The 57,671-nt window shown below is 43.3% G+C and carries 59 protein-coding genes (2 of these 59 running past the window's edge); 19 read left to right on the top strand and 40 right to left on the bottom strand.

What is annotated here, in order from left to right; translation table 11 throughout:
- Together purN and MSP8886_RS10760 are read left to right on the top strand one after the other, a co-directional pair.
- On the top strand, window positions 1-272 hold the final stretch of the coding sequence (gene purN / locus MSP8886_RS10765) for a phosphoribosylglycinamide formyltransferase (RefSeq protein ID WP_067016267.1). The gene continues 379 nt to the left of window position 1, outside the view; 272 of the gene's 651 nt are visible here — the last part of the coding sequence; its start codon lies off the left edge, out of view; it ends in the stop codon at window positions 270-272.
- A 20-nt stretch (window positions 273-292) separates the two neighbouring features.
- Window positions 293-1,012, top strand: coding sequence for a DUF3108 domain-containing protein (locus MSP8886_RS10760; protein ID WP_067016265.1), 720 nt, complete (start codon window positions 293-295; stop codon window positions 1,010-1,012).
- A 19-nt stretch (window positions 1,013-1,031) separates the two neighbouring features.
- Here MSP8886_RS10760 and mobA read toward each other — a convergent pair whose 3' ends face one another.
- The 4 genes from mobA to MSP8886_RS10740 all read right to left on the bottom strand — a co-directional run bounded on the left by mobA (window position 1,032) and on the right by MSP8886_RS10740 (window position 6,159).
- Window positions 1,032-1,637 carry a molybdenum cofactor guanylyltransferase gene (gene mobA / locus MSP8886_RS10755; RefSeq protein ID WP_245659079.1) on the bottom strand — a complete coding sequence of 202 codons (606 nt, stop codon included), beginning with the start codon at window positions 1,635-1,637 and terminating at the stop codon, window positions 1,032-1,034.
- Window positions 1,638-1,697: 60 nt separating this feature from the next.
- Window positions 1,698-2,363, bottom strand: a complete 666-nt coding sequence (locus MSP8886_RS10750) for a helix-turn-helix transcriptional regulator (protein WP_245659078.1) — start codon at window positions 2,361-2,363, stop codon at window positions 1,698-1,700.
- Window positions 2,364-2,486: 123 nt separating this feature from the next.
- Entirely contained in the window at window positions 2,487-3,830 is a 1,344-nt protein-coding gene (locus tag MSP8886_RS10745) for an HlyD family type I secretion periplasmic adaptor subunit (protein WP_067016259.1), read from the bottom strand.
- Window positions 3,831-3,834: 4 nt separating this feature from the next.
- The gene (locus tag MSP8886_RS10740; protein ID WP_083200909.1) at window positions 3,835-6,159 is read right to left on the bottom strand and encodes a type I secretion system permease/ATPase; all 2,325 of its coding nucleotides are present in this window, start codon (window positions 6,157-6,159) and stop codon (window positions 3,835-3,837) included.
- 151 nt (window positions 6,160-6,310) lie between these two features.
- Here MSP8886_RS10740 and MSP8886_RS10735 point away from each other — a divergent pair, with 151 nt between their 5' ends.
- The gene (locus MSP8886_RS10735; protein ID WP_067016258.1) at window positions 6,311-6,685 is read left to right on the top strand and encodes a hypothetical protein; all 375 of its coding nucleotides are present in this window, start codon (window positions 6,311-6,313) and stop codon (window positions 6,683-6,685) included.
- Between the two features lie 54 nt (window positions 6,686-6,739).
- Here MSP8886_RS10735 and MSP8886_RS10730 read toward each other — a convergent pair whose 3' ends face one another.
- The 5 genes from MSP8886_RS10730 to MSP8886_RS10710 form a co-directional block, all read right to left on the bottom strand.
- Window positions 6,740-8,695, bottom strand: a complete 1,956-nt coding sequence (locus tag MSP8886_RS10730) for a bifunctional diguanylate cyclase/phosphodiesterase (protein ID WP_067016256.1) — start codon at window positions 8,693-8,695, stop codon at window positions 6,740-6,742.
- Between the two features lie 9 nt (window positions 8,696-8,704).
- Entirely contained in the window at window positions 8,705-9,382 is a 678-nt protein-coding gene (locus MSP8886_RS10725; RefSeq protein WP_067016254.1) for a transglutaminase-like cysteine peptidase, read from the bottom strand.
- 32 nt (window positions 9,383-9,414) lie between these two features.
- On the bottom strand, window positions 9,415-9,702 hold the full coding sequence (locus MSP8886_RS10720) for a DUF1244 domain-containing protein (RefSeq protein WP_067016252.1): 288 nt from the start codon (window positions 9,700-9,702) through the stop codon (window positions 9,415-9,417).
- 100 nt (window positions 9,703-9,802) lie between these two features.
- Complete coding sequence (locus tag MSP8886_RS10715) at window positions 9,803-10,405, bottom strand: tRNA-uridine aminocarboxypropyltransferase (protein WP_067016250.1); 603 nt, start codon at window positions 10,403-10,405, stop codon at window positions 9,803-9,805.
- Between the two features lie 3 nt (window positions 10,406-10,408).
- Window positions 10,409-11,134, bottom strand: a complete 726-nt coding sequence (locus MSP8886_RS10710) for a pyridoxine 5'-phosphate synthase (protein ID WP_067016248.1) — start codon at window positions 11,132-11,134, stop codon at window positions 10,409-10,411.
- 328 nt (window positions 11,135-11,462) lie between these two features.
- On the opposite strand from MSP8886_RS10710, the gene MSP8886_RS10705 reads away from it, so the two are divergent.
- The 3 genes from MSP8886_RS10705 to MSP8886_RS10695 all read left to right on the top strand — a co-directional run bounded on the left by MSP8886_RS10705 (window position 11,463) and on the right by MSP8886_RS10695 (window position 13,248).
- Window positions 11,463-12,137 (top strand): DNA-3-methyladenine glycosylase I, encoded by a 675-nt coding sequence (locus MSP8886_RS10705; RefSeq protein ID WP_067016247.1) that lies wholly within the window; start codon window positions 11,463-11,465, stop codon window positions 12,135-12,137.
- 97 nt (window positions 12,138-12,234) lie between these two features.
- Complete coding sequence (locus MSP8886_RS10700; protein ID WP_067016245.1) at window positions 12,235-12,882, top strand: DsbA family oxidoreductase; 648 nt, start codon at window positions 12,235-12,237, stop codon at window positions 12,880-12,882.
- A 165-nt stretch (window positions 12,883-13,047) separates the two neighbouring features.
- Window positions 13,048-13,248: a bacterioferritin-associated ferredoxin gene (locus tag MSP8886_RS10695; protein ID WP_067016243.1), complete on the top strand. Its 201-nt coding sequence runs from the start codon at window positions 13,048-13,050 to the stop codon at window positions 13,246-13,248.
- Window positions 13,249-13,293: 45 nt separating this feature from the next.
- On the opposite strand, the gene bfr (MSP8886_RS10690) is transcribed toward MSP8886_RS10695, so the two are convergent.
- The 3 genes from bfr (MSP8886_RS10690) to parC all read right to left on the bottom strand — a co-directional run bounded on the left by bfr (MSP8886_RS10690) (window position 13,294) and on the right by parC (window position 16,669).
- Window positions 13,294-13,758 (bottom strand): bacterioferritin, encoded by a 465-nt coding sequence (gene bfr, locus MSP8886_RS10690; RefSeq protein WP_067016241.1) that lies wholly within the window; start codon window positions 13,756-13,758, stop codon window positions 13,294-13,296.
- Between the two features lie 15 nt (window positions 13,759-13,773).
- Complete coding sequence (gene bfr, locus MSP8886_RS10685) at window positions 13,774-14,244, bottom strand: bacterioferritin (protein WP_067016238.1); 471 nt, start codon at window positions 14,242-14,244, stop codon at window positions 13,774-13,776.
- Between the two features lie 121 nt (window positions 14,245-14,365).
- Window positions 14,366-16,669, bottom strand: coding sequence for a DNA topoisomerase IV subunit A (parC, locus tag MSP8886_RS10680; RefSeq protein ID WP_067016236.1), 2,304 nt, complete (start codon window positions 16,667-16,669; stop codon window positions 14,366-14,368).
- A gap of 204 nt (window positions 16,670-16,873) precedes the next feature.
- Here parC and MSP8886_RS10675 point away from each other — a divergent pair, with 204 nt between their 5' ends.
- On the top strand, window positions 16,874-17,563 hold the full coding sequence (locus MSP8886_RS10675) for a hypothetical protein (RefSeq protein WP_067016234.1): 690 nt from the start codon (window positions 16,874-16,876) through the stop codon (window positions 17,561-17,563).
- Here MSP8886_RS10675 and MSP8886_RS10670 read toward each other — a convergent pair.
- From MSP8886_RS10670 to MSP8886_RS10605, 14 genes are all read right to left on the bottom strand, one after another.
- Window positions 17,557-18,444 carry a GNAT family N-acetyltransferase gene (locus MSP8886_RS10670; RefSeq protein ID WP_083200928.1) on the bottom strand — a complete coding sequence of 296 codons (888 nt, stop codon included), beginning with the start codon at window positions 18,442-18,444 and terminating at the stop codon, window positions 17,557-17,559. The genes MSP8886_RS10675 and MSP8886_RS10670 overlap by 7 nt on opposite strands.
- 129 nt (window positions 18,445-18,573) lie before the next feature.
- Entirely contained in the window at window positions 18,574-20,469 is a 1,896-nt protein-coding gene (speA, locus tag MSP8886_RS10665; protein ID WP_067016232.1) for a biosynthetic arginine decarboxylase, read from the bottom strand.
- 181 nt (window positions 20,470-20,650) lie between these two features.
- Window positions 20,651-21,610: a lipoyl synthase gene (gene lipA, locus MSP8886_RS10660; RefSeq protein WP_067016230.1), complete on the bottom strand. Its 960-nt coding sequence runs from the start codon at window positions 21,608-21,610 to the stop codon at window positions 20,651-20,653.
- Window position 21,611: 1 nt separating this feature from the next.
- A complete protein-coding gene (gene lipB / locus MSP8886_RS10655; RefSeq protein ID WP_067016227.1) occupies window positions 21,612-22,256 on the bottom strand; it encodes a lipoyl(octanoyl) transferase LipB in 645 nt (214 codons plus the stop codon).
- Window positions 22,256-22,561, bottom strand: coding sequence for a YbeD family protein (locus tag MSP8886_RS10650; protein WP_067016225.1), 306 nt, complete (start codon window positions 22,559-22,561; stop codon window positions 22,256-22,258). The genes lipB and MSP8886_RS10650 overlap by 1 nt, the downstream gene beginning before the upstream one ends.
- A 25-nt stretch (window positions 22,562-22,586) precedes the next feature.
- On the bottom strand, window positions 22,587-23,735 hold the full coding sequence (locus tag MSP8886_RS10645) for a D-alanyl-D-alanine carboxypeptidase family protein (RefSeq protein ID WP_067016617.1): 1,149 nt from the start codon (window positions 23,733-23,735) through the stop codon (window positions 22,587-22,589).
- 81 nt (window positions 23,736-23,816) lie between these two features.
- Window positions 23,817-24,680, bottom strand: coding sequence for a septal ring lytic transglycosylase RlpA family protein (locus MSP8886_RS10640; RefSeq protein ID WP_245659076.1), 864 nt, complete (start codon window positions 24,678-24,680; stop codon window positions 23,817-23,819).
- A gap of 46 nt (window positions 24,681-24,726) precedes the next feature.
- Window positions 24,727-25,797: a lytic murein transglycosylase B gene (gene mltB, locus MSP8886_RS10635; protein ID WP_245659075.1), complete on the bottom strand. Its 1,071-nt coding sequence runs from the start codon at window positions 25,795-25,797 to the stop codon at window positions 24,727-24,729.
- Window positions 25,794-26,915, bottom strand: a complete 1,122-nt coding sequence (gene rodA, locus MSP8886_RS10630; protein WP_067016220.1) for a rod shape-determining protein RodA — start codon at window positions 26,913-26,915, stop codon at window positions 25,794-25,796. The genes mltB and rodA overlap by 4 nt, the downstream gene beginning before the upstream one ends.
- Window positions 26,912-28,786 (bottom strand): penicillin-binding protein 2, encoded by a 1,875-nt coding sequence (gene mrdA / locus MSP8886_RS10625; RefSeq protein WP_067016218.1) that lies wholly within the window; start codon window positions 28,784-28,786, stop codon window positions 26,912-26,914. Before mrdA ends, rodA begins: the two co-directional genes overlap by 4 nt.
- 11 nt (window positions 28,787-28,797) lie before the next feature.
- Window positions 28,798-29,265, bottom strand: a complete 468-nt coding sequence (gene rlmH / locus MSP8886_RS10620) for a 23S rRNA (pseudouridine(1915)-N(3))-methyltransferase RlmH (RefSeq protein ID WP_067016216.1) — start codon at window positions 29,263-29,265, stop codon at window positions 28,798-28,800.
- A 10-nt stretch (window positions 29,266-29,275) separates the two neighbouring features.
- Entirely contained in the window at window positions 29,276-29,629 is a 354-nt protein-coding gene (gene rsfS, locus MSP8886_RS10615) for a ribosome silencing factor (protein WP_067016214.1), read from the bottom strand.
- Window positions 29,630-29,643: 14 nt separating this feature from the next.
- Complete coding sequence (gene nadD / locus MSP8886_RS10610; RefSeq protein ID WP_245659074.1) at window positions 29,644-30,327, bottom strand: nicotinate-nucleotide adenylyltransferase; 684 nt, start codon at window positions 30,325-30,327, stop codon at window positions 29,644-29,646.
- A complete protein-coding gene (locus MSP8886_RS10605; RefSeq protein WP_067016212.1) occupies window positions 30,317-31,576 on the bottom strand; it encodes a glutamate-5-semialdehyde dehydrogenase in 1,260 nt (419 codons plus the stop codon). The genes nadD and MSP8886_RS10605 overlap by 11 nt, the downstream gene beginning before the upstream one ends.
- A 130-nt stretch (window positions 31,577-31,706) precedes the next feature.
- On the opposite strand from MSP8886_RS10605, the gene tsaA reads away from it, so the two are divergent.
- Together tsaA and MSP8886_RS10595 are read left to right on the top strand one after the other, a co-directional pair.
- Window positions 31,707-32,477 carry a tRNA (N6-threonylcarbamoyladenosine(37)-N6)-methyltransferase TrmO gene (gene tsaA / locus MSP8886_RS10600; RefSeq protein WP_067016210.1) on the top strand — a complete coding sequence of 257 codons (771 nt, stop codon included), beginning with the start codon at window positions 31,707-31,709 and terminating at the stop codon, window positions 32,475-32,477.
- Between the two features lie 46 nt (window positions 32,478-32,523).
- Window positions 32,524-32,784, top strand: a complete 261-nt coding sequence (locus MSP8886_RS10595; RefSeq protein WP_067016208.1) for a hypothetical protein — start codon at window positions 32,524-32,526, stop codon at window positions 32,782-32,784.
- A 152-nt stretch (window positions 32,785-32,936) separates the two neighbouring features.
- Here the strand turns inward: MSP8886_RS10595 and rpsA are convergent, their stop codons facing one another.
- The 6 genes from rpsA to gyrA form a co-directional block, all read right to left on the bottom strand.
- Entirely contained in the window at window positions 32,937-34,619 is a 1,683-nt protein-coding gene (gene rpsA, locus MSP8886_RS10590) for a 30S ribosomal protein S1 (protein WP_067016207.1), read from the bottom strand.
- 175 nt (window positions 34,620-34,794) lie between these two features.
- On the bottom strand, window positions 34,795-35,481 hold the full coding sequence (gene cmk / locus MSP8886_RS10585) for a (d)CMP kinase (protein WP_067016205.1): 687 nt from the start codon (window positions 35,479-35,481) through the stop codon (window positions 34,795-34,797).
- Window positions 35,482-35,500: 19 nt separating this feature from the next.
- Window positions 35,501-37,708, bottom strand: coding sequence for a carboxyvinyltransferase (locus MSP8886_RS10580; protein ID WP_067016203.1), 2,208 nt, complete (start codon window positions 37,706-37,708; stop codon window positions 35,501-35,503).
- Window positions 37,709-37,763: 55 nt separating this feature from the next.
- Entirely contained in the window at window positions 37,764-38,885 is a 1,122-nt protein-coding gene (pheA, locus tag MSP8886_RS10575) for a prephenate dehydratase (protein ID WP_067016201.1), read from the bottom strand.
- A 2-nt stretch (window positions 38,886-38,887) separates the two neighbouring features.
- On the bottom strand, window positions 38,888-39,970 hold the full coding sequence (gene serC / locus MSP8886_RS10570; protein ID WP_067016199.1) for a 3-phosphoserine/phosphohydroxythreonine transaminase: 1,083 nt from the start codon (window positions 39,968-39,970) through the stop codon (window positions 38,888-38,890).
- A gap of 71 nt (window positions 39,971-40,041) precedes the next feature.
- A complete protein-coding gene (gene gyrA / locus MSP8886_RS10565) occupies window positions 40,042-42,738 on the bottom strand; it encodes a DNA gyrase subunit A (protein ID WP_067016197.1) in 2,697 nt (898 codons plus the stop codon).
- Window positions 42,739-43,120: 382 nt separating this feature from the next.
- Between gyrA and ubiG the strand changes: the two genes are divergently transcribed.
- Window positions 43,121-43,846, top strand: coding sequence for a bifunctional 2-polyprenyl-6-hydroxyphenol methylase/3-demethylubiquinol 3-O-methyltransferase UbiG (gene ubiG / locus MSP8886_RS10560; RefSeq protein ID WP_067016195.1), 726 nt, complete (start codon window positions 43,121-43,123; stop codon window positions 43,844-43,846).
- A gap of 31 nt (window positions 43,847-43,877) precedes the next feature.
- Entirely contained in the window at window positions 43,878-44,630 is a 753-nt protein-coding gene (locus tag MSP8886_RS10555; RefSeq protein WP_067016193.1) for a YciK family oxidoreductase, read from the top strand.
- An 88-nt stretch (window positions 44,631-44,718) separates the two neighbouring features.
- Here MSP8886_RS10555 and MSP8886_RS10550 read toward each other — a convergent pair whose 3' ends face one another.
- Window positions 44,719-45,342: a hypothetical protein gene (locus tag MSP8886_RS10550; protein WP_067016191.1), complete on the bottom strand. Its 624-nt coding sequence runs from the start codon at window positions 45,340-45,342 to the stop codon at window positions 44,719-44,721.
- A gap of 137 nt (window positions 45,343-45,479) precedes the next feature.
- Window positions 45,480-46,682, bottom strand: coding sequence for an enoyl-ACP reductase FabV (gene fabV / locus MSP8886_RS10545; protein ID WP_067016189.1), 1,203 nt, complete (start codon window positions 46,680-46,682; stop codon window positions 45,480-45,482).
- 180 nt (window positions 46,683-46,862) lie between these two features.
- Here fabV and MSP8886_RS10540 point away from each other — a divergent pair, with 180 nt between their 5' ends.
- Window positions 46,863-48,101, top strand: a complete 1,239-nt coding sequence (locus MSP8886_RS10540; RefSeq protein ID WP_217491342.1) for a glycosyltransferase family 4 protein — start codon at window positions 46,863-46,865, stop codon at window positions 48,099-48,101.
- Window positions 48,102-48,129: 28 nt separating this feature from the next.
- Here the strand turns inward: MSP8886_RS10540 and MSP8886_RS10535 are convergent, their stop codons facing one another.
- The 4 genes from MSP8886_RS10535 to MSP8886_RS10525 form a co-directional block, all read right to left on the bottom strand.
- Entirely contained in the window at window positions 48,130-48,324 is a 195-nt protein-coding gene (locus MSP8886_RS10535; RefSeq protein ID WP_067016185.1) for a DUF1289 domain-containing protein, read from the bottom strand.
- 5 nt (window positions 48,325-48,329) lie between these two features.
- The gene (locus tag MSP8886_RS21905; RefSeq protein WP_083200907.1) at window positions 48,330-48,497 is read right to left on the bottom strand and encodes an oxidoreductase-like domain-containing protein; all 168 of its coding nucleotides are present in this window, start codon (window positions 48,495-48,497) and stop codon (window positions 48,330-48,332) included.
- Window positions 48,498-48,590: 93 nt separating this feature from the next.
- The gene (locus tag MSP8886_RS10530; protein WP_067016183.1) at window positions 48,591-49,307 is read right to left on the bottom strand and encodes a YebC/PmpR family DNA-binding transcriptional regulator; all 717 of its coding nucleotides are present in this window, start codon (window positions 49,305-49,307) and stop codon (window positions 48,591-48,593) included.
- 147 nt (window positions 49,308-49,454) lie between these two features.
- A complete protein-coding gene (locus MSP8886_RS10525) occupies window positions 49,455-50,624 on the bottom strand; it encodes an aminotransferase-like domain-containing protein (RefSeq protein WP_067016181.1) in 1,170 nt (389 codons plus the stop codon).
- 305 nt (window positions 50,625-50,929) lie between these two features.
- Between MSP8886_RS10525 and MSP8886_RS10520 the strand changes: the two genes are divergently transcribed.
- From MSP8886_RS10520 to MSP8886_RS10510, 3 genes are read left to right on the top strand one after another with little or no spacing between them, the layout of a single operon-like run.
- Complete coding sequence (locus tag MSP8886_RS10520) at window positions 50,930-52,336, top strand: ATP-binding protein (RefSeq protein ID WP_067016179.1); 1,407 nt, start codon at window positions 50,930-50,932, stop codon at window positions 52,334-52,336.
- 21 nt (window positions 52,337-52,357) lie between these two features.
- Entirely contained in the window at window positions 52,358-53,035 is a 678-nt protein-coding gene (locus MSP8886_RS10515; RefSeq protein ID WP_067016176.1) for a response regulator, read from the top strand.
- A gap of 58 nt (window positions 53,036-53,093) precedes the next feature.
- A complete protein-coding gene (locus MSP8886_RS10510) occupies window positions 53,094-54,044 on the top strand; it encodes an AEC family transporter (protein WP_067016174.1) in 951 nt (316 codons plus the stop codon).
- 85 nt (window positions 54,045-54,129) lie between these two features.
- Here the strand turns inward: MSP8886_RS10510 and MSP8886_RS10505 are convergent, their stop codons facing one another.
- Window positions 54,130-54,762, bottom strand: coding sequence for a YiaD family glycine zipper/OmpA-like lipoprotein (locus MSP8886_RS10505; protein WP_067016172.1), 633 nt, complete (start codon window positions 54,760-54,762; stop codon window positions 54,130-54,132).
- Between the two features lie 245 nt (window positions 54,763-55,007).
- Here MSP8886_RS10505 and MSP8886_RS10500 point away from each other — a divergent pair, with 245 nt between their 5' ends.
- Together MSP8886_RS10500 and MSP8886_RS10495 are read left to right on the top strand one after the other, a co-directional pair.
- The gene (locus MSP8886_RS10500) at window positions 55,008-55,895 is read left to right on the top strand and encodes a helix-turn-helix transcriptional regulator (RefSeq protein ID WP_067016170.1); all 888 of its coding nucleotides are present in this window, start codon (window positions 55,008-55,010) and stop codon (window positions 55,893-55,895) included.
- Between the two features lie 21 nt (window positions 55,896-55,916).
- Window positions 55,917-56,453: a flavodoxin gene (locus tag MSP8886_RS10495; RefSeq protein ID WP_067016168.1), complete on the top strand. Its 537-nt coding sequence runs from the start codon at window positions 55,917-55,919 to the stop codon at window positions 56,451-56,453.
- Window positions 56,454-56,492: 39 nt separating this feature from the next.
- Here the strand turns inward: MSP8886_RS10495 and MSP8886_RS10490 are convergent, their stop codons facing one another.
- Window positions 56,493-56,693 (bottom strand): hypothetical protein, encoded by a 201-nt coding sequence (locus MSP8886_RS10490; protein ID WP_067016166.1) that lies wholly within the window; start codon window positions 56,691-56,693, stop codon window positions 56,493-56,495.
- On the opposite strand from MSP8886_RS10490, the gene MSP8886_RS10485 reads away from it, so the two are divergent.
- Together MSP8886_RS10485 and MSP8886_RS10480 are read left to right on the top strand one after the other, a co-directional pair.
- Complete coding sequence (locus tag MSP8886_RS10485) at window positions 56,692-57,006, top strand: DUF3301 domain-containing protein (RefSeq protein WP_067016164.1); 315 nt, start codon at window positions 56,692-56,694, stop codon at window positions 57,004-57,006. The genes MSP8886_RS10490 and MSP8886_RS10485 overlap by 2 nt on opposite strands.
- 265 nt (window positions 57,007-57,271) lie before the next feature.
- Window positions 57,272-57,671 carry the 5' end (the start) of a methyl-accepting chemotaxis protein gene (locus MSP8886_RS10480; RefSeq protein WP_067016162.1) on the top strand. The gene runs 1,496 nt beyond the window's last position, so 400 of the gene's 1,896 nt are visible here — the first part of the coding sequence; the start codon lies at window positions 57,272-57,274; the stop codon falls past the right edge of the window.

The raw sequence follows: 57,671 nt of genomic DNA, 5'->3' as shown, positions 1-57,671 counted from the left end.
TTGATGCCAAAGAAACAGAGCATGGCGTGTCAGTCCACTTTGTTAGCGCTGAGTTGGATGCTGGCGCAGTCGTTGTACAAGCGCGAACTCCAGTCGAGCCGTCAGATAACGCCAAGACGCTTGCTGAAAGAGTGCATAAGCTTGAGCATATTATATACCCTTTAGCAGTAAAGTGGTTTAGCGAGGAGCGCCTGACGCACCAAGACAAATACGCTTTTTTGGATGGTCAAAAACTACCTGTAAACGGCCTTGATTATCAGGAAAAGACATAATGATGTGAGGACAGACGAGTATGATATATCTAAAGAAGTCACTTATTACTTTGGCAACCTTAATGATAATGTCGTTACTCCCTGTCCAAGCAGCCAGTTCTTCCAACTCCTTTTTAACCCCTTACACCGCGGTTTACAGCACCATCTGGTCAAAAGGTATCAACCTAAAAATAGAAGGCAAGCAAACACTTAAAAAAGCCCCTAACAATCAATGGGACTTTATTTTCACAGCAGACAGCCTTATTGCCTCTCTGGATGAAAGAGTGCATTTTAAGGTAAAGGATCACCAAATACTCCCCATTCATTACCAGTACAAAAGCAGCTTACTTGGAAAAAAACGTAGTGCAGAGCTGGACTTTGACTGGCACTCAATGAAAGTTCGTAACAATGTCAAAAATACACCTTGGAACATGTCAATCGTGCCAAATACGGTTGATAAATTGAGCGTCCAATTACAGGTCAGAGAAGATGTAAAATTAGGGAAAAAGCGCTTCAGCTATAAAATTGCCGATGGAGGACACATTAAAACCTGGACTTTTAAACGAGACAAACAAGAAGTCATTGATACCAAGCTCGGACGCATTAAAGCCATTAAAGTCACCCGAACAGACAACCTTGATAATGGAAAAAAGTCCTCATTTTGGTTCGCACCTAAGTACGACTATCTTTTGGTAAAGCTAGTTCATAAAGAAGATGGCCAGTCATACAACCTTGATATTGAGTCCTTTAAAAAAGGCTAGTTTTAGCTTATAGATTGCCCTACTCTAGTTGTTCAGAGTAGTTAACATTGATCAACTCAGCTTCTTCGCTCCAATGTAGAGCTCGGCAACCATGAAGTTCATAAAATGCCATAACGCTTTTTTTCATATCTCGAGCAAGAAAAGTGGATAAAGCAGATAACGCAGTTGAAACAGGGAGAACTGCATGTAATGGATGGCGACCGCTTGCTGTAACGATATAATGGATTTTATCCGGTTCACGTTTGATGGCATCAAGTAAAGCATGAAAAGCGTCTGAGGAGACACAAGGGCTATCACAAGGTGAAAGCAGTAAGAATTGACTCTTAGCGTTATGCAAACCCGCCATAACACCCGATAAAGGCCCTACATCTTGATAATCCGCTAAATCCGCTATCACTTCAAAACCGAGCGACTCATAGTCCTCCTGATATCGATTGGCGTTAACCGCGACCATAGACGTTACTTCTTTTAACGCCATCGCCACAGAAACCACCATAGGCACGCCTCGGAAGCACTGTAAGCCTTTCTCTTTACCTGACATTCGCTCGGCTTTGCCACCTGCAACTATCAGCGCAGACACCTCTTCAGTATTATCATTACAGAAAGACACAGTCATAATGCTCATAAAATTAATATCTGACAACACAACAGCATGGTTTGAGGAACAGTCATCCCTACCATAAGTCTAGTGAGAGAGTTTAGGAGAATTTTGCGTCAATAGTGCCAAAGACAAGCGATCTTTTGTATGGGTTTTTTTAAAAATCGCCGTTAAATGCGCTTTAACGGTTCTCTCAGTAATGTCCATTTCATTCGCTATTTGTTTATTAGATAGGCCATTTGAGACCAGAGTGGCAACATAATGCTCTCTATCCGATAAACCCGCTAACATATTCTGTTCATCTTCGCTTCTCAGCAATAAATCTTCCTGATCATTGCGCACATGCGTTTCTGCTAACGAAGCGGATTGAGAAATGAGACTATTGATAAACGCCTTGCCTCCCCAAATCTCTCCAGAGTCGACCACAGACAGCACCAGCTTCAGTTGCTCTCTTCCTATATACGGCGAACACTGTCCCAACACACCAACAGAGAAAAGCCGCAGTGCGGCAGCTTGACTCGCTTGATTAGGAAACACGATCATAATTTGTTTAGGGTACTTACGCTGTAAAGAAACAACACTCTCTACATTGGCTGAAAAATTTTTATCCGCCAAATAAATAAAACAGTACTTGTACATTTCTTTTGAGGCCAAAGCGCTATCGATTTCATTAAAACCCTGCTCACGGAACAGCGTAGCATTAGAATCAACCACTTTATTCCAATGATGCCAAACAGCCTCATCAGTACTCAAACACAATATCTTCAAAGTATTCCTCTTTCTTTATGCAATACTGATAATAAATCTTACGAAACCTAACACCTTAGAATCGTTAACTTTTGTTAAGCAACGGTCATTTCTAAAAGAGATTTGTAATCATCTTTCATGTAGCGCATTCTGCTTCGCCTTTAAGATAGGTTTAAACAAGTATTGCAAAAGAGTCTTTTTGCCAGTAATGATGTCGACTGTCGCTTGCATCCCTGGAATAATCGGCAATGGATTTTTTGCTGTCCCCAAGTAATTATGATTGGTTCTAACTCGAACTAAATAATAACTACGCCCCTCTCTATCATCTTTATCAACAATGGTATCAGCACTAATAGTTTCTACATGGGCTTTTAATCCCCCGTAAATAGAAAAATCATAAGCCGTTAATTTCACCATGGCAGGTAAGCCTGGCTTAATAAACCCAATATCTTTAGGTTTTACCTTGGCCTCAATCAATAGAGTGTCATCAATGGGCACAATGTCGATTAGATCCATTCCTGGTTTGACAACGCCACCGATGGTATTAATTTGAATCTGTTTAACAATGCCATTCACCGGTGAGCGCACTTGTGTCCTAGACACTTTATCTTGTAACGAGAAATTCGCCTGCCTCAATTGGTCTAACTTACTCTGTACCTTATTAAGTTGCTCCTGTGCATCAGACATAAACTTGGCATCACTTTCCACAAGTTTATTTTGGGCTTCTTTAAGTGCTGAGTGAGCCCGAGGTATCGCAAGTTCCGTAGCCTCGAGATCCCCTTGTATCTTATTCACATCACGCTCTAACTGTAGGAGTTCCACTCGAGAAACAGCCCCTTGTTTAAAAGCAGGGCGCGTCAGAGTAAGTTCTTCAGACGATAATTTATAGCTTTGCTTAAGATTTTCCAACTTCGCTTTCTGCTCAATGATCTCTTGTTTTTTTTGATCGACTTGTTGCTGGAAGACTTGTTTGTTCGCTTTCAATGATTCTATTTGAGTTGTATACAGATCCATTTCACGAGCCACTAAATTTGGATACTTTTCAGCAAAAGACTGACTAAATACGGGTTTCTTACCATCTACTTCAGCCTGCAAACGAACAGAACTGGCATATAAATTGGTAGATTCCACTTCCTGTTCACGAAGGGAGGACAAGGCAGTAGAGTTGTCAATGGTCATCAGTATTTGACCTTTTTTCACAGTTGCCCCTACTTGGGTGTCAATTGTCTTTAAGATACCACCCTCTAAGTTTTGAATTTGTTGAACCTGCTGTGAGGGAATAACCGTCCCAACACCAACGGTTCTTTCATCTAAAGTCGTATGATCTGCCCAAATAACCGCGACCACTAAAAAAATGAAAATCACCCACAAAATAATACGGCCACCACGTGGACTTTTAAGCATCAAGGCGGAGTTACGATCGCTTAGAAATTCAAGATCTCTTTGTGCTATGCTTTTTTTGCTATTTTTCATATGGTTAACTAACCTTCAGCCTGCCTTGTCTTAACGCTTCATGCACTTGTGCTTTAGGCCCGTCTGCTATCAAACGACCGTTATCCATAACGATAATTCTATCTACCATGTCAAGCATAGAGGCTTTATGGGTAATGAGTATTAACGTCTTATCTTTCATGGTATCCATTAATCGACGTTTCATACGTGCTTCTGTGGTGTTATCCATTGAGGCCGTCGGTTCGTCTAAAATAAGAATAGTCGGATCAAACAGCAATGCTCTGGCTATGGCAATACTTTGTCGTTGACCACCGGATAATTGCATACCGCGTTCCCCAACAATACTGTCTAAACCATTCGGTTTGCGGTTAGCGAACTCTGAAACACCAGCCAATTCAGCCGCACGCACAACCGCTTCATCCTCCATATAAGGTACACCCATGAGAATATTGTCTTTGATAGAGCCATAAAACAGTGTGACATCTTGGGAAACACTTCCCACGTTACGGCGCAGATCAGTAGGATTAATTTGCCGAACATCCACCCCGTCTACACGCACTGCACCATCAACTGGGGTATACAGCCCTGTCATCAACTTACCCAGTGTCGATTTACCTGAGCCAATCCGACCTATAATAGCCACTTTTTCACCAGGGTTAATGGTAAAGTTTATATGACTAAGAGCTGCTTGTTCTTGCTCTGGGTAAGCAAAACTCACTTCATCAAACTGAAAACTTCCTTCAAAACGAGGTCGATGAACAAATTTGACATCATCAGGATTCTCAACAGGCGATCCCATAATCCCATTCAGTGCAGTAAAAGCTGATTTGGCTTGATTATAGCGAGTGGCCAACCCTGCGATCTGCCCCACTGGACCAAGTGCACGACCTGTCAGCATAACGGACGCTACCAGCGCCCCCATTGACATATGCCCTTCTGAGATTTGATATACCCCAACAATCACAATAACCACTGTGGTTAACTGTTGCACCACCATGGCAAAGGATGAACAAGATTGTGATAATTGACGAGTTTTCACCCCCCAATCAGCAATATTCCCCACCGCACTTTCCCACTGCTTTTGTAATACACCTTCGGCATTATTTAACTTGACACTTTCGGCGTTATATAAGCTTTCAATCAATATGGAGTTTTTCTGTGAAGAGGTCTTTTGACTTTCTTCTATAGAACGCCGTAAAGGAACCTGTATAATAAAACTGTAACTCAGTATTAGAAAAATACTTACAATGGGAATATAACCAACAGGCCCACCAATCAACCATATCACAGCGATGATGATGAACATAAAAGGGAGGTCAACCAAAGTGGTAATCGAAGCCGACGTGATGAAATCTCGAATACTTTCAAATTCCTGAAGGTTTTTTGCAAATGCCCCGACCGATTTCGGCCTAGACGACATAGTGATGTTGTTGACCTTAGAAAAAATCTTCGAAGAAATGAGAATGTCTGATTTTTTACCCGCAATATCAATAAAGTAGGCACGCAACGTTCTGAGCAGAAAATCAAATATATAGATGGTTACCACGCCAACAGCCAATACCCATAATGTATCAAAGGAATTATTTGGTACAACTCGATCATACACGTTCATTGTAAAAAGAGGACTGGCCACTGCAAAAATGTTGATCAACAGTGAAGCAATGAAGACGTCTCGATAAATCCGCCAAGATTGCGTAATTGTCCCCCAAAACCAGTGCTTGTGGGAGGCCTTTTCATCTTCGTGCTGAGAGCGACGATCGAACTTGTATTGTGGACGAACGAAAAAACAATAACCTGAATAGCTTTCATGAAGATCATCTAAATCAACCTCTACTTCCCCTTCTCCTGACTCTGGGCGCAGTATCGTTGCAGTATGACCACTCTTATCAATTCGCAGCAGAATACAAGCTTGCTTATCATGCAAAAGCAGCACTGCTGGCAACACCATATCGGGAATTTTACCAAACGGACGCTTTACAAAACGCGAGCTAATATTGATACGTTTAGCTGCACGCTTAAACATTTCAGGCGTCATTTCGTTATTTGTAATGGGCAAGCCGGATGCAATAGAATCTGCCGAATAAGGGTTGTGAAAATACTTACTCAGCAAAACTAAACAATCTAGTAGCGGATTGGGATATTCTAATGCTGCCCCATCAATTTTCCATTGAGGCTTAGGGTTGACTGGCTCCTCATTACTCTCTTCTGATGAGGGCGCTTTATTTTCCGACTCTTCATTTGCCAAGTCGGTATCAGATGATTCATTTTGTTCTTTCTTCGTTTCATCTGTCTGGGTTGTTGTATCAAGTGAAGCAAAATCATTCTGTTTCGGACTGGTGGAGTCAGACATACTGCACATACCCTTTAAAATATTCTAAAAAACATAGGTTTATTTTGCTAAGCTTACACATAATGGCTCTAGAATAGAGTTATTACAAGCGCAGGGAAGACCACTTCTTTATAGATACCAACATATAAGTCAATACATAACAGGAGCTTAGATGCTTTACGCTAAATTAAACAAAGAAGGGCATATCATTGATATTGCGACATCGCAATCCGATGAGTTTTCACAACTTGTCGCCCCCAATGATCCCGTTGTTGCTGCACTTCTCGAAGAAAAGCTTAAGACATCTGAAGCCAACACCGAAGAGATACTAAAAAACTCAGACAATGAAATGATGAGGATTCTAGAGGACCTTATCGACCTGCTAAGTGCCAAACGATTGATCCAATTTACCGAACTCCCCTTAGCAGCACAGAAAAAGCTACTCAGCCGTAAGTGGATTCGTGGTGTACACAGTAACAGCAATGATGCACACCTTATTCTCGAAGACAGCCATGAAACCAACGGGCACGAAGACTCTCTTATTTAATCTTAATGCCTATTGAGCCTGCAGTTTTATAACACCTATACCGCCAGATAGACATCACATATCTGACGGTAAGCCAATCGCGTATCCTTGTCCACCAGCAACATCAAAACGCTGCAAAATAGACAGTTGATTCACACTCTCGATCCCCGTCGCAATAACTTGAATATTTAAACTATTGAACATTTTACACAGCGTCTGCATAAAAAAGGACTCTGACTCTCTACCTGCAACCAACTTCGTATAAGAAGGGTCAACTTTAACATAATCAGGCATCAAAACCTGCAAGTAATGGAAAGCAGAAAACTGCTTACCAACATTATCAATGCCAAAGATCACACCATGGTGTTTTAGCATTTGAGATAGGTCAAACGCATAATCTTCCGAAGCAAGAACGCTTTGCTCTGATATTTCAAACACTAAGAAGTGACGTAATTGTTCATCCAGCCCTTTCAGTGTCTCATTCAACCAATCAATAAACGATGGTTTAATAAAGGCCGATGCTGAGATATTGACCGCCAAAGGTGACGTTAAACTGTCCTGACGTACCTTAATATAAGCAATAACTCGCTCAATAATCACTTGATCTACTTGATCCCCTAAATCAAACTGCTCAGCTAGACCGATAAAGTAGCCAGCATGATATTGCTTACCTTCATATTCAAGGCTGGAGAAGACCTCTTCATGTAGGGTTCCTAACTCACCCTCAAAAAGTGCGACCCTTTGCTTGCGCAAAGTAAAGGCTCGGTTCTCAATGGCATGCTCCAGCATTTCCCGCCATTCGATACGAGCTATTGCCATCTCCTGACCTGTTTTGGAATCAAACACCCGACTGCTATTCATGCCAGACATTTTAGCCTCTCGCAACGCGGCATCGGCTTGTGCCATCGCACTAGAAACATCAACGTCTCCGGTAATAATAACCGCGCCGATGTTAGCAACGGCGTCGGAATAACTAATCTTAGACGTCACCAACTCCAGCAAACTTTCCATCATATCATTCACGAGATACTTCAACCGATCCTGATCAACATTGGGAATGAGAATCACAAAATCTGCCCCCGACAAACGCGCAACCGTCGCCGCCGATGGCAAACTCATCACCTTGCCAGTTAATATTTGAGCAGCTGAACGAATAAATAAATCTGCCGCTTCATACCCTCGTTCGTTATTTAGCTTGGCAAGGTCTGTCAAGCTAATCAAAGCGATCCCATCCATAGTACGATCATTGCTCGCGAAATACGCTTTCGCTTGCCGATCAAAAAAATGTCGGTTGCCAAGTCCACTAACAGGGTCTTGAAACGCTTTAGATTGTAGCCATTGCACTGCTTTAGCCTCGGCCTCAAACTCCTTTTCTAATTTTTCTGCCATTCTATTCATAGACAAAACAACCGATTTAAGCTCGCGCGTTTTGGGGATCTTAGTCATTTTTAAGAAACGACGCTGCTGAATCGCTTCCGCTTGCTTCTCAACCTCTGACAGCGGTTTAAAGAGCCAACGTAACCCTAGCCAGCCCAATACAACCATCACTAAGCCAATCACAATAAAGGATAACAGTAAGTCACGTGTGGCTAACCAAAGCTGGTAATAACCATACCCAGCACTGCCAGTAATATAAACTTGCCCTAACTCGTTCCAACCATTTGATACAACCGCATTCGCAACGGGGACATTAAAATCAATTAGATGAATAAACCACTGTGGCACACCTACAATTTTGGTTTCATTTTTACGAATAAGGTCGGTGTTATCGGCATAAAAATGTACACGCACTTCTGAAAAATATCCGCTATCAAACACCGCATTCACTGTACTAACAATGGACGCTTTATCTTTATCAGCCATGTAACCGGACAAGGACATACTTAACGATGTCGCGCTATCCTGAGCAGTTGATGCTAACTGATTGACTAGATAGCCTTTTGTCGTATTGAAGTTAATTCCCATCACGGCAATCAGGACTAACGACAAGATGACAACAATCATCATCAGCAACTGGCGAAATAATGTCATCTGATTCTCCTAGTTATTGTACTTAGCAAAACGGTTGTTAAGATCTTTCCAAAGACTCAATCGAGAAGAGCCACCCACTAGAATCCCTCGCCCTTTTTCCTTAGACAACCATAAATTTCTTGCATTAAATGAATAAATTGGCTTTAGATCAGGCCGTTTAGAAGCGGGTTTTAACTCTTTATCTAAATTATCTAAAATCACAGGAATAGAAGTCGGTGTATGGTAATAAGCCAATACCATATGGTGTTGATTTAATGTCAATGACTTAACGTACACGAGACGCAGTTTATCATCAGGGACACCAAGCTCTCTCAGTGTAAAATACTTCGCAATGGTGAAATCCTCGCAGTCTCCCCCATCGGTTGCTAGAAACTCTATCGGTGTTGCCCAATAATCCTCTTTTCCCCAATGCTTGAGATCACTCACAAACGGTAACTGATTAAAAAAATTATTCACTACTTCTAGCTTTCTAACTATGGGAAGCTTTTTAGATCTATCGACTAAATGACGCCAAGCCAGTATGCGTTTCTCCGCTCTTGGGCCATATTCTTTGCCGATTTTAGCTGCTAACTCCAAATATTTATTTGATATATCAGCTTGTAAATCAATTTGAGGCAAGATGCAAAGAAGCAGCAGCACAATAATGAGCCGCCACTTTTTTCCATTGAGGGTCGAAAGATAATGCATAAGTCTTATTGGCCTATTGCTGCCATGACAACTTATTTAGAAAACTTAGCATTAAAGTCAGCTAACTGTTCTGCTGTCGCTGCTGGCTGATATTTTTCTTTCCAGTCGTTATAGGGCTCGCCGTAAACATACTCGCGAGCAGCATCATAATCGATGTCAACACCTCTATCTTCAGCTTCTGCAAGATACCATTTACTTAAACAATTACGACAAAAACCTGCCAAATTCATCAAATCAATATTTTGTACAGATTTATTATCATCTAAATGCTTTAAAAAGCGACGTAATACAGCGGCTTCAATTTCTGTTTGCTTATCCATTGTCTTCTCCTAACACTCTTTATTGACCCACAATCTCTTTATTAAACTGAAATAATAGCGGGAATAGACCTAATAACGGCGGTATTCATGACCCAAAATATCATGATTTTCGGTGCTGATGATCTGCTGGTTGCTGGCGCCATTGAAAGGACTGAGCTGAGACCATAAAGTCACGCAAAGGTTGCATATCATTCTGAGTCAACTGCTCAATAGCATAAGCACACGCCTCTAACGTTGATAACGCCTCACCCCTTGGCGACCTACGGATTGTATAAGTGTTGTGAGGAGGTGAAACAAAATGCCACGATACCATCTCTTGCAGCTTAGGCACCGACCAGAAAAGGCGCTTTGCTTTTCGCCACGTCGCATCAATCAACACAATGCCATCAACGTCCTTTTTCTCTTCTATTGATACCTGCTCTATAGGGATCGAGCCCTCACTCGGAAAAACTAATCGCCATCGATCAAGCGACAACGTATCTAATACTCCACGCAATTCCTCACTGTCCTCCGACGAAATGCAACGCAATGAAGGTAACGCCAGCCGCATCAACTTCAGTGTGTTCTTAGCATGTTTCGCTTCCTTTGGGTCTTGAATGACCAGTACAGGTAATGCATTGTTGATAGTAGGTATCCATTGACAGACACACTGACTCGTCAAAAAAGAACAGCTCTCACAAATCGGACGGCGCGAACGACACATGCGTTACACTAACTTTGACAAATACGCCTTCACAACTTGATCCCAACCTAAATCAAGCGCTTCAACCGTCAAGGCATGGCCGATAGACACCTCCGTAATTCGACCGGCTCGACACAAATCCTCAACGTTCGTTAAATCCAAATCATGACCTGCATTTACGCCTAAGCCAGCGTCTAAAGCCGCTTGAGCGGACTCTTGATAACGTTCAGCGATAGTATCAAAGCCATTTTTGCCGTAATGACTCGCGTATTCTTCCGTGTACAGTTCCACACGATCAGCACCAACTTCCTTCGCTAGGGCCATATTATCAGCATCTGGGTCCATGAATAGAACCACACGAATCCCTTTTTCTTTGAGTTTAGCAATAATTGGACGTAATGCATCTTGATCACGAGCAACATTCCATCCGTGATCGGAAGTTAATTGATTCGGGTCATCCGGCACTAAAGTACATTGATGCGGAACCACCTCCAGCACGACACTAAGAAACTGTTCATCTGGGAAGCCTTCAATATTAAGTTCTGCGTCAGGATAGTGCTTAAGTAACTCTTTTAGATCATAAGCATCTTGATACGTTGCATGTCTTTGGTCAGGCCTTGGATGAATAGTAATACCAAATGCCCCTAAATCTAACGTGCGTTTCGCCATCTCTACCATATTCGGATAGTTTCTGCCACGAGAATTGCGCAGTAGGCCTATTTTATTCAGATTAACGCTCAAATGTGTCATATAACTTCTCTTGTTCTCATTGTCTTCGCACTGCTGTCATAGCAATAGCATGAATATGCTCACCATTATAGAGAAAGGCACCGAGCGCTTCACTAAACTCTTACACTTTGTTATCACGCACGCCTTTCCAAGCATTATGGTAAACTTACCAAGGGAAAATGCGAATAGCAGACTTTTGTCCATATAGTGATTCCTACACGGATATAAGTCATTGCATTGGGACAAGGCAGGAACAATTGCCGAGATAAGAGGATTTGTTCGTATCTTCCCTGGCCAATAAGAATGAGCAGATTCGTTTTGGACCGTCTCTGCAAAAGAGGAATAGGTAATGAAGTATGAAGCATTCCAAAGCATTTATGATCGAGCTGCCCAACGTCATGGTGGCAAACAGACAATAGAACAAATATTAAACAAGCCTTTTTCTGCTGAAAAACTCAAACAAATAACGGATGATCGGTGGCTAGCTGCTTTTTCTCAAAAAATATTTCAATCTGGCATTAACTGGCAGGTAGTACGAAACAAATGGGATGGCTTTGAAGACGTCTTTTTTGGCTTTGATATCGAAAAAATGCTTTTGATTCATGATGAAATGTGGGAGGAAAAAGCCAAGGACACACGCATTATTCGCAACTTAAACAAAGTTATGACCATACGAGAAAATGCATTAATGATCAGCGAATGCCAAGCAAAACACGACACATTTGCAAGATTTATTGCGGACTGGCCAACGGATAATATCGTTGGCTTATGGGCGTACTTAAAACAACATGGAAAACGACTAGGTGGCAACACAGGCCCCTATACATTACGAGCGATGGGCAAAGACACCTTTTTATTAACCAAAGATGTCGAAGGATATTTACGTCAACATAAGATTATGACTACGGGAAAAAACACGCAATCTGCCTTATCAGCGGCGCAAGCAGCATTTAACCACTGGCATAACGAAAGCGGCCGCTCTTTAAGCGAAATTAGCCAATGCATTGCAATGGGTGTCAATTAATAGCCTTAGCTATTAATGAAAAAGAGTACTAAACCGCCCTCTAACACAACATAAGAGCCAGAATAAACAGGCTATAACACATACATTAGGAGAAAACATGGCCGATCTACGCATCGACATTATTGCAGATTTATCTTGTCCATGGTGCTACTTGGGATACAGCCGCCTGAAACAAGCTTTGGATCAATTAGGCGACAATTACCTAATAGATCTACGTTGGCAGCCATTTGAACTGCATCCCGATCTACCTGAGACAGGCGCGGATAGAGAAACGTATCTAGGTGAAAAATTTGGTAGTCAAGAGCGACTCAACGAGGCAACTCATGCCCTCCAACAGGTTGGACTTGAGAATGGTATTACTTACAATTTTTCAGACAAGGATCGAGTCCCTAATACCAAGCTTGCTCATCAGTTTGTTGCAGCAGCAAGCCAAGTTAAGCTTGCTACACCGCTAAGTCTAGCGCTATTTGATGCCTATTTCACACAAGGTAAAGACATTGGACAAAAAAGTGTTCTAGAGGATGTAGCAAGAAGTATTGGTATGAAAGACAACGATATTCAGCTTGCCTATGAAGAAAAAACTCGAAAACTCGTTGATAAAAAAATTAAACAGCTTACCCAAGTTGATGTAAAGTCCGTTCCAACCTACGTGATCAATGACAAATATATGTTACATGGCGCCCACCAACCCGAATCCTTTCTAAAAGTATTGAGCGACATTGCCGAGGACACCGTTAAAAGCTAACGACTAGCGAGACGTGTACAGATTAATTGTCATTAATTTGTACGCGCTCTATACAGAGAAGAAATCTATTAAACTTCATCAACACATAAATTTTTATTTTTTGATAATCATTACCATTTGCACTAGAATCTCTTTATCGAATATGATTGAGAGTGATTTTCATTTATGTATGTATGTCTTTGTAACGGTGTCACGGACAAAAAAGTGAAGGAAGTAATTCAGGAAGGCGCGACCACAATGCGTGAGCTGTATAAAGAGACCAACTTGGGAAGCCAATGTGGCAAATGCTGCCAGTGTGCTAAAAAAATATTAAATGATGAATTGATTAATATCGCAGAAACACAAATTCAAATTCAAGTTGCCTAAAGGCTCTCACTGGATAGAGAGAGCCTTTAGACGAAGAATACAATACTACATTTGGGACTGAAGATAATTTTCAATGCCAGATGTTTTGATCAGAACCTGCTGTGTTTCCAACCAATCAATTTGCTCTTCCTGCTCTTCCTGAATTTTTTCAAGCGTATCACGGCTCATAAAGTCCAGTTTATCTTCGCACTGCTTAATGGCGTCTTTTAGTATCACCAGCGTCTCTAATTCCAAATCTAGATTCGCAGCGATCATCTCTTCACTGTTCTCGCCAATGCGTAAACGGCCAAGATCTTGCAAATTGGGCAGTCCTTCCAAAAATAAAATTCGCTCAATTAGGCGATCCGCATTTTTCATTTTTTGGATTGACGCCTTATAATCCGCTTTATCCAGTTCACTGAAGCCAAAATCTTTAAACATACGAGCATGAAGGAAGTATTGGTTAATACCCACCAACTCGTTCGCTAGCACCTTATTTAAACCCGCGATAACAGCCGAATCACCTTTCATCAAAAACTCCTTCAATTAGCTCATCTGAGACTGAATGTAATTTTGCATACCAATCTTGTCCATTAGACCAAGCTGCTGCTCTAACCAATAAACATGATCCTCTTCAGTATCAAACAAAAGCTTCTCTAGGATTTCTCGAGTCTGATAATCGCCTTCAGATTCACAGATAGCAATCGTCTTACGAACTCCCTGAACCACTTCTAACTCAAGAGTCAAATCATTCGACATCATCGAACGAGCGTCTGTTCCCACCAATAAATCACGACGCTTGGTCATACAAGGAACACCTTCAAGGAAGAGAATACGCTTGATAATCCAATCGCAATGTTGTTTCTCTTCATCCATCTCATGGTTTAAGCGTTCATACAGCTTTGCCAATCCCCAATCATCATACATACGAGAATGAATGAAGTATTGGTCAATCGCAGCCAATTCATTGGCCAGCAACGCGTTTAAACTATCAATAACTTTTTGACTACCTTTCATAATTCTTTCCTCCTAGGCGCCTCGATAAGGCTGAAAACTCATATCTACTAAAATTATTAGCTTACCCTCTCCATTATCTATTAATACAACAAAGAGCATAAGGAGAATTTAATAAGAAATATTAATCATCTAAAAGGTCTCCCTCTATTTTAGCAGGCTTCCCTTCACCTTTTTTAACTTCTAACCGGTCAATACGCTGGAATCCACGAGGTAACTTCAGACCTCGACGGCCGCGCTCACCACTATAATCCATTAAATCTTTCTCAACAAATGACATAAAGCGCTTACCTGCATAGGCCATTAAAAGGTCATCAGGCAATACACTGGCCATAGCAATGAGTAACTCTTCTCGTTCAGCAGCACGAGCACTTGGAATGCTCAGCATTTTATTACCTTTCCCTTTGGCCATTTTGGGCAAAGAAGCCACATCAAAGACCAGCATTCGCCCTTCATTAGACACCACTACAACCTTGCCAGATTCTGGATCATCTACCAATACCGGCGCCATTACTTGCGCCCCTTTCGGTAAACTCAGTGTAGCTTTACCTGCTTTATTCTTAGCGTAAAGGTCTTTTAATTGAGCAACGAAGCCATAACCAGCATCACTGGCAATCAAATAGTGAGCATCTTCATTATTCAGCACCGCTGATACAATAGCGACACCGCTTTCTAATGAAATACGCCCCGTAATCGGCTCGCCTTGTCCTCTAGCAGAAGGCAGCGAATGAGCTTTAATGGAGTAGGTTCGACCATTTGATGCCAATAATACCAACGTTTGATTAGAGCGCCCCTTCGCGCTCACCAAAAAGCCATCACCTGATTTATAACTCAGCCCTTCCACATCGAGATCATGTCCCTTACCGGCGCGAATCCAGCCTTGTTTCGAGATCACCACAGTAATGGGGTCGTTTGATAACAATGCCTCCTCACTAAACGCCTGCGCTTCTTTACGTTCAACAATGGGAGTACGACGCTCATCACCAAAGTCGTCTATTGCCTCACGAATCTCAGTAGAAATCAGTTTTTTTAGTTTGCTATCAGAAGATAATAAGCCTTCAAGGTGTTTACGCTCTTTCTCAAGCTCATTTTGTTCAGCGGTAATACGCATCTCTTCCAGCTTAGCAAGATGGCGTAATTTAAGCTCAAGAATGGCCTCGGCCTGAATATCGCTCAACGAAAAGCGAGACATCAGTTCCACTTTGGGCTTCTCTTCGTTACGAATAATCTCAATCACTTCATCAATATTTAAAAAGGCTACGAGCAAACCTTCTAAAATATGCAGTCGATTGATTACTTTATCTAAGCGGAATTGCAAACGGCGTCTGACTACATCGATACGAAAACGCAGCCACTCTGCTAAAAAGTTCGGTAATGTCTTCACTTGTGGCAAGCCATCTAAGCCGATTACATTCATATTCACACGGTAGGATTTTTCCAGATCCGTTGTGGCAAATAAATGCGTCATCAGTGCTTCAATATCAACTCGATTAGACTTAGGCACAATCACTAAACGGGTCGCATTTTCATGATCCGATTCATCACGTAAATCCACGACCATAGAGAGCTTTTTAGCAGGATTTTTATCTTGCATTTGAGCCGCTATCTGCTCAAGAATTTTGCTCCCTGACACTTGATGAGGCAGCTCACTTACCACCACCTCTCCCTCGATAACCTCATAACGAGCACGCGCTTTAATCTGCCCTTTGCCGGTTTCATAAAGCTTACGAATATCTGTCCGCGGAGTAACAATCTCACCACCCGTTGGAAAATCAGGCCCTTGTACAAACTCCAGCAAATCGTCTAAATCTGCTTTTGGATTATTCAGAAGATGAATACAAGCTTCACCGATTTCACGTAAATTATGGGGAGGAATATCCGTTGCCATACCCACGGCAATCCCCGTTGTACCATTTAACAATAAATTCGGCAGACGCGCTGGCAGGACAGAAGGCTCCTGTAGCGTACCATCAAAATTTGGCACCCAATCAACAGTGCCTTGGGACACTTCTTTGAGCAACACATCTGCATATTTTGATAATCGAGACTCGGTGTAACGCATTGCTGCAAAAGATTTAGGGTCATCTGGTGCCCCCCAGTTACCCTGCCCATCAACTAATGGATAACGATATGAAAATGGCTGAGCCATCAACACCATGGCTTCGTAACAAGCGCTGTCACCATGAGGGTGAAATTTACCTAACACATCCCCCACGGTACGAGCAGACTTCTTATACTTAGCCGTCGCCTTCAGGCCCAGTTCACTCATCGCATAAATGATACGACGCTGAACCGGTTTTAAACCATCACCAATATGAGGTAATGCACGGTCTAAAATAACGTACATCGAATAATTCAAATACGCTTTTTCTGTATAGTCTTTCAATGAAAGTGTTTCATTGGACTCAAAATTTGACAACTCACTCAAGGAGGATTTCCTTCTAACGCGATTTTAGTGCGGGTTTATGAGCACTCTACTCATAAATAAATTAACTGTGCGTACTATAAAGAAACACCCTTACCCACTGCAACCTTCACACCAATATTATAATGGAAAGAAAGGGCTTCTCATGCTTCAATAAAGACGTAATAGGGATCAGGAAAGAATGCCAATGATGAAGGCTGTCAAAAAATGCTAGCGCAAGCCCATTATAGCTTGGGGAAAGAAGCCCATGCGATACTGCTACATCACTGCAATAATCTTCGTGTGCGCCTAGAAACCCTCACCCAAGCATCTAATCCAACACGATTTTACCATGGTTTTCAGCACACTTTTTTGTTCGTATTAAAAGGCGAGGTGTTTCTCAAACATGGACAAGAGGATATGCTGCTAAAGATGCACCAAGGTACCCTACTCTCCAAACTCAACACCACGATTGCCACGGTACTGACTCCTCAAGTCGAAATTTGTGTCATTACTTTTTTCCATGAGCCCAATACAGTCAGCGAGAGCGACTTTAAAAAAGTGTCTTCCGGTACCGTTGAAGCCTTGCCTGAGCGTCTAGGAGTGACATCCTGGCCACTATGGCGCGGGAAAAGTGGGACAGTCAGTATTAACCTTTACCCAGCACATTACAAAGAGTCAACCTACTATCATAAAAGCACGGAGCAGTTTTTGCTGCCTCTAAGTGGTGAACCATTAGAAATAAGTACCAATATGCAAACAGCCAAAAAACTCTCTGAAAGCGGGCTATTTATCGAAAAACAGACTCCCAAAGCGTTTTATAATATAAGTGATAATAGTGTGGCCGTTCTCAGTATTTACACTCCTCATCCTGAAAAAGGTAGAGTCATGCTACTGTCTAAGGCAACCAATCAATGACTAAATACTAAAGAGGTCAATACATGATCCTCCCACTGACCATTGATTTTTAAATAATCACGTGCCATTCCTTCTTTCACAAACCCTAAACGAGCCAGGACTGCGGCACTTTTTTCATTTCGAGGCATGTAATTAGCTTGTATACGATGAATACCACTTTGCTTATGCATATACTCATTGCCTGCGGTGAGCGCTTCATGCATCAAGCCTTTGCCTTGCTCCCCTTCTCGCAAGCTATAGCCTAAATGACACGCCTCAAAAACGCCGCGTACAATATTAGAATAATTAGCGTACCCCAAGATTCGCTGCTCATCCTTTGTTAAAAAGCACAAGGTCACGGCTTTATCCTCTAGAAAGTTACGGCGCATTTCTTCTACCCTGAGCTGACAAACCTCCAAAGAGTAATAGGACTCGCTTCTCTCCGGTTCCCAAGGTGCGAAAAAGTCTTTCTCTTGCTGCACATATTGCTGCAACAAAGACACCTGAGAGCGATCAAGTACTTTTAGAATCCCTCGTTCTGTTTCAATATAAGGAAAACGTGATGCATAGTCGGGAGCTTGGGACTGAATAAACAAACGATCATCTAACACCTCCATAAGACGCAACGCATGGCTCTGAAACCAAAACTGCTCCCCAAGATATAACACGCGATTCAGCACCTTATTCTCTTTCCATGCCTCGGCATATTTCCTATCTGACCAATAGGTGATAAAAATAGAGCTCTCACCATCGTATTTTTCCTCCCCCAAAAAACCCGACTCCACCTTTGCCTGATCGGATAGTTTAGACATCATGACATGGTAAGACATATCATCTAACAGCAAGGTTGAGGTCAACACCACAGCATAATAAGGGGGCTTGAAGGAAGGTAGAAAAGTCATAAGAATCCTGTAGCAAAAACAGAGCGCTAATAAAAAAACATGCTCGCCCCACCCTGCCAACTTGGCAATGAAAGAAGCGAGCATGAGTATGTGCACATTTCTAATGGTATTAGTTAGCGACTTAAAACACTAGGCCAAATAGGTTGAACCTTGCAATACCTTTTCATAGATCTTAATCAGATTTTGCTGATCCTCATCAGACAGCGAACTGGCAGCGACTTTATCAGCGTATCTTGATGTTAATGCTTTTTCATCGTAGCTGACGTATTTCAATACATCCTGAACACTATCCCCCATCAAAACATGATCAATTCTAAAACCATCGTCGGTCAAATATACGTCTACCGATGGGGTATCTCCGAATAAATTATGTAGATCCCCTAAGGTTTCTTGATACGCTCCCACCAAGAAGAATCCCATTAAGTAATCATCGTCTTTTGGCGGGGGTGGCAACGGCAAAGAAGTCTCAATGCCTTGTCCATCGACATACTGATACAAACACCCATCAGAATCACAGGTAACATCCTGAATTTTCCCGCGGAAAGAGGGCGCTTGATCTAATCCCTGTAGCGGTAGCACGGGAAATAATTGATCAATCCCCCAAGCATCCGGCATGGACTGAAAGACAGACAAATTAACAAACAATTTTTCTGCCAAACGTTCATTTAGCTCGTCCATCACAGGACGATGACTACGGTTGCGATTATCCAACTTCGGTAATAAATTCCGACAGGCTGCAAGAAACAGATTCTCAGCTTGAGCGCGTTGTTCAAGATTTAACTGCCCATGATTATAAAGCGTCAGACTATCGTTAAAATCGTCCAACAAGTCATGGTAAATTTCCACTAAAGAACGAGTATCAACTTCATCGCCGCCCTTTAAGCTCTGGTAGCAACTCCACAGTCGTTGTATTTCCAATACCGCATCGTCATGGGGAGCTTCGATTGGTAAAAGTTCGGCGCCATAAGAAAAAACATCGGCAATCATCATGGCATGATGGGCGGTTACCGCACGACCAGATTCTGAAATCAAATTAGGGTGAGGTAAATCATATTGTTCACACACATTGTGGAACGCAAACACAACATTATTCGCATACTCACTGATACTGTAGTTCGCTGAATAGGCATTCTGACTACGTGTTCCTTCATAATCCACTCCCAAACCACCACCAACATCAACCCATTTCACTGGTACTCCCATCTGATGCAGTTCAGAATAGTAACGAGCACACTCTTTTAGACTGTTTTGAATATCACGAATGCGGGTAATTTGAGACCCTAGGTGGAAATGAATCAGCTCCAGACAATCCAATAATGCCAAATCCCGTAAACGATCAACAGCACGCAGCAATTGCGACGTAGTCAAACCAAATTTAGACTTCTCACCTCCACTGTTGCCCCAGTGAGTGGTACAAGTCGAGGCTAAACGGATACGAATACCAATACGGGGCTTCACTCCAATTTTATGGGCTTCTTCCAGAATCCAGTCCAACTCATGTAACTTTTCGACAACAATAAAAACCTGATGACCCATTTTTTCCGCCATCAAGGCAAGATGAATAAACTCTCGGTCTTTATACCCATTACATACAATGATGCCATTAGGATTTTGATGCATCGCCAGCACGGCCATCAATTCAGGCTTACTACCAGCTTCTAGCCCTACCGTGGAAGAGTTATCAGGTTGACAACCCGCAATTTCTTCTACCACACGGCGCTGTTGATTAACCTTAATAGGATAAACAATGGCGTAATTCGCTTGATAATCATAATACTCAATAGCCTGACAAAACGAATCAGTAATTTTTTCCACTCGAGAATGCAAAATATTGGGGAAACGAACTAAACAAGGGTAAGGAATCCCCTGACTTTTAAGTTGTTTCGATAGTTCAGTCAGATCGATACTCTTTTCTCGATCAGGTAATGCAATTGTGCGCCCCTCTTCATTAATTGAAAAAAAGCCCGCACTCCAATGATTAACGTTATAAAGCTCAAGAGAATCTTTCACTGACCAAGGCATCATTTTGCCTCCTACTAAATAAAATAAACCATGTAACGGTACCAAGCCTTAAGTCTTGACCAAACACAGTATTGTTGATAACTCATCAAACCAGCAAGCAGAGACCGGCTAGTTTGTACAAATAATAAAAAAGCGGAGTCAGGAACCCAATCCCAACACCGCTTCTTTGGCTCTTTAAAAAGACTTAGGACACGTGCTCACCATGAGCCTGCTTATCCGCATGATAAGATGAGCGCACGAGAGGCCCACAAGCCGCATGCTTAAAGCCTAGCTCTTTTGCTATTTCTTCATAACGTGCAAACTCTTCTGGTGGAACAAAACGTGCCATTGGGAAATGGTGCTTAGACGGTTGTAAATACTGACCAATTGTCAACATATCAACATGATGGGCACGCAAGTCTTTGAGCACTTCAACAATTTCTTCGAACGTCTCTCCCATCCCTACCATCAAGCCAGACTTAGTTGGTACATCAGGGCAACGTTCCTTGAATTTTTTCAATAAATCCAAAGACCATTGATAGTCAGAGCCTGGACGAACTTGACGATAAAGGCGAGGAATCGATTCCAAGTTGTGGTTAAACACATCTGGTGGAGCGATTTCGAGAATATCTAACGCTGCCTCCATCCGTCCTCGGAAATCCGGCACAAGAGTTTCGATCTCGATTGTAGGGCTTAACGCACGGGTCTCACGAATACAGTCAACAAAATGCTGAGCCCCACCATCACGCAGATCATCACGATCCACCGAGGTAATAACCACATACTTCAACTTCATATCACGGATGGCAATCGCTAATTCTTTCGGCTCATCCGGACTCAATGGGTTGGGACGGCCATGAGCCACATCGCAAAAAGGACAACGTCGAGTACAAATCTCCCCCATAATCATGAAGGTGGCAGTACCATTACTAAAACACTCACCCAAATTAGGGCAATTGGCCTCTTCACAGACAGACGCTAGCTTATGCTCCCGAAGTGTAGCCTTAATTCGGGCAATCTCAGGCGAAGCAGGCATACGTACACGTAGCCAGTCTGGCTTACGTGGAATCTCTTCAGTTGGGATAACTTTTACGGGGATACGCGCCATTTTATCAGCGCCACGGAGTTTCTCGCCCTGGACGACGCGTTTGCGTTCTGCAGTCATTCTATTTCCACCCTTTTTGGATCGTCGGATTGGCATATCCGAGCTGCCCAGCCAACGCATTAGCTAGCTGAGTTTTAACTTGTGAAAAATCAACATCATTAGTGAGACGGGCCATATCAACCATTTGCAACCCTTGATAGCCACAGGGGTTAATACGATTGAATGGTGTCAGATCCATATCGACATTCAGCGCCAAACCGTGAAAAGAACAACCCCTTCGAATCCGTAAACCGAGGGAGGCAATTTTCTTCTCATCAACATAAACGCCAGGCGCATCTGGCTTGGGGTAAGCCTCTATATCGTTATGACTTAATACATCAACAATGGCATTTTCAAGCGCACTCACCAATTCTCTAACACCTATTCCTAGGCGTTTGAGATCTATCATAACATAAATGACTAGCTGACCGGGTCCGTGATAAGTGACTTGGCCTCCTCTATCTACTTGAATAACTGGAATGTCACCAGGTGCTAACAAATGCTCTTGTTTACCGGCTTGTCCCTGAGTGAAAAGAGAAGGATGCTCTAACAACCAGAGCTCATCTTGATCTTCTTTGGTACGGACTTGGGTAAAGTGTTTCATCTTTTCCCAAGTGTCTTCGTAAGTAACGGTTCCTAGATCACGAGCAATCAGATCTTGATCCATTACATAACCATCTTAACAAATTCAATATCCATTAAATCAGAGTGAAGAGCAGATAACTGCTCTTCACCTGTTGCTAGAATACGAAAGCTATAACTAACGAAACGCCCCTTGCTAGAACGATTTATCCCAGTTGCCTTAGGATCTAACTCCGGTGCATGCACCTTCAATCGTTCAATAATTTCAGCATGTCCACCCTCAACGTCTATGGACACCACCTTGATAACATAGTTCTCACAAGGAAATTCAATTTTTGGCGCATCCACTGCATTGGCAGCTTGGTCACCATTTTTCGTAATTAAAGCCATTAATATTCCACTTGGCCGTTAGGGCCTAAAACAAATTCATAAAAAACAGTTTGACCTTATCAAACATACGTTTGAAGAAACCACCCTGCTTAACGGGTTCAAGAGCAACAACATTACGCTCAAGAATCTTATTACCGTCAGTACCTACGATAATTTTACCCAATACCTCACCCACCTTTATAGGGGCTTCAATCACAGGTTTCAACTGTAGTTTCGCAGGAATTGACTTAGCATCCTGACGCGGTAAAGTCACAAGCACATCGTCAGTAAAGCCAACTTTCACGCTATTTTTAGCGCCGCCCCAAACGGTGGCATTAGCAATAACCTGACCTTTACTATACAACTTGCGAGTTTGATAGTAACGGAAACCGTAATCCAATAGTTTTTGCGACTGATTCGCGCGTGCTTCATCGGTTTTCGTACCCATGACCACAGAAATCAAACGTGTGCCATTACGTAGAGCAGAAGCGGCTAAACAATACCCTGCGGCTTGGGTATGGCCTGTTTTCAAACCATCCACAGAAGGGTCACGCCATAATAGGCGGTTACGGTTTGGCTGACGGATGCCATTATAAGTGAAATATTTTTCTTTATAGAAATGATAATTCTGTGGGTAGTCATTAATGATCGCTCTGGCAACAATCGCAATATCGTGGGCGCTAGAGTAATGATCGGGTATAGGATAGCCTGTTGCATCAGAGAAGTGAGAGTCTTTCATACCGAGCAATTTAGCATGCTGATTCATCAAATCAACAAACGCAGACTCGCTACCGGCAACATGTTCTGCAATGGCAACAGTCGCATCGTTACCTGACTGCACAATCATTCCTTGAATCAAGGTTCTTAATGGTACGACACTGCCTTCACGAAGAAAGGTTCGAGACCCCCCCATACGCCAAGCTTTCTCACTAATTCTCACTTTATCGTCAAGTGAAATATCACCGCGAGCTAACTCATACTCAGTGACATACGCCGTCATTAGCTTTGTCAAACTGGCTGGTGGCAATTTCTCGTCAGCATTATGCTGAACAATGATATCACCCGTTTTAGCATCCATTAATATATAACTTTTAGCGGCTATTTCGGGCGGAGCAGGAATAAAAGTAGGTTCTGCGCGAAGTGCAGTGGCCGTTAAACCTAGAAATACGGATAAGAAAATTAGGAATCGCTTCATACTGTACAACATCGTCTCATTGGAAAAGTTTACAAATGATACTAGAGGCAATTTCGAATCTCTAGTACGCCAACACTGTCTTTACGGAATCAAAGCAACACGTATGGGTTTTGTAAAGCCTGCTTTCTGTAATTTTTTCTGCCACAAGACCAACGCATCATCGCTTGAATAAGGCCCTAAAAACACTTTAAACAACCCATCACTTTGCTTAATTATCGTTATTTTTATCTGTGTATCAAATACCTGTATCAGCCTATTTTTTAGACGTTCAGCCGCCTCTTTTGTTGAGAAAGCGCCTGCTTGTAAGTGATTAAAACTTAGGCTTTTCTTAACGGGTTGATGATGCTCTTTAGCATGCTCTGAAGCCAATACTATAGGGGGGTTAACTTCTTTTTTGGAAGTACCTGCTGTGTATAATCCTGGATGATAAGTAGCACCTTTAGGGACTGTAATGGCCTGAATACGCACATGCGCAAGCCCCTTTTTTTGAAACCCTAATCTCACCGCAGCAGCGTAAGATAAATCAATTAAACGGTTACCATGGAACGGCCCTCTGTCGTTCACTCGAACAATCACAGTACGACCATTTCCTAGGTTTGTTACCTTCAAATAAGTAGGTATTGGTAGGGTTTTATTAGCGGCTGAGAAGGCATACATATCATATTTTTCCCCATTTGATGTGGTATGACCATGAAACTTCAGACCATACCAAGACGCCGTCCCCTCTGCGACATAGCCCTTTGCCGATTTCATCACCCAATACTTCTTTCCCCAGACTTCATAAGGACTTTTATTACCTCCAGCACTTCTTGGTTCCCATTTAGGTACCAACTCTGGCAGATGATCTACTTTTACATCATGGTCTGGCGCTTTATCTTGCAAAATACTATAGCGACCCCCTCCAGATGCTCGGTCGTAATCAAGTGGCTTTGCAGAATTGCTCACACAGCCACTCAACGACAACAGCGAAAGCATGGAGAACACAAAGAGACTAGTCCGCGTCATTACTATCGATACTCTTTGCAAGTTCAAGCACCGCCATCGCATAACGTCTACTTGGATTGTAATCCATGATTGTGTAGAAATTTTCATAAGCCAACCAATAGGTTGTTTTATTCTCTGCCGTGCGCAATCCGATCAACCCCATTTTTTCAGGCAGAAATGGCTGGCTAGGCAAGACACCCAACTGAGACCATTCCACGGCGGTCTTCACCGGCTTACGTTGAAAATTCACCCACTCGGACACTTTATCAGCATTTCTTACCTGAGCTAAAATCAAGCAAGGCTTACCATATTCCCAACCATGGTGCTTCAGATAGTTTGCGACACTACCAATGGCATCGGCATCAGACTTCCAAAGATCCACATGTCCATCGCCATCAAAGTCTACGGCTAATTTTTGGTAATTAGTCGGCATAAACTGCACCATACCCATGGCACCGGAATAAGAGCCATCCGTTTCACCAATTTTCCAGCCTTCCTTGCGAGCAAGCAGCAAATAAGCTCTTAGCTCATCTTGAAAGTAGTCTTGACGACGGGGATAGTTAAACGCCAAGGTCGCTAAGGAGGTAAACACATCTTTCCCTCCTGTAATACGCCCGTAGTAGGTTTCAACGCCTATCAATGCAACAATAACATGCCAATCAACACCGTATTCTTTCTGCGCTTTTTGCAACCAATAACGATTTTTCTTGGCAAATGCCCGCCCTTCCCTAATACGCTTTTTGGTCAGAAAGTTTTTACGATATTCATAAAAAGGGGTGATCACCTCAGGCTGGTTATTGGACTTCGTAATAACCGTTTCACGGGGTTTAATACGCGAAAACGCCAACTCTAACGTTGCTTTGTTATAGTGATCTTCTCGCACCATCCGCTTAATAAATGCCTGTACTTCAGGGTCTGCGGCATAGGAGTCTTTATAAGAGTCTGGGGCATCTTCCAACAGCGTGTTACTGACCCCAAGTCGATTCCCTTCCTGTAATGTTTCTTTGCTTTGGCTCAGACTGCTACACCCAGACAGACCAAGCACTAGTAACATCCCTAATGCTAGTTTTATCATCATCTCGCTCTTTTATGTGTTTGCACTGACATCAGAATTCCAAAGGTCGCCATAATAGTAATAATAGACGTGCCTCCGTAACTCACGAGTGGCAAGGGTACCCCAACCACAGGCAAAATGCCTGAGACCATGCCAATATTTACAAAAACATAAACAAAAAACGTCAAAGTTAGACTACCTGCTAACAAACGCGCGTAATTATCTTCTGCATTAGCGGCAATGTATAAGCCACGAGAAATCACTAACAAGTAACCAAATAACAGCAGACAACAGCCAATCAAGCCAAACTCTTCAGCTAATACCGCGATAATAAAATCCGTATGGCTTTCAGGTAAAAAATTAAGTTGCGCTTGAGTACCTTCCATCCATCCTTTGCCATATAAGCCACCCGAGCCAATAGCGGTTTTTGACTGGATAATATTCCAGCCAGCACCTAATGGATCACTTTCGGGATCCAACAGCGTTAACACCCGTTGACGTTGGTAATCATGCATAAAATGCCATAGCACATAACCTGCAACAGGCGCCAAAACAGCGGCCCCCAGAATATAACGCCACCCAAGCCCCGCTAAAAACAAAACAAAAATCCCAGATACCGCCACAAGCAGGGCCGTTCCTAAATCAGGCTGTTTGGCAATCATCAAAACAGGCACAATAATCAAACCAAGTACCACTAAGACTTCGTTATACCTAGGCGGCAATTGTCGATCAGAAAAATACCAAGCAATCGTCATAGGCATAACGATTTTCATCAATTCAGAAGGTTGGAAACGCAGCCCTCCAGGTAACCCTAACCAACGTTGAGCTCCTTTAGCTCCAATACCAAACAGCAATACAGCAATTAATAACACCACAATAAAAGCAAATAATGCGGGAGACGCTCGGCGCATGTACTTTGGTGGGAGCTGGGCAAGCCCTAAACACACCCCCATTCCAATAATAAAGCGCACCCCTTGCCGCTCTACCATGCCGATATTTTCACCTGATGCCGAATACAGCACAATCAAACCGCCAGCCATCAATAACAACAAAGCACCGAGCAACAAGATATCCAGATGGATCAATTTCCATAGACGAGCATTAGTAAACGCCACCACCCTCTCAAAAAAACTATCTCTCACTTGCTATTACCTTTTAAATAGTCATAACGCTTGGGGTATTTTCCATCAATGTAAGCATCAAATAATTTTTTAGTTAATTCGGCAGGCTTTGCTGCACTACCACCGTTTTCAAATATCGCAAATATCGCAATTTTGGGTTTATCAATAGGTGCAAAAGCAATAAACAAAGCATGGTCATGTAATCGCTTAGCCAGTTTATTGGCTTCATATTTTTGACCATCTTGCAAACTGAACACCTGTCCGGTACCGGTTTTGCCTGCAATGGTATAATCCGTCCCCTGCAAGCGACGCCCCGTTCCTTTAGGATCCGTAATGACCTTATGCATGGCCGTGATAATTTTATTCCAATTGCTTTGATCCTTCAAAATCAGATTATGCACGCCACCTTTACCATCAAAGGTCGCTGGCTTATTGCCAATGTCTTTCACCATACGCGGGTAATAGTAATGTCCACGAGCCGCGATAATGGATACAGCCGTTGCCATTTGCATAGGCGTTGCCACCATATAACCCTGACCGATACCGACGTTCACAGAGTCGCCTGTATACCAAGGTTGATTGTATTTCGCTCTCTTCCATGCTTTAGAGGGCAAGATACCATCACTCGCACCATATAGATCCAGTAAATAGCTTTTGCCAAAACCAAATCGTGATAAAAAATCATGAATAGGAGTAATCCCCATCTTATCCGCTAATTGATAGAAATAGGTATCCACCGACTCAATAATGGCACGCTGAAGGTTAATCCAGCCATGTCCACCACGCTTCCAATCTCGGTACTTACGGCCACCAGGGTTAATTTGGTAATAGCCTTTAGCGAAATAACGTTCAGTCCATGAAGAATAGCCATACTGTAGGCCAGCTAATGCCATATAGGGCTTAATCGTCGAAGCCGGTGGATACCCCCCTCGTAATGCTCGATTAAACAAAGGCAGCCTTTTCGAATTACGCAGAGCAGCATAGTCTTTACTTGAAATGCCTCGGACAAATAAATTTGGATTAAATCCAGGCTTAGAGACGAGGGCTAAAATCCCCCCCGTATTAGGATCAATGGCAACGACAGAACCTTTATAGTTCCCTAGCAAGTCATAAGCATATTGCTGCAGCCGAGCATCTAAATACAAGTGGATGCTTTTACCCGGTACAGGCGGCGTCTTACCCAACTCTTCCATAATACGCCCGCGAGCATTGACTTCGACCTTACTAATACCAGGTTTACCAAACAGAACATGCTCATAATACCCTTCCACCCCTGTTTTACCGATGAAAAGAGCCCCTTGATAAGCTTGTTTATTAACTCGTTCTAGATCTTTTTCAGTGATGCGGCCAACATAGCCAATCGCATGAGCAAAGGCTTTGCCGTAAGGATAGTAACGGGTCAGTTGCGCCTCAACTTGCACACCATCTAATTTATATAAATCCACCGCGACTCTTGCCCACTGAGCATCCGTTAGCTGCGGTTTTAATGTGATAGGTTGATAGGGTCGACGATACTCTTTAAGCTTTTGCTCAAAGTCATGCCATTCATCTGGAGTGATGTTAATAACACCCGCAAGCTGTTTTTTTAACCAAGCAACACTTTTAATTCGCTCAGGAACAACCGTTAAACTGTGTATTGGCCGGTTATCAGCTAACACAACGCCATTGCGGTCATAAATCAAACCACGAGTGGGTGGAATAGAAAGCAATAATACTCGGTTATCATCAGCTTTGGTTTCATAAACCTTATGCTGAAGCACTTGCAAATAAAACAAACGCCCCAGCAAAACACTGACAAGAAGCAGTACAAAAACAGCTGAGGCGATAATACGATTTCGAGTAACCTGTCTCTCTTGACGATAATTACGAAAATTTTGATGTCGATGACTCACCTAACGCCCCTTTAGCGGTGGTATGGATGATTGTTCATCAAAGTCCAAGCACGATAAATCTGCTCGGCTAAAAGAATCCTTACCATTGGATGAGGCAATGTTAAACGAGACAACGACCATACTTGGTCGGCCCTCCCAGTGCACCTGGGATCCAAGCCATCAGGACCGCCGACGAGCAAACTCACATTATAGCCATCCATGCGCCATTGTTCTGTTTGACCAGCGAGCTGCTCCGTAGACCATTCTTTTCCCAACACTTCCAACGCGATAACCTTATCACCAGATGGAATCGCCTCAAGCATTGCGTCGCCTTCCTTACGAATCGCCTTGGAAATATCAGTATTTTTGCCACGCGGTGACATGGGAATTTCTAATAACTCTAGAGCAAAATCCTTAGGTAGACGTTTTGCATATTCGTCATACCCAGCTGTCACCCATTGGGGCATTTTATTGCCTACGGCAATCAGTCGAACGCGCATTACAGATGCCTTACATTACTTCTGGTTTGATATCCCATAACTTTTCAAGATCATAGAAAGATCGAGCTTCTTCTGTCATCACATGTACAACAACATCATGCAAATCAACTAAAACCCAATCACTTCCCATACCTCGACCTTCGGAACCAAGAGGCTGAAGTCCCTGTGACTTAAGATGCTCAAACACATTTTGTCCAAGTGCATTAACATGACGCTTAGAAGTACCGGTACAAATAACCATGTAATCCATCATGTCAGTATGATTCGCGACGTTCAACACAGTGATCTTGTCCCCTTTTACATCCTCTAACGCTTCGACTGCAAAAGCTAAGATTTGATCCGCTGTGAAGTTAGGTTGACTCATATTTTTACATTTTCCTATAGATATAAATTATTTTGCTTAATGTAGTTCTGTACTGGTTCGGGTAATAAATAGGCAATGGACTCTTGCTTTTTGCAAAGCGCCCTTATCATGCTAGAAGAGATCTCTAGAGACGGCAACATTTCGAACCAGACAAAACCTGAGGGCGCGCATTGTAACTCATGAGCTGAGGTGGCACGACAATTTTCGCAGAATGTCTGCAACTCTGAAATAAAATCAGGTTCCCACCCTGGACGGGACACCACCAGAAGGTGCGCATACTCAATTAGCGCCTGCCAATTATGCCAAGTTGGCAATGACAAAAAGCTGTCCATGCCCAATACCATAATAAGCGGTTCGTCCGGCCCAACCTCTTGACGAATTTCTTTTAAGGTATCAATCGAATAGCTCGGGCCTTTACGCAAAATCTCACGTGAGTCCACTAATAGCCGCTCATCACAAGAAATCGCTTTTTCAACCATATCAAGACGCTGCTGTGCGGTTACACTGGGTTGACCTTTATGCACAGGCTGATAGCAAGGAATCAGTCGTAAGGCTCTAAAAGCAAAGCGGTCCACAATTTCCACGGCTGCACGCAAATGACCATTATGGATGGGATCAAAAGTCCCCCCCATAATCGCGGTACCAGAAGGATGTTTTCTTTCTTTTAAGGATGAACGCGTCACTGAATTAATTATCACGGGTATGACCATCGCCCAATACAATGTATTTTTGGCTGGTTAGTCCCATCAAGCCCACAGGCCCACGTACGTGTATTTTATCCGTTGAGATACCAATTTCGGCACCAAGCCCATATTCAAACCCATCGGCAAATTGGGTTGATGCATTGACCATCACTGATGAAGAATCCACTCCTGCCATGAAAGCGCGAGTTTTGGTATAACTTCCGGAAACAATTGCATCCGTATGATGGGATCCATACTTATTGATGTGCAAAATAGCCTCATCAATGTCATCCACTAACTTAACGGATAACTTAGGCGCTAAATATTCCGTATACCAATCTTCTTCAGTGGCCGACGCTACAGACGACGAAATGGCTTGGGATGCATCACAACCAACTAATTCAACCCCTTTTTCTTGATAAGCAGAGACGAGGCGAGGCAGAATCTCTTTCGCCACCTGCTTATGAATAAGCAAAGACTCCATCGCACCACAGACACCGTAACGTCGAGTTTTAGCATTCATGCAGATAGTAAACGCCTTATCAAGATCCGCTTCATCATCAATATAAACATGACAATTACCATCAAGGTGTTTGATTACAGGAACCCGGGCATCCTGACTAATGCGCTTGATTAAGTTCTTGCCGCCACGAGGTACAATCACATCCACATATTCAGCCATCGTTATGAGCTTACCAACGGCATCACGGTCTACCGTATTTAGCACCTGCACGGCTTCTTCTGGTAAACCCGATTTTTTTAGCCCCATACTCACAGCTTGCGCAATCGCTTGATTAGAATGAAAGGCTTCCGACCCCCCTCGCAAAATGGTCGCATTACCAGACTTCAAACATAAACTTGCCGCATCAATCGTCACATTAGGGCGTGACTCATAAATAATGCCAATGACCCCTAAAGGTACACGCATTTTACCAACCTGAATGCCTGATGGCCGATACACCATATCCGTTATTTCGCCGACAGGATCAGGGAGCGTCGCTACTTGTTTAAGCCCTTCAATCATGCCATCAATACGAGCGTCGTTTAGCAGCAGCCGATCCAATAAGGCTGCATCAATCCCTTTTTCTTGACCGTTAGCCATGTCTTTAGCGTTCTCTTCGATCAATCGAGGTCGTGCTTCTTCCAGCGCCTTTGCCATGGCGAGCAAAGCGTCATTTTTTTGAGCTGTGGAAGCTTTAGCAAGAAGGCGAGAAGCAGCCCTCGCTTGCTGACCAATTTGATTCATATAAGATTCTAAAGACATTATTTGAACTCTAATCAAGTAAACAGAAAATGAAAACCGCAAAAGTATCGCTGTCGGCTTAACCTTGACAGTATACTATCATAATATTTTTATTGATTTTGCTCAGAATTAAGAGAAAAAGGAAACCAAATTGTCTTCATTTCGTAATTTCACCTTTTCTATCATCGGGATTGCTCATTCTTGTTATAAAGAAAAATTTGGTATTCCTCGTCAACCTGGACTCGTCACAGAAGCCACCGCCCGTATTGAGCTGATAGCACCCTATAATCGACTTGACACACTAGAGGGGCTGGAACAGTTTTCTCATATCTGGGTACAGTTTGTTTTTCATGCTTGTATAAATGAAAAATGGAAAGCAAAAGTTCGCCCTCCTAGGCTTGGAGGCAAAGAAAAACTGGGCGTGTTTGCCACCCGCGCAACCCATAGACCGAACCCAATAGGTCTATCTGTAATTAAACTGGGCAAAATTTATCAAGAAGAGAAAAAAGTCTTTATTGATTTACACGGTGCTGACCTACTAGACGGCACTCCCATTATCGATATAAAACCTTACCTCCCATACGCAGATAGCATCCCTAACGCACAAGGTGGATTTGCCCCATCCCCCTCCCCCGTGATGGACGTACACTTTTCACCACTCGCAAACCAACAATGTGAAGATTATAAAGCATTGCATAATCGAGACATTGCCACTTTAATTAAACAAATTGTCCAACAAGACCCCCGCCCCTCTTATCTGGCAGGGCAAATAGATCGAGAACACGGTACAAGCATTTGGGATATCAACGTGAAATGGTGCGCTCGTCATGATCACATGGAAATCCTCTACCTAGAGACCATGGACACACACCAAGAGGACAACAGAAAAAGAGAAAATACTCACGTTGATATTTCATCATAAATAAAAGATAGCCTTACAACTGATTGCAAGACGAGCGGAGAGAGCTATGAACAAGAAAGACTTCTTAAAAACTTATAACACAATCAACAAGATGAACCTCTCGACAGACGCTAAATCTGACTCTTCTTCCAAAGAGCCAAAACTGTATCGCTCAGAACAAGATGAAAAACTGATCAAAGACATGCACTACGCCAAATTTCAAAAAAACTTACACAAAACCCAACAGAGTGATGAATTTAAAACGCTAATCGAAAAGGAAGAATGGGACGAGCAAGACATGCAAAAACTGCTTGCTAGTCTACGCTAACCTAGCCAAGAAACAGACTATACCCATAGTTATCCACATGTTTTGTGTATAGTTTTCCTGTCAATGTGTTAACGCAAAATTGACAAAAATTTTTGATAAAAAAAACGGGCCGAAGCCCGTTTTTATTCACTAAGATTTAGATAATTAAAATCTTAGTTTTGGTTTTCTAGTTGTGCTTTGATCAAATCACCGATAGTGGTTGGACCATTAGCTTCAACTTGTTGCTTCTCTGAATGAGACTTAAGCGCTGCTTTCTCTTCAGTAGCATCTTTCTGTTTGATAGAAATTGCAATAGTACGAGCTTTACGGTCAACATTGATGATCGCAGCCTCTACTTTATCGCCTTCTTTCAACGCAGTTGTTGCATCTTCAACACGCTCACGGCTGATTTCAGATACTTTCAACGTTGCTTCAACGCCGTCAGCTAGAGTAACAACAGCACCTTTCGCATCAACAGATGCAACAGTACCATTGACGATAGCACCTTTGTCGTTTTCAGCAACGAAACCAACAAATGGATCTTCTTCTAGCTGTTTAACGCCAAGAGAGATACGCTCGCGTTCAGCATCGATAGACAATACAACAGTTTCAAGCACATCGCCTTTCTTGTATTGACGAACCGCTTCTTCACCCGCTTCATCCCAAGATAGATCAGATAGGTGAACAAGACCATCGATACCGCCATCAAGACCAATGAACACACCAAAGTCAGTGATAGACTTGATTGCGCCAGAGATTTTGTCGCCTTTGTTGAAAGACGTAGCAAATTCTTCCCATGGGTTCATAGTGCACTGTTTGATACCCAAAGAGATACGACGACGTTCTTCATCGATATCAAGGATCATAACTTCTACTTCATCACCGATCTGAACGACTTTAGATGGGTGAATGTTTTTGTTAGTCCAATCCATTTCAGATACGTGAACAAGACCTTCTACACCTTCTTCAAGTTCAGCGAAGCAGCCGTAATCAGTCAAGTTAGTTACTTTAGCAGTAACTTTAGTGCCTTCTGGGTAACGAGCTTTGATAGCAACCCATGGATCTTCACCCAATTGCTTAAGACCTAAAGACACACGGTTACGCTCGCGGTCAAACTTAAGGACTTTAACATCGATTTCATCGCCAACAGCAATGATTTCGCTTGGGTGCTTAATGCGTTTCCAAGCCATATCAGTGATGTGTAGAAGACCATCAACACCACCAAGATCAACGAACGCACCGTAATCTGTAAGGTTCTTAACGATACCTTTAACTTCTTGACCTTCCTCAAGAGAAGCAAGAAGTGTTTCACGCTCAGCGCTGTTAGTCGCTTCCATAACGGCACGACGAGAAACAACAACGTTGTTACGTTTTTGATCAAGCTTGATAAGTTTGAACTCTAGATCCACACCTTCCAAGTGAGACGTATCGCGGATTGGGCGAACATCTACCAAAGAACCTGGTAGGAAAGCACGGATATTAGCGATATCAACAGTGAAGCCACCTTTAACTTTACCATTGATAACACCATTGACGATGGCACCTTCTTCGTAAGCTTTTTCAAGAACAGCCCACGTTTCAGCACGTTTCGCTTTTTCACGAGACAATTTAGTCTCACCGAAACCATCTTCAACAGCATCTAGTGCAACTTTAACTTCGTCACCGATGTTAAGGTTGAACTCACCACTTTCCGTTAGGAACTGAGAACGAGGAATTACGCCTTCAGATTTAAGACCTGCATGAACAGTTACCCACTCGCTGTCGATATCAACAACAATACCAGTAACAATTGAGCCTGGCGCCATTTCGACGCTTTTTAGGCTTTCTTCAAACAGTTCTGCGAAGCTTTGAGTCATTGTATTTCCTATATAGTCGGCTAAGAAACCCTAGCCTTATCCGTACCACCAGCAAATACGGGTCAATTTTTAAGAATGTTGCGATAAGAGTATGCTGGTCTCTTATCGACTTGTATAAAATCCAATCTATTCTAGCACACTCTTGTAAAAAACAGTACACGCACAAAAGAACGGGCTATACGAGACCTGCTTTTACTAATTCAGCAAAAACCATCTCGACAACCTGTTCTATTGTTAGTTCTGTGCTATCAATTACTAAAGCGCCAGCAGCTGGCACTAGAGGCGCAATGGCTCTGTTGGCATCACGCTCATCTCTTTCTTTAATCGACTGAACCAATTCGCTAAGATTAACAGTTTCACCTTTTTGCTGCAATTGCTGTAAACGCCTGTGTGCTCGCTCTTCGGCTGACGCTGTCAAAAAAATCTTAATAGGAGCATTAGGAAAAACAACCGTCCCCATATCACGCCCATCAGCCACCAAGCCTGGCGCTTGAGCAAACGCACGCTGACGTAATAGCAGACCTTCTCTTACTTCCGGAATGGCTGCCAATTTTGAAGCATTATGCCCGACTTCTTCTGTTCGAATTGCCTGAGTGACGACCTCACCCTCCAACACAATCTCAACTTTTCCTTCATCATTTCCTTGCTGGAATTGGATATCAAGGTGTTCAGCCAACACTTTTAACGTATCGACCTCATCTACAGACATTCCATGATGGGAAACAGCCAACGCCAACAATCGATACAAGGCACCACTATCAAGCAAATGCCATCCCAGCTTCTCTGCGACTAACTGGCTAACAGTCCCTTTGCCAGCACCACTTGGACCGTCAATCGCGATGACTGGGGCTTGATTAATCATAAAGCTTCCTCTTTCAATACTATTGAGCAACAGCACAGTGAAAACCCACTCGCACTGCTACCTCTTGTAATTCTGTAAACTCGTTTAATAATTTTTGACAATCATCGACTTTTGTTGGTCCAGAGCCTCGCACTGCAATGGCTAGCATCGCTAGCGCAAGATGATAATCACCGGCACAATCCATTTCGCCGCCAGCAGGAAAACCACCAACAATTTTCAAGTGTCCTGAATGGTATTCACATCCAACACCCACTTGCACAAGCGCATCCACTAAATATTGCACCCTATCTTCATCATAGTAAGGCAATAAATTGATCCCCTCGAGAATACTGACGCCATTAGAACAGGCTGCCGCAACACATAACAAAGGCAACATATCGCGTACTTCATACACCTGCTCTGCATTGAGCACCAAAGGAGAGAGTTGGGCAAAGGAGACAATCAACTCCGCAACCTCAAAGCCCCCTTCTTTTCCTTGCTGTACAGAAAAGTTCGCCCCTGCCGACTTTAGTAACGGCCAGTAAGCCTTTGATAGTCGCTCGCAAAATACATTTTTCAACGTTAACTTTGACCCGGGAGACAAGCTAGCCAATAGCATCCACCAAGCGGCTTTCATGCCATCGCCAGGTAATGTGATATCATTCCCCTTTGGCGGCAAACCAGAAAGCGCAACACCCCCCTCTTGCCCCTCTAAGCGAATGAAAAAGCTCGCAAATACATCTCGATTCACTTCTAACGTCGAGCCGCCTTGCAGCCTAGCCCCTTCGGGTAAAAAAAGTAACGCTAACAAGGCCGTTGTATCTAATAATTCTGCACCATATGGAACAACTAACACCTTGCCCTCTAAGGCACTTGGCTCAAGTGCGACAGGCAAACAGTCAGCTGCACTCGGCGTCAAACGACTCCCCATAGAATGCACTAAGTCAAACAAATTCCCCATAGGGCGATTAAGCAATACTCCCTCAGCAATCACCTTAGAAGAGAAAGTCTGAGCCGCCAAAACAGGTAGTAAAAGGTGTAAACTCATGATCGACTCATGAACATTAATCGGTGCAATCGGGGCCTTTAACCCCCGCAGACCCACACCGTGAATGCGCAATTGATTTGCTGCCACCTGCTCAATAACCACCCCCATATCCCGAAAGGCTTGCAAGGTAATTAAAACATCGCCACTCAAATCAACATTACGTAATACACTAATTCCCTCTGACAGGCAGGCTAGGGTAATCGCCTTATGTGACAAAAATTTGTCACCCAGCAAAGAAATCTCACCCTTTATCGAAGAGACAGGCGAGACACGGAGCGAAATGGGCTTTATTTCTTTTGCCTGCCCAGAAGTTCGGTGCTCCAGCAAACGCAAAAAGTGATCTCTGGCAGACTTAGCCCGCGTAAATACGCCAAACATACCCGCCCCATCACCTTGTTCTACGGCTTCTCGCATCACGGCTAAACGTTCGGTAAAATGATCCAACGTCGCTAACGTCGCTTTCTTATTTGAAAGAAACACATCACGCCACATGACAGGGTCACTCGAAGCGATGCGTGTAAAGTCACGAAAACCACCCGCTGCGAACTTAAACACGTCTTGGCTACGATCGCTGTTTGCTAATGCATCAACCAAAGTATAAGCTAGGAGATGGGGTAAATGACTCGAGGAGGCAAGAACATAATCGTGGTGCTCCACATCCATGCTCACAACATCTGCACCAATAGCCATCCATAATTGATGCAAGCGATCTACCAGCACGGGATTACTGACAGGCAGAGGCGTTACAATCGCCATGTGATTTTCAAACAAATGTGAATTTGCCGCTAACACCCCACTTTTTTCCGCACCAGCAATCGGATGCCCAGGAATAAAGTTTGCTGGCATATCACCGAAGACCTGCTTAGCAGCCTCAACAACACTACCCTTTGTCGACCCTACATCCGTCAACAAGGTGGTAGGTTTTAGATAGGGCTTTATTTCAGACAGGACTGACTCCATCGCCCTCACAGGCGTAGCCAGCACGATGACATCCATCTTTGCAATAAATTCTGATGAAAGCATAGCCGGATGATCAATGACCCCCGAAGAAACACCAAGCACCAATTCAGACTCACGTCTATCAGCGCCATACAAAGTTGCCAAGCCTCGCTCCTTCAGGGCCTTAGCAAAAGAACCGCCAATCATGCCGAGACCAACAACCAACACATTCCCAAACAAGGGAACTTCTTTTTTATCCATATCCAACACGCTTATAAGACCCTTATACCTAACGGTATTCGCCACATTATCAAGCTCACAGCACAGCCACCGGATAAGACCCCAACACCCTTACTTCCGAGGCCCTAGCCTTTAACTCCTCAATCACAGACTGGCAAGCTTTATCTTGATGATGACCAACAAAGTCGATATAAAAAACATAATCCCAGCGACTCACAAGGGATGGTCGCGTTTCAAGCCGTGTCATGTCGACACCATTACGGTCAAAAGCGGCCAACAAATGGTACAAAGCACCGGGTTCATTTTTTGCGCTGATAAGTAAAGACGTTTTATCACAGCCACTTGGCTCAACATCCTGCTTACCTACCACCAGAAAGCGCGTGGTATTATCTGGTCGATCTTCTATATTCGCCGAGACTTTTACCAATCCATAAAGCTCACAGGCAATGTCACCTGCAATCGCCGCAATCGCTTTCGCTGACATTCCCGCTTCCGAGACAAGGCGTGCCGCCTCGGCATTAGACGAGACAGCAATACGCTCAGCATGAGGCCAGTATCGATCCAACCAAGCGCGACATTGCGCCAATGACTGTTGATGAGAGTAAATGTGCGTCACATCAGCAGGATCAATATTCGGGCTCACCAACAGATGGTGATGAATACGCTCTTCAACTTCCCCGCAAATTTTTAAGTGGGTATCACGAAAACTGTCTAATGTATGATTCACAACGCCTTCAGTGGAATTCTCAACGGGCACCACACCATAATGCGCCGCCCCAGACTCTACCTCGCGAAACACCTCATCGATGGCCGCCATAGGAGAGCTGATAATGGAGGCACCAAAATGTTTTAATGCGGCTTGTTGAGTAAATGTTCCCTCAGGCCCCAGAAAAGCAATACGCATTGGCCTCTCAAGCGCCAAACACGAGGACATAATTTGGCGAAAGATCTTCGCCATTTCTTCGTGACCAAGTGGCCCTTCATTGCGCTCCATCACACGGCGTAATACTTGCGCCTCGCGTTCAGGACGATAAAACACCACCGCCTCTTCGCCTTGCTCATGAAGTTTCACTTCCGCCACTTTCTGAGCACAACGCGCACGCTCATTAATCAGTGCTTGAATTTGCGAATCTATCGCGTCGATACGGTCTCGCAACAATGGCAAGGTATCTGGGATGGTTTGAATAGAATCTGACATTATTATTTACCGTAACGCCCTTCAAAATCGCGCATAAAACCAATCAGAGCCTGCACACCTTCCATCGGCATGGCATTATAGATACTGGCACGCATACCACCAACAGAACGATGGCCCTCTAATGTTCGTAAACCTGCCGCTTTAGATTCTTCTAGGAATGTCGCTTCCAAAGATTCATCAGCCAATGTGAATGGCACGTTCATCCGAGAGCGATAGCGTGGATCTATGGGGTTAGCGTAGAAATCACTGCCATCAATTGCGGCATACAATGCATTGGCTTTGGCAATATTTTGTTGCTCAATCGCAGCAACACCACCTTGAGCCTCTAACCATTCAAACACCAAATCCGCCAAGTAAATGGCAAACGTTGGTGGAGTATTAATCATGGAGTCATTGGCAGCAAGGGTGGCAAAATTCCAAACGGTCGGTAATGTGTCAGAGCTACGGGCAAGCAAGTCTTTACGAACAATACAAATCACGACACCAGCTGGGCCTACGTTTTTCTGCGCGCCTGCGTAGATCATACCGTACCGGCTCACATCTATCTGGCGAGACAAAATGGTTGAAGATAAATCAGCCACAATCGGCAAAGACGTGTCTGGCAAATCCGCAAACTCTAAACCACCAATCGTTTCATTAGGACAAAGGTGCAAGTAAGCCGCGCTATCATCCAAATTCAGCGTCGCGAAGTCTGGCACAGTATGATAGCTCTGCTCTTTAGAAGATCCCGCTAAAACGACGTTGGTATATTTCTTTGCTTCCTTGATAGCCTTGGACGACCAAGCCCCTGTATCTAGATAGCAAGCAGAGTTAAAGCCATGGGTAAGGTTGGCAGGAATCTGAGCAAATAGCGTCGATGCGCCACCTTGTGCAAACAAAATTTCATAGTCGTCGCTAATATTCATCAAACGCGACAAACGCGCTTTAGCCGATGCTAAGATTGACTTAAATTCGGAACTACGATGACTCATTTCCATCACAGACACACCAGCACCGTGCCAATCTAATAACTCAGACTGTGCTTTTTCAAGAACCGCTTCAGGAAGCGCTGCTGGACCAGAACAAAAATTGTATACTCGGCTCATCCCGCTTATTACCTCTAAAAAAATCAGGACTTATAACAGAAAAACGACGCACCTAAGTGCGCCGTTGCTTTTTACTCTGCACCGTCTTCCTGGGCATCAGGGTCTAGAGCTGCTGGCTCCTCACCATCACCCTCAGGCGCATCTTCATCTTTTGGTTCGACATCAGCAGGCGCATCGTCGCTAGGAAGGTCACTCTCATCGTCTTCAACCACACGAACTACACCCACTAGATGCTCGTCATTGGTTAATCGAATCAGGGTCACCCCTTGCGTATTTCGCCCTTGACAAGACACTTCAGAAACACGAGTACGAACCAGCGTCCCTTGATCAGTAATCAAGATAATTTCATCCGTTTCATCGACCTGAGTAGCGCCAACAACTGGACCATTTCGCTCAGACACCTGAATGCCAATAACCCCCTGACCACCACGACCATAAACAGGGAAATCATCAATCATAGTACGTTTACCATAACCGTTCTCACAGGCCATCAAAACCGCTGTGCCCTGCTGAGGAACGATCAAAGAAACCACTTTGGCACTTTCTGCCAAACGGATACCGCGAACACCAGCTGCAGTACGCCCCATGGCACGCACATCCCCTTCATTGAAGCGGATCGTCTTACCAGAACTAGACACCAACATAATGTCATCGTTACCACTGGTTTGAGCCACACCGACCAAAGCGTCCGTTTCATCCAAACTCAAAGCAATCAGCCCCGTTGAGCGTGGACGGGCAAAATGCTCCATCGCCGTTTTCTTAACCGTACCATTCGCTGTTGCCATAAAGATGTAGCTGCTTGCCTCTTGGGTAGCCTCTTCATCATCCGCTTCAGAGTCGCTTTTTTCTGGTGCGGTTAACGGCAATAAGGCCGAAATATACTCACCTTCTGCCAATGGCAATAGGTTTACGATAGGACGCCCCTTAGAATTACGGCTAGCAACTGGAATTTCAAATACACGCAGCCAATACACCTTGCCAAAATTAGTAAAGAGCATCACGGTATCATGACTGCTGGTTACCAACAGATGGCTAATATGATCTTCGTCCTTCATCGCAGACGCCGACTTACCACGACCACCACGACGCTGAGCTTTATATTCTTCTAACGGTTGAGATTTTGCATAACCCGTATCCGAAATCGTAACGACCATAGGCGCCTCATCGATCAGATCGGCAATGGTCAAATCTTGGCGAGAAGTCAAAATTTCGGTACGGCGAACGTCACCAAAACTGTCTCGAACCTCTTCTAACTCTTCACGAATAACTTCCATCAAACGGTCAGGATTAGACAAGATATACAGCAACTCGGCAATCACGTCGATTAAAGAGCGATACTCTCCCATCAACTTCTCATGCTCAAGCCCTGTCAAACGATGCAAGCGCAGGTCGAGAATAGCTTGCGCCTGCTCAGGAGAAAGGTGATAAATGCCATCCACAAAACCATAGCGCTCATCCAAATCATCTGGACGGCAGGCATCCGATCCAGCGCGCTCTAACATTGCAACCACATCACCTGGCTGCCAAGCTTCTGTCACCAATTTTTCTTTTGCTTCTGCAGAAGATGGCGAGGTACGAATCAGCTCAATAACACGATCAATGTTTGCCAGAGCAACCGCAAGCCCTTCGAGGATATGACCACGTTCACGGGCTTTGCGAAGCTCGTAAATCGTACGGCGAGTCACCACTTCACGGCGATGTTTAACAAAACACTCAAGGATTTGCTTGAGATTCAATAACTGCGGGCGACCATCAACCAAGGCCACCATATTAATACCAAACACTGACTGCAGCTGAGTTTGGGTAAAGATATTATTGACTACAACATCGGGGTTTTCACCACGACGCAGTTCCACAACGATGCGCATGCCCTCTTTATCAGACTCATCACGCAGTTCACTAATACCTTCCAGCTTTTTATCTTTCACAAGCTCTGCAATTTTCTCAATCACTTTCGCTTTGTTAAGCTGATAAGGAATTTCTGTAAACACAATCGATTGGCGATTGCCTTTTTCCATGTCTTCAATATGATGACGGGCACGCATATAAATACGTCCACGGCCCGTTTTATAAGCCTCGACAATACCAGCACGGCCATTGATAAAGGCAGCCGTTGGAAAATCAGGCCCTGGAATATGCTCCATCAACTCTTCAATAGTGACCTCAGCGTTATCAATTAACGCCAAACAACCATCGATCACTTCACCTAAATTGTGCGGAGGAATGTTTGTTGCCATCCCAACCGCGATCCCTGCAGAACCATTGACCAACAAACCGGGTACACGAGATGGCAAAACAGACGGCATAAATTCAGTGCCATCATAGTTAGGCACAAAATCAACCGTTTCTTTCTCTAAGTCCATCAACAAATGATGAGAGATTTTCTCCATGCGGATTTCTGTGTAACGCATGGCGGCCGCACTGTCACCATCCACCGAACCGAAGTTACCTTGACCGTCAATCAAGGTGTAACGCATTGAGAAAGGCTGCGCCATACGAACAATCGTGTCGTACACCGCCACATCGCCATGCGGATGGTATTTACCGATGACATCACCGACAATACGTGCCGATTTTTTGTAAGCTTTATTCCAATCGTTCTTCAGCTCATTCATGGCAAACAAGACACGACGGTGGACAGGCTTAAGCCCATCACGCACATCCGGTAATGCTCGCCCAACGATTACGCTCATCGCATAATCAAGGTAGGAACCCTTTAGTTCATTTTCGATACTGACGGGAATAATTTCTTTGGCTAATTCACCCATAGATACAACCGATCCTTATGCCTCGGAGTCTGACAGACGCCCTAATATCTTTTTATAAGCGCAGTATTGTACCATAAGGAATTAAATAAGACCTCTGCGGTGTCATGTTTTGTTCATCATTTATCAAGTAAAAAAGACCGCCTCTATCCCTTATTTTTTATTGACCCCCATCACATATCGCACACGCCCCATAGCAAATCTCCCTTACCTTTCTATAGTTCCACTTTTTAACCTTGGTCAGCTTACAGGTTGTCGTTATAATGAAAGTACACATAAGTCATTTACATTTAGCTCAGACTAAGAAGATATCGGACTCTATTGCTTTACATCCGCGTAGAGATGACTAAAAAAACATCAATGAAACTCTATTTTGGAACCCAACATGACAGACAACACCGAACACAAATCCAACGTCGACCTAACTGAAGTGGCAAAGTTTGAAGCACTTGCCAGTAAATGGTGGGATACCGAGAGCGAATTTAAACCTCTACACGACATCAACCCTCTGCGAGTGGGTTACATTAATGAACGGGCATCACTTAAAGGCAAAAAAGTCATAGACGTAGGGTGTGGTGGTGGCATCCTATCCGAAGCGATGTTCAAGTTAGGCGCACAAGTGAAAGGCATAGATATGGGAGAAGCCCCACTTGCCGTAGCAGAATTACACAAAAAAGAGTCAAAGCTAGATATTGATTACGAACGCATTACCGCCGAAGACATAGCGGAGCGCGAGGCGGGCAAATACGATGTTGTCACCTGCTTAGAAATGCTGGAACACGTTCCTGACCCCTCTTCTGTCATAAAAGCCTGCATGAAACTAGCTAAACCTGGCGGGCATGTATTCTTTTCTACCATAAACCGTAATCCTAAAGCTTATCTGTTTGCCATTATTGGCGCCGAATACATTCTAAACATGCTTCCTAAGGGGACACATGACTACGCAAAATTCATCCAACCCTCTGAATTAAACAACTATGCACGACACGCAGGTTTAGAGGTACAGCACATTACAGGCATGACTTATAACCCAATTACCAAGCACTACAAGCTAACTACAAGAGATGTATCCGTCAATTATATGATGCATACTCAAAAACCAAACACATAAAACTATTACGTTAAAGAAAGAGGGAATTGCTATGTTCGATTACAAAGCCCCAGAGCAATTATTAAAAGATAAAGTGATTTTGGTTACTGGCGCAGGCGATGGCATTGGCAAGGCAGCAGCAATCACCTACGCTCAATACGGTGCTACCGTTATTTTGCTTGGAAGAACAGCCAAAAAACTGGATATTGTCTACGACATCATCAAAGAACAAGGCTACCCTGAAGCCGCCATTGTGCCACTTAATCTGGATGGCGCAGGGGAACATGACTACTCCGAACTTGCCAATACCATCAAAAGCGAGTTTGGACATTTAGATGGCGTACTCCACAATGCCAGCCTACTAGGCGAACGAACCCCTCTTTCTGCTTACGACGCCAACACCTTTGAACAAGTCATGAAGGTCAATGTCCATAGCCAATTCCTTCTCAATCAGGCTCTTTTACCCCTATTAGAAAAATCACCCAATGCCTCCATCGTCTTTACGACATCAAGCGTCGGAAGAAAGGCAAGAGCATACTGGGGCGCTTACGCAATCTCTAAGTTTGCTACGGAAGCCATGATGCAATTACTGGCTGACGAATTAGGCAACATCTCCAACATTCGTTCGAACGCCATTAACCCTGGCGCAACCAGAACCCAGATGCGTGCTGCCGCCTACCCTGCCGAAAACCCTGAAACCCTCCCCACGCCAGAAGAAATCATGCCGGTTTACTTATATTTGATGGGCAATGATAGCCTTAACATCAATGGACAATCCCTAGACGCACAAGCACAAAAAGCCTAAAAGGCAAAAAAGAGACGGTCAGCATCCTCAGCCACCGTCTCTTTTTTAGTAAGTGCCACCCTTCCCCCTCACTATAAAACAATGGAAACTAGCCACCACCAATCAACTGATTCAATTTCTCTTCTTGTGTTTTTTTCGAGGGCACGACATCTGTCGGTGCAGGTTGTTTTTCAACCTTATCGGCAGGCGCTTTTCCATCAATAGATTTACCCACACCATTAGGTGAAATAGCTGAAAATTCACCGCTATCAGGGTTAATACCTTGAGATTTTTCTGCTGTCTTTACGGACTGCTTTTCATCCTCACTTAGCTTATTCAACTGATCACCAAAAATTCCGATTTCCGGCATCATGCGCAGCCGCTTCTCCTGAATTGCTTCAGGTATATGTCCTGTAAACAACACCGTAAAAGGCGCCTCTTCTGTACGACGATTTATCTCGTTGTATATTTTGTTTTCTTTTGCCGCAACGGCATTTTCTTCCAGATAAGCACGAGAGGAGCCATCTGGAGACACCACGACATTTGGCTCTTTTACAGAAGGTTTGGATTTTTCGACAGGAATAACATCCACTTTATTTGGAGAATCAAGCACAACCTGATGCTGAGCATGAATGATTTTATTACCATAAATAATATTGACAGGCATCTCGACCACCCTTTGCGCCCAAACCGTCAGTGGCAAGAACAAGACAGCCAAAACAATGATTTTCATGACAACCCCAAATTACGCACTCAGACACCCCAAAAGACAATATCACGTAGACTATAAAATATATCTTCCCATTAAAAAAGGAGACCAAGCAAAGCTCAACCTCCTTTTCGTAACACAACAGTACTAATATGTAAAAATTACAATGTGATCACATCAAACTCGGCAACTGGATCAGCATCTGCTTCATAATCCACACCTTCGACACCAAAGCCAAACAGCTTCAAGAACTCATCTTTATAAAGCTGGTAGTCCGTTTCTGCGAACAAGTTTCCATCATTAATTTGTGGCCAAAGATCACGACAGGCTTGCTGAACATCTTCACGTAATTCCCAATCATCCAAACGCAAGCGATTACTGTCATCCACAAGCTCTGCTGGATTATGATTGTTGTACAAACGCTCAGCAAACATACGGTAGATTTGATCCATACAACCTTCGTGAAGGCCTTTTTCGCGCATTACCTTGAAAACCATGGCAAGATACAGAGGCATCACAGGGATCGCAGAAGAGGCCTGAGTTACAACTGACTTAAGCACGGCAACGTTTGCACCGCCTTTAAATTCAGCAAGCTGACCATTGATCGCATGCGCTGCACGATCCAAGTCTTCTTTGGCTTTACCTAGAGCACCATGCCAGTATATTGGCCAAGTAATATCAGAACCGATGTAAGAGTAAGCGACGGTACGAACGCCTTCCGCTAGTACGCCAGCCTCTTTAAGAGCAGACATCCAAAGCTCCCAATCCTGCCCCCCCATAACCGTTGTAGTCGCTGCGACTTCTTCTTCTGTCGCAGGCTCAATTTCCGCTTCAATGATCACATCTTTATTGGTATCAATCGCAGTAGAGCGGTAAGGCTGACCAATAGGCTTAAGTACAGAGCGAACCACTTCTCCTGTATCTGGCAACTTACGAACAGGCGATGCCAAGGAGTACACCACCATATCCACTTCACCCAAATCTTGCTTGATCAGCTCAATAACTTTATCGCGCGCTTCATTTGAAAAAGCATCACCATTAATACTTTTTGCGTACAAACCTTCTTCTTTTGCCGCTTTATCAAAAGCAGCCGCATTATACCAACCTGCAGTACCGGTTTTCTTTTCTGTTCCAGGCTTTTCAAAAAACACGCCAATTGTCGCGGCCCCAGAACCAAATGCAGCCGCAATACGAGAGGACAAGCCATAACCACTAGAAGCCCCAATCACAAGCACTTTTTTTGGCCCATTGTGAATTTGACCTTTACTCTTTGTGAAGGCGATCTGATCTCTTACGTTTTGCTCACAACCCACAGGGTGAGTTGTCGTACATATAAATCCGCGAATTTTTGGTTTGATGATCATATATAATCTCTCAATGACATGTTTTCCTTACGCCTTGCTGTCCATCAATCCTAAGAATCAACCACACAAGACAAATTTATCCGCCATGATACAATAGCTCAATGAATATGTCCTGACCTTGAATCAAAATTCAACGATTCAACCTCAGTCTTAACCCTTATACAAATCAAAGAGATCAAGGTGCATTTACTTATCATCGGCTACGTTTGGCCCGAACCTAACTCCTCTGCAGCGGGTAGTCGCATGATGCAGCTACTTAACACATTTCGCAAACAAGACTGGCAAATCACCTTCGCCAGTCCCGCACAACCAACTGAACATATGGCCAATTTAGAGGTCATTGGCGTTCAGACTACACAGATTCTTCTTAATGACGATTCTTTTAACCAGTTTATCCTCGATGCCACCCCCGACGCAGTCATCTATGACCGTTTTATGATGGAAGAACAGTTTGGCTGGCGTGTTGAAACATACTGCCCAAATGCCTTGCGTATTCTAAACACCGAAGACCTCCATTCTCTTCGCCACGCCAGACACCAAGCAATCAAACAAAAGCGACCATTTCAGTTAGAGGACATGTATAACGATCTTGGCATTCGAGAAATCGCCGCCATTCTTCGCTGTGATCTAACCTTGATGATTTCAGAAATGGAAACCAAACTGTTAATCGATGAATTCCAGGTACCAGAAACACACCTTTTTCACCTACCCTTTATGCTCCCATCACCACAGGAAGCCGCCTCGCTCCCCAGTTTTGAAGCGCGCCAACACTTCATCAGCATTGGCAACTTCCGCCATGCACCGAACTGGGATGCAGTATTACAGCTAAAAACAGAAATCTGGCCCCACCTTAGAAAGCGACTCCCCCAAGCAGAGCTGCATATATATGGCGCCTACCCCCCCCCTAAAGCGACTCAACTTCATAATGCAAAAGACGGTTTTCTTGTAAAAGGCTGGGCAGAGAACGCCCAGACCGTTATGCAACAAGCAAGACTCTGTTTGGCACCATTACGCTTCGGTGCGGGCATCAAAGGAAAATTGGTCGAAGCGATGCAGATGGGCACACCAAGCATTACCACACACATTGGCGCAGAAGCGATGCATGGGACACTGCCATGGAATGGGGTCATCACTGATGATGTTGAAGCATTTGTTGAAGCGGCAGCTTCCCTATACGAAGACAAAGCCAATTGGGAATTAATGCAAAAAAACGGCGCGACGATTTTAAACGCACGTTATTTGGAAACAGAATGGGCACCAAAGCTTATCACTAAAATCCAACAACAATCTCAACAAAAGGAAGGCTTAAGGAAAAAGCATTTTTTTGGCAAAATGCTCAGACACCACTCAATGAAAAGCACTCAATATATGTCTCAATGGATTGAACTGAAAAACCGACGCGATACAAGCAAGGGCTAGCACAGAAATCATCAGCGCTAGAAGCAAATTAGTCAGACACTAGCTTACTTCTAGCCTCTCGTTCTCGCACCTTTTTCATAACCGCCAACTGAGACGCTTTGTTCATGCCCCCCCATAAACTAATTTCTCGACCACTACGGTAGCAGCCGACGCAAATATCCTCTTCATTCAACAAGCAAATGTTAACACAAGGAGACTTGACTTGAGGTTTTGGCCTACTCATAGCAATCACTTACCCTCATCATTGTGGGATGAAGATGAACTCTGACTCTCTTTTATCTTTTTCTGTTCCGCATTCCAAGCCCTAAGCTCTTCATAATAAGTGTCCCATACACAAGGGGAACACTCACTTTCACAACATTCCCAGTCCTCTGGCGGTGTTGGACGCTCAGACATAAACAACCTTCTACTTACCTTTAAGACTATTAAAAAAGAAAAACTCTGACGAAAGACCCTCTCGCCAGAGCTATCATAACGTTTCTCTGTCAACTACAACTCAGCGTTATGGTAAACACGCTGAACATCATCCAAATCGTTTAGCAAATCCAAGAAGCGCTCAAATTGCTCAACATCCTCACCTTCAATCGGCGTTGTGTTTTGAGGGACAAACTGAATTTCATCCACATCAAATTCAATATCCCCAAACGCCTCTGTCAGTGCTGTTTTTGCTTTATTGTAGTCTGTGTTAGGAGCAAATACGGTCACCTTACCGTCTTCTAGCTCAATATCAGTAACATCGACGTCCGCCATCATTAGCGCTTCCAGTACCGCTTCTTCATCGTCACCAGAAAAAACAAAAATGGCACTGTGATCAAACATATGACTCACACTACCTTGACTGCCAATTTTACACTTCACTTTGTTAAAGCAAGTGCGGACATCCCCAAAAGTACGGTTGGGATTATCAGACAAACAGTCAACGATCACCATGGTGTTACCAGGACCAAAACCTTCGTAACGAGCTGTATCAAAATCTTCCCCGCCACCGCCTTTCGCTTTATCAATTGCTTTATCGATAACGTGCGTTGGCACCTGATCTTTTTTCGCGCGCTCAATCAAAGAACGCAGTGCTAAGTTGCCATTTGGATCAATACCGCCGGATTTTGCACAGACATAAATCTCACGGCCATATTTGCTGTAAACCTTGGCTTTTTGATCAGACGTTTTTGCCATGGACTCTTTGCGGTTCTGGAAGGCTCTGCCCATTACATATTCCTATTCTATTCGTTCTTAAAAGTAAGATTCTAACGTGTCCCCCAAAAAGAAGGAACTCTTTCACCATTATAAAGACGATAAAAAGCCTGTCAGCCTAACCTGTTATGGAATAGCAATCAGCAAAGAGTAGACACTCTTCTATTTTGTTAGCAGTCGTTTAATCACGCCAGCAAGCACCGCCACTGCCTTATTAATGTCATCCAGCGAGACACGGGCAAAACTTAATCGTAAAAATGAATCCTTTAGTGGGCTTTCACTAGGGAAAAACGGCACGCCTGGCAGCACCAGCACGTTTTCTCGCAAGGCCTCCTCCAATACTAGCGTCGATGACACACCGTCCGGTAAACGTAGCCAAAAAAACATACCACCAGCGGGAAGGGCAAATGTCACCAAATCGCCTAATTCCGATGACAATGCTTGCGCCATCACGTCCCTCTTATGCTTATAAACCTCTTTTAATGTCACCAAATGAGCAGGAAAACCACCGGAAGACAAGAAATAAGACACCATCTCCTGCCCCAGACGGTTCGTATGAAGATCAATCGCCTGTTTTACCTTAACCAAATACGGCGAAAAAGCTGGGCAAGATACTGAATACCCAGTACGCACACCTGGCCATAGTACCTTAGAAAAACTGCCTAAATATAACCAAGGCGCCGTTTTCAACAACGAACAAATCGGTGTTAAGTCAACCTGTTCGTAGCACAAATCGCGATAAGGGTCATCTTCAATCAACAATATCCCCTTCTCATCCAACAAGGCAGCTATCTCTCGTCTACGCTGCAGACTATAACAATGGCCAGCGGGGTTTTGAAAATTAGGGATTAAATACAGGGCTTTGGGATGATGAGCATCAATCGCCTGACGCAATGCCTCTAATGACATCCCTTGTGCATCAGAAGCAACATCATGAATCGTCGCCCCCTGTAAACTAAAGACCTGACAAGCGGCCAAATACGTCGGCTGCTCAGTCAAAATCGTCGAATCACCATCCAATATTAAGCGGCTAATAATATCCAACCCTTGTTGCGATCCGGTGGTAATCAAGACATCATCCGCCACAGTCGACAAACCACGATCCGCAACAATAGAAACTACTTGCTCACGAAGTCTTATTTCCCCTTCACTCGGCCCATATTGACGGCTATCCGCTAACACATCCAGACTTGGGTAGGCTGGCATGTATTTTTCATCAGGCAATCCCCCTGCCAGTGACAAAACGTCTGGTTGTTGGCTATAGTGCAGCAACTCGCGCACCAAAGAGGTTTCTATTTTTTGAGTATGAGATGTAAGCAAGTGAGAGATCATTATCGCAATATCCTGCATGTAAAAGGAGAAGAGTAAAAATAATCCTCTACAGCACCATAAGAAAAAAGATACAGATTCTAGCTAAATCAGGAATACAGATCCCTGACTTACCGCAACTAAAATAAAGATTTATTATTATTCCTCATTTATTACACGCCTCAAAAGTAGCTATAATTTCCATACGGGCCTTATAATCGACCATAACTTTTTCTTTTTTATAAAAGCAGACATGCAAAGCCGTTCTCAATGCGAAGACGATTAAAGCTGTTCTTTTGCCTTAGCCAAAGGATTCAACGTACTTTATTATGACCTTCACCAAAAAAATTAAAATCCGACACAAACTCTTTGTCGTTTTCGTCCTTAGCAATATTTTGGTCATTGTCTCCATGTGGCAAGTCTTTCAATGGAGTTTTGACAAAGGTTTCGTCTCCTATGCGACCGCACGTGACCGTGACTTCCTAGAACAAATGGCTAATCGCACGGCCAACCTCTATGCTTATTACAATGATTGGTATTTTCTCGTTCAGGAAAGCCGAATGGAAAAGAAATGGAATCAAACTCGATTAGAAAATCTGCGAGACTTGATCCCACCGCCAAGCACACCTAATTTAGATCTTATTTATCCATCTCAATATTATCGTCAACGTTTTTTATTATTTGATAAAAACCAAAAAAATCTAATTGGCCGTGTTCCATTTGATAAAGCAGAAACCCATGCCGTCATTGTCAACAAAAAAATTGTTGGCTATGTCGGGCTTAGATCCATGCGTGCTGTTGTCCAAGACCAAACCCTGCGCTTCGTTCAGCAACAAGGTGAAGCTTTTTTATTGATCTCAGCGTTTATTCTCGCCATCGCCGCCTTACTAACTTGGCCTCTTGCTCAATGGTTAAGTCGGCCTATCTGTACCATAAGAGAAGCGACTAGAAAATTAGCCACGGGTAAATTTGACACTCGAATTAAAATACAAGGCACCGATGAACTAGCGGATTTAGGCACCGACTTTAACCACCTAGCAACGACACTAGAGAATACACGCGAATCTCGTAAGCGCTGGGTTGCGGACACCGCTCATGAACTGCGTACGCCTGTTGCTATTTTGCGTGGCGAAATAGAAGCAATGCAAGATGGCATCATCAAAGTCTCTCCAGAGAGCCTAGAGTCACTGCAACAAGAAATTGTTCACATTGCTCGACTAATCGATGATTTAAATCAGTTATCCATGCATGATATGGGCAACCTGAACTATGAAATGGAAGAAGTTGATCTAGCAGACACACTTGAGCAAACTTCCCAATCCATGTCTTTGATTTATAAAGAAGCAGGATTGGACTTAGAGCTTGAAGTTACTACAAAACACCCGATATTAATTAATGGTGATGAAAATCGCCTTCATCAACTCTTTGCTAATTTAATGAATAACTCATTAAAATACACAAATACGCCGGGAAGACTTAAGATCACCTTGCGAGAAGAGAAAAATTTAGCCATTGTTCTATTTGAAGACACGCCACCGGGTGTCAACGAAGAAGAAAAGCAACGGATTTTTGAGCAGTTTTATCGCGTTGAAAATTCACGCAACCGAGCAACGGGGGGCAGAGGCTTAGGTCTGGCCATCTGCACCAATATTGTCAATGCCCATCAGGGTACGATAAAAGCCTATCACTCCCCTGAAGGCGGCTTAGGCATAAGAATAGAGTTTCCTTTACATTAATAATATGGAATAACAAATACTATGAGCAAAATACTGATTGTTGAAGACGAACCAAAATTAGCAGAATTAGTTGCTGCCTACTTAGATCAAGCTGGCTATGAAAATCACCATATTGACCGTGGTGACCAAGCCGTTGACTACGTAAAAAACAACCAAGTAGATCTTATCCTTCTTGACTTAATGCTACCTGGCTTAGATGGTATTGAGATCTGCAAGCAAGTTCGTCAGTTTAGCGGTGTTCCTATTATTATGGTCACAGCGAAAGCCGAAGAAATTGACCGCTTAATCGGTCTTGAAATGGGCGCGGATGATTATGTTTGCAAACCATTCAGCCCTCGTGAAATTGTCGCGCGTGTTAAAGCTAATCTACGTCGCGTTGAATTGGATCAAACCGAATCGCCTCGCACTGACGGCTTTGACTTAGATGTTGATCGTCTTCGCGCCACTTACAAAGGCGAGCTGATCGACCTAACAACGGTAGAGTTCCAATTACTACAGCTTTTAATTAAAGAGCCAGGACGTGTATTTGGTCGTGATTTAATCATGAAAAGCATCTATGCTGACAGCCGCGTTGTTAGTGATCGTACGATCGATAGTCACATCAAAAAATTACGCAAAAAAATCTCTGCCGTCGCACCGGAACTTAACGTCATTCACTCTGTTTATGGCGCAGGTTATCGTTTCGAAAATAACGATTGATTATTCTCACCTAGACGAACCTTTCAGTAATAAGGTTCGTCTTCTATAAGGAACCACGTTGAATAATTTTTGGGAGATATTGGGCTTTTCACTCTCTATCACAATACCCATTTTTTTAATTTTGGTATTAGGAGTGGCTCTTTATCGGATACGCTTAATCAATGATAACTTCGTTGACGTGGCTTCCAAGCTCGTCTTTAATATTACACTCCCTGCTCTTCTGTTTATTAGCATATCCAGAACGAATATCACTAAAAACACCGATTTTTCTTTAGCACTTTATGCTGTTGGCTCGGTGATTATCGTCTATATCCTACTGGAGCTCCTTGCCTCACGAATTATTCCCATAAAAGCCGATAGAGGAGTGGTTATCCAAGGCGCTTTCCGGTCGAACATGGGCATTATTGGCTTGGCTTATTGCGTCAATGCTTATGGAGAAAACGTTTTTTCGGTCGCTTCCATTTACCTTGGTAGTGTGACGATTCTATTTAATATTCTATCGGTTATTTGCCTGAATCGCTCTATGGACGCCCAAAAAAGCATCACATATACGCTAAAAAGTATTGCAAAAAACCCACTTATCATCGCGATTGTAGCGGCCTTACTATCGTCGTACTTGGGATTGCATATACCATCCACGCTCCATAAAGCAGGCAGTTATTTTGCACAAATGACCCTCCCATTGGCATTAATATGTGCAGGGGCCTCATTAAACTTTGGCGCATTAAAAAAAGACATGTCGACCGCTCTCCTTTCTGCCATCGGAAAACTGGTTGTTGTTCCATCATTGATTACACTAGGCGGCTATTTTTTTGGCTATCGAGGCATGCAACTTGGTGTACTTTTTCTTATGTCCTCTGCACCTTCGGCATCAGCCGGCTATATCATGGTCAGGGCAATGGGCGGTAATTCCTCCCTCGCAGCAAACGTGATTGTCTTAACAACCATAGCCTCAGTATTCAGCACGAGCATTGGTGTCGCAATACTAAGCAGCCTGCATTTAATATAATTGTTATAACACAACGTAAATGCCATAAAAAAAGGGTTTCACCTCAATGAAGCCCTTTTTAAATCCTACTAATACGACGAATGAACTAGCGAGTAATAGGCTGAATTTTTAGTTCCACTCGACGGTTTTCTCGGCGGTTAGCTGCACTGGTGTTAGGTACTTTAGGTTGATATTCCCCCATACCAACGACCGTTAAGCGCTTGGCATTCACACCATCCACAATCAGCAAATTTTTCACAGACTGCGCACGTCGCTTAGACAACTGCAAGTTATACTCTTCAGATCCAGTATTATCGGTATGACCTTCTACTAACAGAACGGTTTTAGGATAATGATTTAGAATCTTAGCAACATCCTTTAATACCGGATCAATACTAGGGTTAACGGCAGCACTATTCGTTGCAAATGTAATATCCCCCGGCATAATCAAACGGAGATTGTCCCCTTCACGCACCACTTGGACACCCGTTCCTGCTAACTCGTTTTTAAACTCTTGCTCTTGATTATCCATGTAGCGACCAATAGCACCACCAGCCAGCGCTCCCACGGCAGCCCCCCAGACGAGACGACTATTGTCATTGTCGCCTGTCGCTTTGCCCAAAAGCGCTCCGACTGCAGCTCCAATTCCTGCACCTTTCTGGGTGTTATTAGGATCCGTCGCACAACCACTTAATGCAATAGACATCGCCACAGTACCGATAACTAACGTCTTTCTCATGTTTTCCTCACCAGTTTATTTTATACCAATGTCAAAGTGCCGGAGTGTAGAACAAGCATCCGACAACTAAGCTTCAACTATGTTTATACACATCATACCACACAGAAATCACCACTAAATCGTCAACAAGTCGAAAAAGCCTCCCTTACCAATAGATAGAATATAAAATTTAATGATAACCACTTGCATTAATGGAAAAATAATACTTTAATGATAATCATTATCAATAACAGGAAGAGCAGGCAATGCAAATTGATCTTCATTATGCCTACGATAGCCAAGGCGACATCAAGGACCACTACGCATCAGCAATCTCTGGCTACAAACGCCACATTGCCCTTATGCCCAATTTAGAGCTAACTGAGCAACACATCTCTTGTCAGCAAGATTGCATACTGTCCGAGCAAGCAAAGCGTGGACTCTATTTTACTATTGCTAGCGATAACATCATTAAAACCACAGACGACATTCATTCTATCAACATAAGCTATTTACCTAAAAACTGGGCAGGTGATTTTCATCTAAAGCAAGGTGAGAAGAAATCACTTATTCAAATGCATATTCTTCCTGAACAACTAGCCCAAGTCTTAGGAGAAACAGAAGATCAAACCGTTCAGTACTTTAATCACCTTTTTCATATCCTTGAAGCGCAAGACAACACATTAAACTTACCCGTCACAGACAAGAACAAGACGGTATGGCATGCTATTTTAGCTCACACAGGACATAATCTAAGCCTAGTAGGACATGCCTATGCCTGTATTTTTACCCTTATTGAACAATTAAAGATGCTTAAGCATCTTACTCAGTGCAGCGACTGCCAAAGTAAAATTTTCCATGCCCAAAACTTGCTTGAAGTCCCCCAAAACTTAAATTTGAAACCACAATTTCTGGCTAATCAAGTCGGGCTCAATGAGGAAGCCCTTACACTTGGTTTTTATTATCTTGTCGGCCAGTCTATTACAAGCTATAGCAAACACCGTCGCATACAATACGCTGCCGAACAATTGCGTAAGAACCCTAACGCTAAAACCAGCATAGTTGCCGATAGTGGTTTTTCCGAAGCCCAGTTCGAAGCGATTTTTATTCAACATTTTGGCATTAGCAGCCAACATTACGGACAAATACATTAAGCAATAGGAAGAGAAAACCCAATGAATACACCATCCATTGCATTGATTTATGGCACAGACACCAGCAATACAGAAGAAGTAGGTATTAAAATCGTTCAACAGTGGGGAGAGCTAGGTGAAGACGTAGCTATCTACAATATTAAAGACGTTGATTTAAGTATTTTTGAAGACTATTCAACGCTTATTTTAGGTATCCCAACTTGGGACTTTGGTGGTATTCAGTCAGACTGGGAGGTACTAGGCGACACATTGAGCACTTTGTCTCTCGACGACAAAACCATCGCACTCTATGGATTAGGTGATCAATTTGGCTATGCTGACTACTTTTTGGATGCAATGGGATGGTTATATGAAAAGTTAAAAACCACTGGAGCAACCTTTATTGGTCAGTGGCCAACAGAAGGCTATGAGTTCGAAGCCTCTCAAGCCTGTACGGAAGATAAAATGCATTTCGTCGGTTTAGCCATTGATGAAGATCAGCAATTTGAACTCACTGATCAACGAGTTGAACAGTGGGTCATACAACTTTACGCTGAAAGAGCTGTACTAATGGAGTAAATATCACTGACTGGTCCACTTGTTATAGACCACTCAATACTATTTGGACGACTGCTCATTCGCTGCCTCGAATGACCAAATGATGATGTCCATAACAAGTGGGATATTTATCGCCAAGCTCTTCGGTGTGAAGCGCGTGACCGCCCTCTTTTTTCTCTCCTGCTTGGGGGCGGTCACGAATTTCTTTTTGCCGATAATTTCGATAAGATGAAGCTCCCCTGCCATTGATAGAAATACCATGAATTTCAACCTATCCGATATTGTCTTTATACTACTTTTGATCACTCTCGTTTGGGGGTGGTGGCGCAACAGCGCAGTGCACGAGCGAGCTATTCAGCTAGCTAAGCAACATTGTGCAAAACACAATCTACAACTGCTAGACGACAGTGTCTCAGGAAACCGCTGGAGAATCACATGGCAACATGGCCAACCCAGTATTAAACGATCTTATCAATTTGAATTCAGTTCTACTGGCCGTTCAAGATACCCAGGAAGTATTACCTTTGTAGGAAACACTCTGACTGACATTTGGATAAGCCCTCACGATATTTAGCCTAGCCAAGTAGATCATCATCTTAAGAGTCTTCTATCAAAAGAAGATTTGTGTGACAAACTTACTTAATTAAGACTATATTTTATCGTAACTTTAACAAATGCTTACGAATTATTTGCTTTTCAAGACAGTCTAAACATAGAATGAGGATCAAGGCAGTTTTCAATAAGGATTAACAACCTACGATTGAAATAAAATTACATGCTATATTATTAGACATAAAAAAATATTTCTTAAAATAATAAAATGTATGCAGGTATCTCATATGTTGGCAAATCTCAGCTTTCGCACCAAGCTCATCTGCTTGTTATCCGCCACAATCATTGGTTTCATTGCTGTTACAACTGTCGCATTGTATGGCATTAATACACAAAATAACGCCTCTCAACGCTTTGAAGTCCTTACTAGTATCGACAAAAATTTAGACTCGCTTGTTATAACATTACTGCAACAATATGAGCAGATAGATAACCTAAACAATAAGTCATACAAAGGTTTTTTGAATGGAGTAGAAAAAGAATATAAATCGGCCTCCTCTGAACTTTCATTTGATATAAATCACGTCTCTTCACCAACGGCTAAATCCCTATTAGACAAAGTAAAAAGTGCTTTTACCAACTATAACACTGCATTGGTTGCCCTGATTGCACAGAGAAAGTTAGTTG

Origin of the sequence: Marinomonas spartinae, assembly GCF_900089775.1 — a bacterium.
GTDB classification, from domain to species: Bacteria; Pseudomonadota; Gammaproteobacteria; order Pseudomonadales; family Marinomonadaceae; genus Marinomonas; species Marinomonas spartinae.
Note: the sequence above shows the minus strand (reverse complement) of the source record. Positions and strands in the feature narration are given on the sequence as shown.

Coding starts and splice junctions, on each gene's coding strand:
- MSP8886_RS10555 (WP_067016193.1), top strand. CDS start 43,878: ATGTTCGATTACAAAGCCCCAGAGCAATTATTAAAAGATAAAGTGATT.
- MSP8886_RS10530 (WP_067016183.1), bottom strand. CDS start 49,307: ATGGGCAGAGCCTTCCAGAACCGCAAAGAGTCCATGGCAAAAACGTCT.
- MSP8886_RS10710 (WP_067016248.1), bottom strand. CDS start 11,134: ATGACACATTTGAGCGTTAATCTGAATAAAATAGGCCTACTGCGCAAT.
- MSP8886_RS10535 (WP_067016185.1), bottom strand. CDS start 48,324: ATGAGTAGGCCAAAACCTCAAGTCAAGTCTCCTTGTGTTAACATTTGC.
- MSP8886_RS10500 (WP_067016170.1), top strand. CDS start 55,008: ATGCAAATTGATCTTCATTATGCCTACGATAGCCAAGGCGACATCAAG.
- MSP8886_RS10490 (WP_067016166.1), bottom strand. CDS start 56,693: ATGGTATTTCTATCAATGGCAGGGGAGCTTCATCTTATCGAAATTATC.
- MSP8886_RS10515 (WP_067016176.1), top strand. CDS start 52,358: ATGAGCAAAATACTGATTGTTGAAGACGAACCAAAATTAGCAGAATTA.
- MSP8886_RS10700 (WP_067016245.1), top strand. CDS start 12,235: ATGGCCGATCTACGCATCGACATTATTGCAGATTTATCTTGTCCATGG.
- MSP8886_RS10735 (WP_067016258.1), top strand. CDS start 6,311: ATGCTTTACGCTAAATTAAACAAAGAAGGGCATATCATTGATATTGCG.
- bfr (WP_067016238.1), bottom strand. CDS start 14,244: ATGAAAGGTAGTCAAAAAGTTATTGATAGTTTAAACGCGTTGCTGGCC.
- MSP8886_RS10550 (WP_067016191.1), bottom strand. CDS start 45,342: ATGAAAATCATTGTTTTGGCTGTCTTGTTCTTGCCACTGACGGTTTGG.
- MSP8886_RS10670 (WP_083200928.1), bottom strand. CDS start 18,444: ATGACTTTTCTACCTTCCTTCAAGCCCCCTTATTATGCTGTGGTGTTG.
- MSP8886_RS10520 (WP_067016179.1), top strand. CDS start 50,930: ATGACCTTCACCAAAAAAATTAAAATCCGACACAAACTCTTTGTCGTT.
- cmk (WP_067016205.1), bottom strand. CDS start 35,481: ATGATTAATCAAGCCCCAGTCATCGCGATTGACGGTCCAAGTGGTGCT.
- MSP8886_RS10705 (WP_067016247.1), top strand. CDS start 11,463: ATGAAGTATGAAGCATTCCAAAGCATTTATGATCGAGCTGCCCAACGT.
- fabV (WP_067016189.1), bottom strand. CDS start 46,682: ATGATCATCAAACCAAAAATTCGCGGATTTATATGTACGACAACTCAC.
- MSP8886_RS10595 (WP_067016208.1), top strand. CDS start 32,524: ATGAACAAGAAAGACTTCTTAAAAACTTATAACACAATCAACAAGATG.
- MSP8886_RS10760 (WP_067016265.1), top strand. CDS start 293: ATGATATATCTAAAGAAGTCACTTATTACTTTGGCAACCTTAATGATA.
- lipA (WP_067016230.1), bottom strand. CDS start 21,610: ATGACTGCAGAACGCAAACGCGTCGTCCAGGGCGAGAAACTCCGTGGC.
- MSP8886_RS10605 (WP_067016212.1), bottom strand. CDS start 31,576: ATGTCTTTAGAATCTTATATGAATCAAATTGGTCAGCAAGCGAGGGCT.
- rlmH (WP_067016216.1), bottom strand. CDS start 29,265: ATGCGCGTTCGACTGATTGCCGTAGGCAATAAAATGCCCCAATGGGTG.
- speA (WP_067016232.1), bottom strand. CDS start 20,469: ATGATGCCTTGGTCAGTGAAAGATTCTCTTGAGCTTTATAACGTTAAT.
- rsfS (WP_067016214.1), bottom strand. CDS start 29,629: ATGAGTCAACCTAACTTCACAGCGGATCAAATCTTAGCTTTTGCAGTC.
- MSP8886_RS10675 (WP_067016234.1), top strand. CDS start 16,874: ATGCTAGCGCAAGCCCATTATAGCTTGGGGAAAGAAGCCCATGCGATA.
- MSP8886_RS10525 (WP_067016181.1), bottom strand. CDS start 50,624: ATGATCTCTCACTTGCTTACATCTCATACTCAAAAAATAGAAACCTCT.
- MSP8886_RS10720 (WP_067016252.1), bottom strand. CDS start 9,702: ATGGATAAGCAAACAGAAATTGAAGCCGCTGTATTACGTCGCTTTTTA.
- ubiG (WP_067016195.1), top strand. CDS start 43,121: ATGACAGACAACACCGAACACAAATCCAACGTCGACCTAACTGAAGTG.
- rpsA (WP_067016207.1), bottom strand. CDS start 34,619: ATGACTCAAAGCTTCGCAGAACTGTTTGAAGAAAGCCTAAAAAGCGTC.
- MSP8886_RS10730 (WP_067016256.1), bottom strand. CDS start 8,695: ATGACATTATTTCGCCAGTTGCTGATGATGATTGTTGTCATCTTGTCG.
- serC (WP_067016199.1), bottom strand. CDS start 39,970: ATGAGCCGAGTATACAATTTTTGTTCTGGTCCAGCAGCGCTTCCTGAA.
- MSP8886_RS10695 (WP_067016243.1), top strand. CDS start 13,048: ATGTATGTATGTCTTTGTAACGGTGTCACGGACAAAAAAGTGAAGGAA.
- MSP8886_RS10580 (WP_067016203.1), bottom strand. CDS start 37,708: ATGGATAAAAAAGAAGTTCCCTTGTTTGGGAATGTGTTGGTTGTTGGT.
- MSP8886_RS10715 (WP_067016250.1), bottom strand. CDS start 10,405: ATGTGTCGTTCGCGCCGTCCGATTTGTGAGAGCTGTTCTTTTTTGACG.
- bfr (WP_067016241.1), bottom strand. CDS start 13,758: ATGAAAGGTGATTCGGCTGTTATCGCGGGTTTAAATAAGGTGCTAGCG.
- MSP8886_RS10495 (WP_067016168.1), top strand. CDS start 55,917: ATGAATACACCATCCATTGCATTGATTTATGGCACAGACACCAGCAAT.
- gyrA (WP_067016197.1), bottom strand. CDS start 42,738: ATGGGTGAATTAGCCAAAGAAATTATTCCCGTCAGTATCGAAAATGAA.
- MSP8886_RS10745 (WP_067016259.1), bottom strand. CDS start 3,830: ATGAAAAATAGCAAAAAAAGCATAGCACAAAGAGATCTTGAATTTCTA.
- mltB (WP_245659075.1), bottom strand. CDS start 25,797: ATGATGATAAAACTAGCATTAGGGATGTTACTAGTGCTTGGTCTGTCT.
- MSP8886_RS10725 (WP_067016254.1), bottom strand. CDS start 9,382: ATGCATTATCTTTCGACCCTCAATGGAAAAAAGTGGCGGCTCATTATT.
- MSP8886_RS21905 (WP_083200907.1), bottom strand. CDS start 48,497: ATGTCTGAGCGTCCAACACCGCCAGAGGACTGGGAATGTTGTGAAAGT.
- MSP8886_RS10650 (WP_067016225.1), bottom strand. CDS start 22,561: ATGGCTTTAATTACGAAAAATGGTGACCAAGCTGCCAATGCAGTGGAT.
- MSP8886_RS10740 (WP_083200909.1), bottom strand. CDS start 6,159: ATGTCTGACTCCACCAGTCCGAAACAGAATGATTTTGCTTCACTTGAT.
- MSP8886_RS10505 (WP_067016172.1), bottom strand. CDS start 54,762: ATGAGAAAGACGTTAGTTATCGGTACTGTGGCGATGTCTATTGCATTA.
- MSP8886_RS10645 (WP_067016617.1), bottom strand. CDS start 23,735: ATGAAGCGATTCCTAATTTTCTTATCCGTATTTCTAGGTTTAACGGCC.
- mobA (WP_245659079.1), bottom strand. CDS start 1,637: ATGAGCATTATGACTGTGTCTTTCTGTAATGATAATACTGAAGAGGTG.
- MSP8886_RS10485 (WP_067016164.1), top strand. CDS start 56,692: ATGAATTTCAACCTATCCGATATTGTCTTTATACTACTTTTGATCACT.
- pheA (WP_067016201.1), bottom strand. CDS start 38,885: ATGTCAGATTCTATTCAAACCATCCCAGATACCTTGCCATTGTTGCGA.
- lipB (WP_067016227.1), bottom strand. CDS start 22,256: ATGGATCAAGATCTGATTGCTCGTGATCTAGGAACCGTTACTTACGAA.